At 64.0% G+C, this 57,498-nt stretch carries 51 protein-coding genes and 1 tRNA gene (2 of these 52 cut by a window edge); 21 read left to right on the forward strand and 31 right to left on the reverse strand.

The features are described from left to right. A protein-coding gene (gene cynS, locus PanNE5_RS22580) for a cyanase (RefSeq protein WP_017232443.1) crosses the window boundary here: on the forward strand, positions 1-320 show its 3' portion. 130 nt of this gene lie to the left of the window's left edge; only the last 320 of its 450 coding nucleotides appear in the window; its start codon lies beyond the left edge, outside the window; the stop codon is at positions 318-320. A gap of 204 nt (positions 321-524) precedes the next feature. Here cynS and PanNE5_RS22585 read toward each other — a convergent pair. The 7 genes from PanNE5_RS22585 to fdnG all read right to left on the reverse strand — a co-directional run bounded on the left by PanNE5_RS22585 (position 525) and on the right by fdnG (position 9,821). Beyond that, positions 525-620 (reverse strand) — tRNA-Sec (locus PanNE5_RS22585). 86 nt (positions 621-706) lie between these two features. After that, positions 707-2,617, reverse strand: a complete 1,911-nt coding sequence (selB, locus tag PanNE5_RS22590; RefSeq protein WP_261938856.1) for a selenocysteine-specific translation elongation factor — start codon at positions 2,615-2,617, stop codon at positions 707-709. Continuing rightward, positions 2,614-4,044 carry an L-seryl-tRNA(Sec) selenium transferase gene (gene selA, locus PanNE5_RS22595; protein WP_261938857.1) on the reverse strand — a complete coding sequence of 477 codons (1,431 nt, stop codon included), beginning with the start codon at positions 4,042-4,044 and terminating at the stop codon, positions 2,614-2,616. The genes selB and selA overlap by 4 nt, the downstream gene beginning before the upstream one ends. 18 nt (positions 4,045-4,062) lie before the next feature. Next, positions 4,063-5,034: a formate dehydrogenase accessory protein FdhE gene (gene fdhE, locus PanNE5_RS22600; RefSeq protein ID WP_261939894.1), complete on the reverse strand. Its 972-nt coding sequence runs from the start codon at positions 5,032-5,034 to the stop codon at positions 4,063-4,065. 108 nt (positions 5,035-5,142) lie between these two features. Continuing rightward, positions 5,143-5,790 (reverse strand): formate dehydrogenase subunit gamma, encoded by a 648-nt coding sequence (locus PanNE5_RS22605; RefSeq protein ID WP_261938858.1) that lies wholly within the window; start codon positions 5,788-5,790, stop codon positions 5,143-5,145. A 2-nt stretch (positions 5,791-5,792) separates the two neighbouring features. Beyond that, complete coding sequence (gene fdxH, locus PanNE5_RS22610) at positions 5,793-6,743, reverse strand: formate dehydrogenase subunit beta (protein ID WP_261938859.1); 951 nt, start codon at positions 6,741-6,743, stop codon at positions 5,793-5,795. Positions 6,744-6,752: 9 nt separating this feature from the next. Next, on the reverse strand, positions 6,753-9,821 hold the full coding sequence (gene fdnG, locus PanNE5_RS22615) for a formate dehydrogenase-N subunit alpha (protein WP_157211364.1): 3,069 nt from the start codon (positions 9,819-9,821) through the stop codon (positions 6,753-6,755). A 218-nt stretch (positions 9,822-10,039) separates the two neighbouring features. Between fdnG and PanNE5_RS22620 the strand changes: the two genes are divergently transcribed. The 5 genes from PanNE5_RS22620 (at position 10,040) to PanNE5_RS22640 (ending at position 15,081) form a co-directional block, all read left to right on the forward strand. Beyond that, positions 10,040-10,672: a paraquat-inducible protein A gene (locus PanNE5_RS22620; protein WP_150564157.1), complete on the forward strand. Its 633-nt coding sequence runs from the start codon at positions 10,040-10,042 to the stop codon at positions 10,670-10,672. Next, positions 10,669-11,313: a paraquat-inducible protein A gene (locus PanNE5_RS22625; protein WP_017232452.1), complete on the forward strand. Its 645-nt coding sequence runs from the start codon at positions 10,669-10,671 to the stop codon at positions 11,311-11,313. Before PanNE5_RS22620 ends, PanNE5_RS22625 begins: the two co-directional genes overlap by 4 nt. After that, a complete protein-coding gene (locus PanNE5_RS22630; RefSeq protein ID WP_017232453.1) occupies positions 11,306-12,970 on the forward strand; it encodes an intermembrane transport protein PqiB in 1,665 nt (554 codons plus the stop codon). Before PanNE5_RS22625 ends, PanNE5_RS22630 begins: the two co-directional genes overlap by 8 nt. Beyond that, the gene (locus PanNE5_RS22635) at positions 12,967-13,641 is read left to right on the forward strand and encodes a membrane integrity-associated transporter subunit PqiC (RefSeq protein ID WP_261938860.1); all 675 of its coding nucleotides are present in this window, start codon (positions 12,967-12,969) and stop codon (positions 13,639-13,641) included. Before PanNE5_RS22630 ends, PanNE5_RS22635 begins: the two co-directional genes overlap by 4 nt. Positions 13,642-13,821: 180 nt before the next feature. Then, positions 13,822-15,081, forward strand: coding sequence for an ABC transporter substrate-binding protein (locus PanNE5_RS22640; RefSeq protein ID WP_261938861.1), 1,260 nt, complete (start codon positions 13,822-13,824; stop codon positions 15,079-15,081). A 9-nt stretch (positions 15,082-15,090) separates the two neighbouring features. Here the strand turns inward: PanNE5_RS22640 and mdtD are convergent, their stop codons facing one another. From mdtD to PanNE5_RS22665, 5 genes are all read right to left on the reverse strand, one after another. Next, positions 15,091-16,536 (reverse strand): multidrug transporter subunit MdtD, encoded by a 1,446-nt coding sequence (mdtD, locus tag PanNE5_RS22645; protein ID WP_017232456.1) that lies wholly within the window; start codon positions 16,534-16,536, stop codon positions 15,091-15,093. 112 nt (positions 16,537-16,648) lie between these two features. Further along, positions 16,649-18,520, reverse strand: coding sequence for a glycoside hydrolase family 15 protein (locus tag PanNE5_RS22650; protein WP_017232457.1), 1,872 nt, complete (start codon positions 18,518-18,520; stop codon positions 16,649-16,651). Beyond that, on the reverse strand, positions 18,504-18,671 hold the full coding sequence (locus tag PanNE5_RS22655) for a hypothetical protein (protein ID WP_157211366.1): 168 nt from the start codon (positions 18,669-18,671) through the stop codon (positions 18,504-18,506). Before PanNE5_RS22655 ends, PanNE5_RS22650 begins: the two co-directional genes overlap by 17 nt. 155 nt (positions 18,672-18,826) lie before the next feature. Further along, positions 18,827-20,056 carry a CaiB/BaiF CoA transferase family protein gene (locus PanNE5_RS22660; RefSeq protein ID WP_261938862.1) on the reverse strand — a complete coding sequence of 410 codons (1,230 nt, stop codon included), beginning with the start codon at positions 20,054-20,056 and terminating at the stop codon, positions 18,827-18,829. Between the two features lies 1 nt (position 20,057). After that, positions 20,058-20,837 carry an enoyl-CoA hydratase-related protein gene (locus PanNE5_RS22665; RefSeq protein WP_026131685.1) on the reverse strand — a complete coding sequence of 260 codons (780 nt, stop codon included), beginning with the start codon at positions 20,835-20,837 and terminating at the stop codon, positions 20,058-20,060. 210 nt (positions 20,838-21,047) lie between these two features. Between PanNE5_RS22665 and PanNE5_RS22670 the strand changes: the two genes are divergently transcribed. Continuing rightward, positions 21,048-21,722: a GntR family transcriptional regulator gene (locus PanNE5_RS22670; RefSeq protein ID WP_039829942.1), complete on the forward strand. Its 675-nt coding sequence runs from the start codon at positions 21,048-21,050 to the stop codon at positions 21,720-21,722. A 72-nt stretch (positions 21,723-21,794) separates the two neighbouring features. Here the strand turns inward: PanNE5_RS22670 and PanNE5_RS22675 are convergent, their stop codons facing one another. Continuing rightward, positions 21,795-22,514: a GntR family transcriptional regulator gene (locus PanNE5_RS22675; RefSeq protein WP_017232461.1), complete on the reverse strand. Its 720-nt coding sequence runs from the start codon at positions 22,512-22,514 to the stop codon at positions 21,795-21,797. 291 nt (positions 22,515-22,805) lie between these two features. On the opposite strand from PanNE5_RS22675, the gene PanNE5_RS22680 reads away from it, so the two are divergent. Further along, complete coding sequence (locus PanNE5_RS22680) at positions 22,806-23,564, forward strand: 2-keto-4-pentenoate hydratase (RefSeq protein ID WP_017232462.1); 759 nt, start codon at positions 22,806-22,808, stop codon at positions 23,562-23,564. Positions 23,565-23,833: 269 nt separating this feature from the next. Here the strand turns inward: PanNE5_RS22680 and PanNE5_RS22685 are convergent, their stop codons facing one another. The 5 genes from PanNE5_RS22685 to PanNE5_RS22705 all read right to left on the reverse strand — a co-directional run bounded on the left by PanNE5_RS22685 (position 23,834) and on the right by PanNE5_RS22705 (position 28,242). Next, positions 23,834-24,784: a LysR family transcriptional regulator gene (locus tag PanNE5_RS22685; RefSeq protein WP_017232463.1), complete on the reverse strand. Its 951-nt coding sequence runs from the start codon at positions 24,782-24,784 to the stop codon at positions 23,834-23,836. Between the two features lie 106 nt (positions 24,785-24,890). Beyond that, entirely contained in the window at positions 24,891-26,333 is a 1,443-nt protein-coding gene (locus tag PanNE5_RS22690) for an NAD(P)(+) transhydrogenase (Re/Si-specific) subunit beta (protein ID WP_150564145.1), read from the reverse strand. A 1-nt stretch (position 26,334) separates the two neighbouring features. Continuing rightward, positions 26,335-26,679 carry an NAD(P) transhydrogenase subunit alpha gene (locus tag PanNE5_RS22695; protein WP_023596913.1) on the reverse strand — a complete coding sequence of 115 codons (345 nt, stop codon included), beginning with the start codon at positions 26,677-26,679 and terminating at the stop codon, positions 26,335-26,337. Positions 26,680-26,694: 15 nt separating this feature from the next. Beyond that, on the reverse strand, positions 26,695-27,825 hold the full coding sequence (locus PanNE5_RS22700; RefSeq protein WP_150564144.1) for a Re/Si-specific NAD(P)(+) transhydrogenase subunit alpha: 1,131 nt from the start codon (positions 27,823-27,825) through the stop codon (positions 26,695-26,697). Between the two features lie 42 nt (positions 27,826-27,867). Continuing rightward, a complete protein-coding gene (locus tag PanNE5_RS22705) occupies positions 27,868-28,242 on the reverse strand; it encodes a hypothetical protein (RefSeq protein ID WP_017231689.1) in 375 nt (124 codons plus the stop codon). Between the two features lie 250 nt (positions 28,243-28,492). On the opposite strand from PanNE5_RS22705, the gene PanNE5_RS22710 reads away from it, so the two are divergent. Next, a complete protein-coding gene (locus PanNE5_RS22710; protein ID WP_017231690.1) occupies positions 28,493-29,488 on the forward strand; it encodes a LysR family transcriptional regulator in 996 nt (331 codons plus the stop codon). A 62-nt stretch (positions 29,489-29,550) separates the two neighbouring features. On the opposite strand, the gene PanNE5_RS22715 is transcribed toward PanNE5_RS22710, so the two are convergent. The 6 genes from PanNE5_RS22715 to oxlT all read right to left on the reverse strand — a co-directional run bounded on the left by PanNE5_RS22715 (position 29,551) and on the right by oxlT (position 37,691). Then, positions 29,551-30,324: a fumarylacetoacetate hydrolase family protein gene (locus PanNE5_RS22715; RefSeq protein WP_017231691.1), complete on the reverse strand. Its 774-nt coding sequence runs from the start codon at positions 30,322-30,324 to the stop codon at positions 29,551-29,553. Between the two features lie 137 nt (positions 30,325-30,461). After that, positions 30,462-31,709, reverse strand: a complete 1,248-nt coding sequence (frc, locus tag PanNE5_RS22720) for a formyl-CoA transferase (RefSeq protein ID WP_017231692.1) — start codon at positions 31,707-31,709, stop codon at positions 30,462-30,464. Positions 31,710-32,409: 700 nt separating this feature from the next. Further along, positions 32,410-32,850: a PAS domain-containing protein gene (locus tag PanNE5_RS22725; RefSeq protein ID WP_017231694.1), complete on the reverse strand. Its 441-nt coding sequence runs from the start codon at positions 32,848-32,850 to the stop codon at positions 32,410-32,412. Positions 32,851-33,089: 239 nt separating this feature from the next. Beyond that, the gene (frc, locus tag PanNE5_RS22730) at positions 33,090-34,340 is read right to left on the reverse strand and encodes a formyl-CoA transferase (RefSeq protein ID WP_017231695.1); all 1,251 of its coding nucleotides are present in this window, start codon (positions 34,338-34,340) and stop codon (positions 33,090-33,092) included. Positions 34,341-34,365: 25 nt separating this feature from the next. Continuing rightward, positions 34,366-36,156 (reverse strand): oxalyl-CoA decarboxylase, encoded by a 1,791-nt coding sequence (gene oxc, locus PanNE5_RS22735; protein WP_017231696.1) that lies wholly within the window; start codon positions 36,154-36,156, stop codon positions 34,366-34,368. Positions 36,157-36,347: 191 nt separating this feature from the next. Further along, positions 36,348-37,691: an oxalate/formate MFS antiporter gene (gene oxlT, locus PanNE5_RS22740; RefSeq protein ID WP_017231697.1), complete on the reverse strand. Its 1,344-nt coding sequence runs from the start codon at positions 37,689-37,691 to the stop codon at positions 36,348-36,350. 741 nt (positions 37,692-38,432) lie between these two features. On the opposite strand from oxlT, the gene PanNE5_RS22745 reads away from it, so the two are divergent. From PanNE5_RS22745 to PanNE5_RS22775, 7 genes are all read left to right on the forward strand, one after another. Further along, positions 38,433-39,446 (forward strand): 2-dehydropantoate 2-reductase, encoded by a 1,014-nt coding sequence (locus tag PanNE5_RS22745; RefSeq protein WP_017231698.1) that lies wholly within the window; start codon positions 38,433-38,435, stop codon positions 39,444-39,446. A 566-nt stretch (positions 39,447-40,012) separates the two neighbouring features. Then, a complete protein-coding gene (locus PanNE5_RS22750; RefSeq protein WP_017231699.1) occupies positions 40,013-40,231 on the forward strand; it encodes a hypothetical protein in 219 nt (72 codons plus the stop codon). A 29-nt stretch (positions 40,232-40,260) separates the two neighbouring features. Beyond that, positions 40,261-40,974: a GntR family transcriptional regulator gene (locus tag PanNE5_RS22755; RefSeq protein WP_017231700.1), complete on the forward strand. Its 714-nt coding sequence runs from the start codon at positions 40,261-40,263 to the stop codon at positions 40,972-40,974. Between the two features lie 483 nt (positions 40,975-41,457). Beyond that, positions 41,458-41,925 carry a formate dehydrogenase subunit gamma gene (locus PanNE5_RS22760; RefSeq protein WP_261938863.1) on the forward strand — a complete coding sequence of 156 codons (468 nt, stop codon included), beginning with the start codon at positions 41,458-41,460 and terminating at the stop codon, positions 41,923-41,925. Then, complete coding sequence (locus PanNE5_RS22765; RefSeq protein WP_261938864.1) at positions 41,922-43,523, forward strand: formate dehydrogenase beta subunit; 1,602 nt, start codon at positions 41,922-41,924, stop codon at positions 43,521-43,523. The genes PanNE5_RS22760 and PanNE5_RS22765 overlap by 4 nt, the downstream gene beginning before the upstream one ends. Before the next feature lie 13 nt (positions 43,524-43,536). Further along, on the forward strand, positions 43,537-46,401 hold the full coding sequence (fdhF, locus tag PanNE5_RS22770; RefSeq protein WP_017231704.1) for a formate dehydrogenase subunit alpha: 2,865 nt from the start codon (positions 43,537-43,539) through the stop codon (positions 46,399-46,401). Between the two features lie 210 nt (positions 46,402-46,611). Continuing rightward, positions 46,612-46,845: a formate dehydrogenase subunit delta gene (locus PanNE5_RS22775; RefSeq protein ID WP_017231705.1), complete on the forward strand. Its 234-nt coding sequence runs from the start codon at positions 46,612-46,614 to the stop codon at positions 46,843-46,845. Between the two features lie 135 nt (positions 46,846-46,980). Here PanNE5_RS22775 and PanNE5_RS22780 read toward each other — a convergent pair whose 3' ends face one another. Then, positions 46,981-47,829 carry an EamA family transporter gene (locus PanNE5_RS22780; RefSeq protein WP_261938865.1) on the reverse strand — a complete coding sequence of 283 codons (849 nt, stop codon included), beginning with the start codon at positions 47,827-47,829 and terminating at the stop codon, positions 46,981-46,983. A 420-nt stretch (positions 47,830-48,249) separates the two neighbouring features. Continuing rightward, positions 48,250-48,744 carry a hypothetical protein gene (locus PanNE5_RS22785; RefSeq protein WP_017231707.1) on the reverse strand — a complete coding sequence of 165 codons (495 nt, stop codon included), beginning with the start codon at positions 48,742-48,744 and terminating at the stop codon, positions 48,250-48,252. Positions 48,745-49,134: 390 nt separating this feature from the next. Here PanNE5_RS22785 and PanNE5_RS22790 point away from each other — a divergent pair, with 390 nt between their 5' ends. Further along, positions 49,135-49,647 carry a hypothetical protein gene (locus PanNE5_RS22790; RefSeq protein WP_017231708.1) on the forward strand — a complete coding sequence of 171 codons (513 nt, stop codon included), beginning with the start codon at positions 49,135-49,137 and terminating at the stop codon, positions 49,645-49,647. Here PanNE5_RS22790 and PanNE5_RS22795 read toward each other — a convergent pair. Both PanNE5_RS22795 and PanNE5_RS22800 read right to left on the reverse strand, forming a co-directional pair. Further along, positions 49,631-50,821 carry a ShlB/FhaC/HecB family hemolysin secretion/activation protein gene (locus PanNE5_RS22795; RefSeq protein WP_261938866.1) on the reverse strand — a complete coding sequence of 397 codons (1,191 nt, stop codon included), beginning with the start codon at positions 50,819-50,821 and terminating at the stop codon, positions 49,631-49,633. The genes PanNE5_RS22790 and PanNE5_RS22795 overlap by 17 nt on opposite strands. A 501-nt stretch (positions 50,822-51,322) precedes the next feature. Continuing rightward, the gene (locus PanNE5_RS22800; protein ID WP_261938867.1) at positions 51,323-51,664 is read right to left on the reverse strand and encodes a hypothetical protein; all 342 of its coding nucleotides are present in this window, start codon (positions 51,662-51,664) and stop codon (positions 51,323-51,325) included. A 341-nt stretch (positions 51,665-52,005) separates the two neighbouring features. Here PanNE5_RS22800 and PanNE5_RS22805 point away from each other — a divergent pair, with 341 nt between their 5' ends. Next, complete coding sequence (locus tag PanNE5_RS22805; protein WP_261938868.1) at positions 52,006-53,337, forward strand: MATE family efflux transporter; 1,332 nt, start codon at positions 52,006-52,008, stop codon at positions 53,335-53,337. A gap of 58 nt (positions 53,338-53,395) precedes the next feature. Here the strand turns inward: PanNE5_RS22805 and hisN are convergent, their stop codons facing one another. Beyond that, on the reverse strand, positions 53,396-54,196 hold the full coding sequence (hisN, locus tag PanNE5_RS22810; RefSeq protein ID WP_026131901.1) for a histidinol-phosphatase: 801 nt from the start codon (positions 54,194-54,196) through the stop codon (positions 53,396-53,398). A 198-nt stretch (positions 54,197-54,394) separates the two neighbouring features. Between hisN and rarD the strand changes: the two genes are divergently transcribed. From rarD to PanNE5_RS22825, 3 genes are all read left to right on the forward strand, one after another. Further along, complete coding sequence (gene rarD, locus PanNE5_RS22815; protein WP_017233677.1) at positions 54,395-55,315, forward strand: EamA family transporter RarD; 921 nt, start codon at positions 54,395-54,397, stop codon at positions 55,313-55,315. A 93-nt stretch (positions 55,316-55,408) separates the two neighbouring features. Next, on the forward strand, positions 55,409-55,663 hold the full coding sequence (locus tag PanNE5_RS22820) for a hypothetical protein (RefSeq protein WP_017233676.1): 255 nt from the start codon (positions 55,409-55,411) through the stop codon (positions 55,661-55,663). A gap of 266 nt (positions 55,664-55,929) precedes the next feature. Then, a complete protein-coding gene (locus PanNE5_RS22825; protein ID WP_017233675.1) occupies positions 55,930-56,391 on the forward strand; it encodes a universal stress protein in 462 nt (153 codons plus the stop codon). 104 nt (positions 56,392-56,495) lie between these two features. On the opposite strand, the gene PanNE5_RS22830 is transcribed toward PanNE5_RS22825, so the two are convergent. Further along, entirely contained in the window at positions 56,496-57,314 is an 819-nt protein-coding gene (locus tag PanNE5_RS22830; protein ID WP_261939895.1) for a carbohydrate ABC transporter permease, read from the reverse strand. Positions 57,315-57,376: 62 nt separating this feature from the next. Beyond that, a protein-coding gene (locus tag PanNE5_RS22835) for a carbohydrate ABC transporter permease (protein WP_261938869.1) crosses the window boundary here: on the reverse strand, positions 57,377-57,498 show its final stretch. It continues 754 nt past the right edge of the window; only the last 122 of its 876 coding nucleotides appear in the window; the start codon falls outside the window, past its right edge; its stop codon occupies positions 57,377-57,379.

Here is a 57,498-nt window from a genome sequence, read left to right on the forward strand (position 1 = left end):
AAATGCAGTTGAGCAAGGAGCAAGCTGCCGTCGTCGGTGAGATCTTCGAGCTTTCCGACGAGGCCATCGCATGGCTGCAGATCGTTCCGTATAAGGGATCACTGCCGACGGCGGTTCCGACGGACCCGCTGATCTACCGCTGGTACGAGTTGGTGAACGTCTATGGCACGACCATCAAGGAACTGATCCACGAAGAATTCGGGGACGGCATCATGAGTGCCATCGACTTCTCGATGGACATCCAGCGTCAGGCGGACGCGAAGGGCGATCGCGTCAACGTGGTGCTTTCCGGCAAATTTCTGCCATACAAGGCCTACTGACCGGCTGGCGGAAATGCCTATGACGCTCACCGGGGCCATCTAAGGCCTGGCCATCGGCGCCGTGCCCGGCTTGACTGGAACTGGCGCGTGATGGCCGGGCACTAAGTGCGCAATCGACGCTGCGATAAAGCGAAGTCCACGAAGTGAATTTTGCGGAACAAGAATACGGCGGATTTCCGGAACGCAAAATCGCTGAAAGCCTTGTGGCGGAAAGCAGCCGGAGTCGAACCGACCTGGGAGCGGCTGACGCCCCCAACCGGGTTTGAAGCCCGGCCGCATCACCGGATACGGATGCCTTCCTTCGGACAACGCAATGTGACTGACTAAATCGTCGTGCACGCGCTCAGGCATCGCTTGAATCACCTGAGTTCGGCATCCCGACTACTTTACGCCGCGCCCCATTCCGCCCCGGGGCGGCGCACATGCCAATCGCCAACGCGGCGAGTATATCCCGCACGATCGAAGAACTCCAGAATCTGGATCGCACGCTTGCGCCCCAGGCCCGTCGTGTCGCGAAACGCAGCGGCTTCCACCTTGCCGCCGGCGTCGGCGATCATGCCGGCGAGTGTCTGGACACAAGCGTCGTCGTAGAACAGATCCTTCACGATCTGATGCACTCGTCCCTGTCTCGCAAGCTTGCGCAATACCGCACGCACCCGCTCTTCAGGCACGTTCAGCGAACGCCCCATGTCCCTCACCCACGGCGGATCGAAACGACCCTGCACCACCAGCGGCAGCAGCGCGTCAGCCAACGCCGTCTCGTCATCCGTCATTTCCACACGGTGCGCCGGCAGATGCCACCACGCCCCGGTACGGGCCAGCGCTCCGTCGCGCAACATGGCCTGCACGAAGGCGCGCCAACGCCACGCATCCATCGACGGCCACGTCATGCGGCCCAGCCGTGCAGCATCGAGTCCCGGCTCGTCCGGCTGGCGCGCGTGATAGTCGCGCAGCACATCGAGCACGCGTGTGCGCACGGTGTCCCACGCCTGAGGGGCAAACGCGAGCGATTCCCCCTCCCCTCCCGCCAGCACCACCGCATTCGCCGGCCACTGCCATTGCCCCGCCGGCAACCCGGTGAGCGCAATGACCTGCTCGCTCGTCAGTCCAAACGCGGCCTGCGCGAGTAGTGCATCCAATCCTTCGCCATCGAGCGCGCGCGCCACGGCGTCGAGCCACGCCAACCGCGCCGCCGACCGACGCCTGCGCTCCGGCGCCGCAGGGTCAAGCACCCGCCCGCCACCCACCGTTGCCGTCGCCTGCGGATTGCGCACGATGAAGCGGTCGCCCGGCATCGTGCACACCGGCGTATCGAAGACCAATTGCACGCGCATTGTGCCACCGGGGGCCAGCGTGTCCCCTTCCAGCAATACCGTGCGGGCCTGCCCATGCGTCGTGCCCACATGCACATGCAGCGGAAACCATTGCGTGAGTGGCGCACTGTCTTCAAGCCAGTGCAGTTCGACATCCACATGCGTCGACGGCCCCGGCAATCCCGCCGCCACGATCCAGTTGCCCCGCCGAAGCTGGTCGCGCTCCACCCCCGCCAGATTCAGCGCACAACGCTCCCCGGCGCGCCCCGCCTCCACCGGACGGTTCTGCGCATGCACGCTGCGCACCCGCACCGGCAATCCCTGCGGCATCACGGTGAGGTTGTCCCCCACGCGCACCGTGCCAGCGAACGCCGTGCCGGTCACGACCGTACCATGGCCTGCCAGCGTGAAGACACGATCGACGGCGAGACGAAACAATGCGTCCTCGCGACGCGCCGCATTGCCGGACGAGTGCAATGCCTGCGCCGCCTGCGTAAGCCGCTCGCGCAGCACCGCCACGCCCGTGTCGCCCGGCGTCGTCGCTGACACCGGCACCGTCTCGGCCTCGGCGAACGGCGTGTTCGCGAGCCATTGCGAAATCTCCTGGGTCACAGCGGCCAGCCGCGCCGCGTCGACGCGATCCGCTTTCGATAGCGCGACCACGCCACGCCTCACCCCCAGCATCGAAAGAATGGCGAGATGCTCGCGCGTCTGCGGCATGATGCCGTCGTCCGCCGCAATCACGAGCAGCGCGAAATCAATGCCGACGGCCCCCGCGGCCATCGTGTGAATCAGCTTTTCATGGCCGGGAACATCGATGAATCCCAACACCTCGCCATCCGGCAACGGGGTGTAGGCATACCCCAATTCGATGGAAATGCCGCGCGCCTTTTCTTCTTTCAGACGATCCGTGTCGACCCCGGTCAACGCGCGAACGAGACTCGTCTTGCCATGATCGATGTGACCGGCGGTGCCCACGATCATGCGCGAAGCTCCGAAAACTGCAACGCCAGACGCGCTTCGTCAGTCGCTTCGAGACATCGCAGATCGAGCCATAGCGTTTGATCGGCAATCCGGCCGATCACCGGATACGGCAGCGCGCGCAATGCCGCTTCAAGCGCCGCCAGCGCACGACCGCTGCCGCGCTTTGCGCCACCGGCCGGCACGATCGCCAGGCCATAACTCGGGAGCTGCTCGACCGGTAGCGCGCCGCTGCCGATCTGGCTCACCATCGGCGCGGCGCTCACGGTATAGGCATCGCCCAACGACTGCGCGAGCACCGGCGCCAGACGCTGCGCCTGCGCCATCATGTCGTCGCGCGTACGCGTGAGCAGCCGCAATGTGGTGAGCCGCTCGGCCAGATGATCGGGATCGCGATAGAGCCGCAGCACGGGTTCCAGCGCCGCAAGCGTGAGCTTGCCCACGCGCAGCGCGCGCTTGAGCGGATGCTTCTTGATCCGTGCGATGAGATCCTTGCGCCCGACGATCATGCCCGCTTGCGGACCGCCCAGCAGCTTGTCGCCGGAGAACGTCACGAGATCGGCGCCGGCGGCGATCGTCTCCTGCACCGTGGTCTCGTGCGGCAGCCCCCAGCGCTCCAGCGGCGTCAGGGTGCCGCTGCCGAGATCGACCGCCACCGGTACGCCATGCGGCTTCGCAATCTGCACGACCTCCGCGACGTCGACACTCTTGGTGAAGCCGGTGACCGCGTAATTGCTGCAATGGACCTTCATCAGCAAGGCCGTCTTCTCGCCGATGGCATTACGATAGTCGGCCGCATGCGTACGGTTGGTCGTGCCCACTTCGACAAGCTTCGCGCCCGCGTGCGTCATGATGTCGGGAATCCGAAACGCACCGCCGATTTCCACCAGCTCGCCGCGTGACACCACGACGTCGCGACGCTTGGCAAGCGTCGCCAGCATCAGCAGTACTGCCGCCGCGTTGTTGTTCACCACCGTCGCCGCCTCACCGCCCGTCAATTCGCACAGCACGGGCGCGACGAGATCGTCGCGGTCGCCGCGTCCGCCCGTTGCGAGATCGAATTCGAGGTTGGCCGGCGCCGTGAGCGCTTGCATGACCGCTTCCACGGCAACCTCGGGCAGCAACGCTCTCCCGAGGTTCGTATGCAGCACCGTGCCAGTGAGATTGAAGACGGGACGCAGCGTCGCCCGGTTGCGCTCGGTCAGCGCGCGGGTCACACGTGCCCCGAAACGAGCCGGGACCAGGGTGTCATGTGTCAGCGTGCCCGCAAGCGCCGCCGCGCGGCACGCGTCGAGATCGCGACGCAACGCGTCGGTCACCTGCGTGCGACCGAAGTCGGCCAACGCTGCCTGAAAGTCGGACATCCCCAGCAGCCGGTCTAGCGACGGGAGATCCGCCGCCCCTGCAAACTCAAGATCGTGCTCGGCCATCCGCACCCCCGCAATCCCTTAAGCCGTTTCGGTGTTCTGCCAGAGCAACGGATTGCCATTGGCGCGCGCGTACCCCGCTTCGCCCATCAGCACGTCGAGGGCCAGGCTCGCGAGATCGTCGGCAACCGGCTCCACGAACGGATCCTTGTCCTGGTAGAAGATCTTGCGATAGCTATGACAGTCGTCGCACGACTCTGCCCGGATCGGGGATGACGCCACGCGTTTGGCCGCGTCGTCGAACGCCGGACGACCATCGGCACCCCTGACAACGTCCCCTCCGACATGTGCCGCCTGCAGGTCCGCCCCCGATGCCGCCGCATCCCCTGTTTTGTCGAGCACGTGATAAGCGACATGCTGGCTCGCTTCGCAATGTGTGCATTTCACGCGAACCATATGCCACTCGGTCGAGCACAGCCCGCACGCGAGATAACGATAGCCCTCATGCGCTCCGCCAATGCGCACGACGCTCGCCACCGGCAGCGTGCCGCACATGGGACAGACGTTGGGGACGTCGAGCATCGGCACGTCGCCCGCGTCGAACGTGCTTGCCACGCCCGTCCAGAGCACTTGCAACGCCGCCGTCAGGAACGGCGCGCTGGCGGCATCGACGCCCTTGCCATGCCCGGCGAGCAACGATTGCGCGGCCGAGTCGAGCGCGGCCGGACTGGAGGCACGAACGCGTTCAAGCACAGCGCGTACCGGCGCGGGCAAGTCCGGCTGTGCCGACATGGCATCGAGCAACCGCGCGAGCAGCGGCTGCCATCGGCCCGCGTCGTATCCCCCGTTCGCGGGCACGAGCGGCATGCAGTGCAATTGCGCCTGCTCGATCGACTCGGCCGTCGGACGCTCCGCCTGAAAAGTGTCGAGCACGCGCTGCTGTGCGTCGACCAGCGACGCCATGAGGCGCAGGTAGTCGCCGAGTGGATGGCCGTCGGCCAGTTGACGCAGTCGTGCCGCGCGCGCCGAGAAAACTTCGGCGCGTTGCGGCATGCGTAGACGGGGGATGGCGGTCCGATCGAGCGACTCGATCTGTCCGGGTTCAAGGATACGTTGCAAGGTAGCCGGCCTCGTAAGAGCGCCCGGCCACCGGGGCCGGACTCATTTGTTGAGCTGCTTGTACCAGGCGCGATGGTGCTTCCACGCCCAGCCGCGGGTGACGGTGCCGCGCGTCATCGCGCGCACGGAACCCTTGATCCAGATCGCGGCATAGATATGCGTAATGATGCCGCAAATCAACACGAATGCACACACCGCATGCACGTCGGAAGCCAGACGAATCACCCCGATCGGGAAGTAGAACGCGAAGTAGGCGCGCCAGATCACGACGCCCGAGAGCAACAACCCGATCATGCACAACACCATCACGTAGAAAAGCAGCTTCTGGCCGGCGTTGTAGCGCCCGACTTCCGGCAGATTCTCTTCGCGATTGTTCAGCACGTCGCCGATTTTCTTCATCCACTCGGTGTCGCGCGATTCGAACCGGTTGTAGCGCGCGAGCCGCAAGGCGAGGCACACGAAGGTGACGAACATCACCAGCCCGACAAACGGATGCAGAATCCGCGTCCACGATCCACCACCGAACAGCGTGGCAAGCCAGAACATCGACGGATGGAACAGCGCGAGCCCCGAGAGCGCGAGCAGAATGAACGTGCCCGCGACAATCCAGTGGTTGATGCGCTGCCCGGCACTGTAGCGCTCGATCAGATCGTCCTTGTCCGCCTGACGATCACTGCGTTCGTTCGACATGGTCAGACCTCCTCGTGCGTGGCGACGCCCTTCTGGCCATCGGGACCGCTACCCTTGCGGGATGCGTCGTAGCGGCGGGCCGCCGCCTCATCGTCCTCGGTCGTCTCGTTCGGACCGGTCTTGATGTAGTGGAAGAACCCGGCGAGCGCCGTCAGCGCCATGGCGGCCACGCCCAACGGCTTGGCGATGCCCTTCCAGAGCGTCACCATCGGACTGATGCGCGGATTGTCCGGCAGACCGTGATACAGCGACGGCTTATCAGCGTGATGAAGCACATACATCACGTGCGTGCCGCCGACCCCCGCCGGATCGTAAAGCCCGGCGTTCTCGAACCCCCGCGACTTCAGGTCTTCGATGCGCTCGGCCGCCTGATCGTTCATGGCGTCCTTGGTGCCGAACAGGATCGCGCCGGTCGGGCACGTCTTCACGCACGCCGGCTCCAGCCCCACCGACACCCGGTCGGAACACAAGGTACATTTGTACGCCTTGTGATCCTTCTGCGAGATACGCGGGATGTTGAACGGACATCCGGTGATGCAGTACCCACAGCCGATGCACGCCTCTTCATGAAAGTCGACGATGCCGTTGGCGTATTGCACGATGGCCCCCGGCGACGGGCATGCCTTCAGGCAGCCCGGGTCCTCGCAATGCATGCAGCCGTCCTTGCGGATCAGCCACTCGAGGTCGCCCTTCGGGTTCTCGTACTCGGTGAAGCGCATGAGCGTCCAAGAATCGGCCGTCAGGTCCGCCGGGTTGTCGTACACGCCGACGTTCGTGCCGACCTCGTCGCGCAGGTCGTTCCACTCCATGCACGCCGTCTGGCAGGCCTTGCAGCCGATGCATTTCGACGTATCGATAAGCTTGGCAACGTCCCCCGTGTGCGACTCGCGCACGGAGGGCGAGGGCAGCGTGGTGGCCGAGCGCCGTTTGATATCCAGAGATTGCAATGCCATGGCGCCCCCTTATGCCTTCTCGACTTTCACCAGGAACGACTTGAACTCGGGTGTCTGCGAATTGGCGTCGCCCACGATGGGCGTCAGCGTATTCGCGAGGAACCCGGGCTTGGTCAATCCCTTGAAGCCCCAGTGAATCGGAATGCCCACATGGTGAATCGTCTTGCCGTCCACCTTGAGCGCGCGAATGCGCTTGGTCACAACCGCCCGGGCCTTGATGAAGCCGCGATTGGACGAGACCTTGACCGTATCGCCCGCCACCACACCGATCTCCTTCGCGAGCGCCTCGCCGATCTCGACGAATTGCTCGGGCTGGATGATCGAATTGAGCAGCGCGTGCTTGGTCCAGTAGTGGAAGTGCTCGGTCAGACGGTATGTCGTGGCCACATAGGGGAACTTGTCGGCGGTGCCCATCACGGCCAGATCGTCCGGGAACACGCGGGCGCCCGGATTGCTCGTGGCCTTCGGTTGCTTCGGATGCAGCGGGTTGTAGCCCAGCGGCGTCTCGAACGGCTCGTAATGTTCGGGGAACGGCCCTTCGGCCATGGCTCCCTTCGCGAAGAAGCGCGCCACGCCCTCGGGGTTCATGATGAACGGACTCATGCCAAGCGCCGGATCCTCGTCGACCTTGAAGTCCGGCACGTCCGCCCCGGTCCAGATCTTGCCGTTCCACCACACCAGCTTGTGCTTCGGATTGAACGGCTTGCCCGCAAGATCGGACGACGCGCGGTTGTACAGAATGCGACGGTTCGCCGGCCACGACCATGCCCAGTTCAGCGTCTGCCCGATGCCGGTCGGATCGCTGTTGTCGCGCCGCGCCATCTGATTGCCCGCCTGCGTCCACGCGCCGGCGAAGATCCAGCAGCCCGACGACGTACTGCCGTCGTCCTTCAGTTCGGCGAAACCCGCCAGTTGTTCGCCGGCCTTGCGGGTGACCTTGGTCGGATCCTTCGGATCGACGAGGTCCCTGAGCGCCCGACCGTTGTACTCCTTGGCAAGTTCTTCGGGCGACGGGCGCTCCGGCTGGGCGTACGGCCACGACAGGTTGACGATCGGATCGGGGAATTTACCCCCCTGCGTCTTGTACATCTCCCGCAGGCGCAGGAACAGTCCCGTCATGATCTCGATGTCTGTGCGCGCCTCGCCCGGCGGCTCGGCACCCTTCCAGTGCCACTGCAACCAGCGCCCCGAGTTGACCAGCGCACCGTCTTCCTCAGCGAAGCACGTGGTCGGCAAGCGGAACACTTCCGTCTGAATCTTGCTGGAGTCGACGTTGTTGTGCTCGCCGAAGTTCTTCCAGAACTCCGACGTTTCCGTCGCCAACGGATCCATGATGACGAGGAACTTGAGCTTGGCGAGTGCCTGATCCCACTTGAACTTGCCCGGCGCTGCCGCGAGCGGGTTGAACCCCTGTGCGAGGTAGCCCGTCATCTTGCCCTGGTTCATCAACTCGAGCACCTGCAGCAGGTCGTAGGGCTTGTCGAGCTTGGGCAGATAGTCGTAGCCCCAGTGGTTCTCGGCCGTGGCCGCGTCGCCCCACCACGACTTCATCAGGCTTACGTAGAACTTCGGATAGTTCTGCCAGTAGCTGAGCTGGTTCGGACGCAGCGGCTTTTGCGTGCGTGCCGTCAGGTATTGCTCCACGGTCTGCTCGGCCTGCTTGGGCAACGTCATGTAGCCCGGCAGCAAGTCGGTCATCAGCCCCAGGTCGGTCAGGCCCTGAATGTTCGAATGACCCCGCAGCGCATTCATGCCGCCGCCCGCCACCCCGATATTGCCCAGCAACAGTTGCACCATCGCGCCGGTACGAATCATCTGCGAGCCGATCGAGTGCTGCGTCCAGCCCAGCGCGTACATGATGGTCATCGTGCGCGTCGGAGTGGAACACTCGGCGATCTGCTTGTAGATCTGGTCGATCTTGTCGGCGGGCGTGCCGCACACGCGCTCGACCATCTCGAGGGTATAGCGCGAGTAGTGCTGCTTCATCAACTGAAACACCGTGCGCGGGTGTTGCAGCGTCGGGTCGGTGAGAACGTATCCGTCCGCGCCCTTCTGGTAGTCCCAGGTGCTGCGGTCGTACGTGCGCTTCTCGGCGTTGTAACCCGAGTAGATGCCGTCTTCGAACGCGAATTCGTCTTTCACGAGGAACGTGAAGTCGGTGTAGTTCTTGACGTATTCGTGCTGGATCTTGTCGTTCGTGAGCAGGTAATGGATCAACCCGCCGAGGAAGACGATATCCGTGCCGGAACGGATCGGGGCGTAGACATCCGCGACCGATGCCGAACGGTTGAAGCGCGGGTCGACCACGATCAGGCGCGCGTTGTTGTGCGCCTTGGCCTCGGTGACCCATTTGAAACCGCATGGGTGCGCCTCGGCCGCGTTGCCGCCCATGATGAGAACCAGATCCGCGTTCTTGATGTCGACCCAATGGTTCGTCATCGCACCGCGGCCAAACGTCGGGGCAAGACCTGCCACCGTCGGGCCGTGTCAGACACGTGCCTGGTTGTCGAATCCCAGCATCCCGGTACTGCGGATGACTTTGTGCGTGATATAGCCGACTTCGTTGCTCGACGCGGACGCCGCCAACATGCCCGTCGTGAGCCAGCGGTTGACGGTCAGGCCGTCATCCGTCTTCTCGACGAAATTGGCGTCGCGATCGTCCTTCATCAGCTTGGCGATGCGATCGAGCGCATCGTCCCAGGAAATCCGCTCCCACTTGTCGGAACCGGGCTTGCGGTACTCCGGGTGCGTGAGACGGTTCGGGCTGTGGATGAAGTCGATGAGGCTCGCCCCCTTCGGACACAAAGTGCCGCGATTGACCGGGTGGTCGGGGTCGCCTTCGATGTGGAAAATACTCTTCCGCGCATTCTTCGCCCCGTCGCCATAGCTGTACATCAGCAGGCCGCAGGCCACGGAACAGTAGGGACAGGTATTGCGGGTTTCCGTCGCTCGCGCCAGCTTGAACTGGCGGACTTCCGCCAGTGCCGCATCGGGCGCGAACCCGAGCATTGCCAGGCTGGACCCGGCCAATGTTGCGCCACTCACTTTCAGGAACTGGCGCCTCGACATATTCAGCATGGGGGAAATCTCCTCAAATATTCGAAAACTTTGCGGGAGTTCGTTGAGTATAGAGCAAACCATTGCGGTTTTCCGTGACTTAGCACAAACCATGCCGAATGTTGCGCCGCAGCGCACAATGCAGGAACTTCCTCAACAATTTGGTATTCTGAGCGTCACTTTGGTCACCGTCCCCGGGAATGAACCCCTTGCCCCCTGAAGATGACGTGACAAACCTGATGGCATGTCCCAACTGCGACACGCTGCACCGTCGCACGGACGTGCCCCCGCGAGAGGCGGCCCGCTGCGTGCGCTGTCACTCGGTGCTTTACCGCGCCCCCGATCTGCGCCTGTCGCGCGTGCTGGCGCTCACGCTGACTTGCCTGATCGTGTTCGCCATCGCGAACGCGTTTCCCATCGTCGAGATCGAGGTGCAGGGCATCTACACGCGCACCACGCTCATCGGCGCCGCCTGGGCGCTGTATCGTGAAGGCATGTGGCTCGTCGCCTTGCTGGTGTTTACCACCACCGTGCTCTCGCCGCTCTCGCAATTGCTCGCACTGGTCCATCTGATCGGCCCGCTTTCGGTCGGGCGGCGGCCGTACGCCGTCTTCCATGTGTTGCGCGCCATCGAGTTCTGCCGGCCCTGGGGCATGATCGAAGTGTTCATGCTGGGCGTGCTGGTCTCTGTGGTCAAACTCTCGTCCATGGCCAGCGTGTTGCCCGGCATCGCGTTATGGGCCTTCGGGGCGCTCACGGTGTTGCTGGCGATGGTGTTGTCTTACGACCTGCGCAATCTCTGGCTCGTGATCGACCACACACCGAATGCGGACGCGCCCGACGCCTCGCCATCGCGCACGGTGCCAAGATGAAATACCTCACCGCCAAAGACGCCGGACTGGTCGCGTGCACGGCGTGCGGACGGCTCTCGCGCTATGTCAAAACGCTCGAGACCGCGCACTGCCCGCGCTGCGGCGCGGCCCTGCATCAACGCAAGATCGACAGCCTCACGCGCACCTGGGCCTTGCTGATCGCCGCCGCGATCCTGTACATTCCCGCCAACGTCCTGCCCATGATGCAGACGCGCTCGCTGCTCGGGAATTCCAGCGACACGATCATGAGCGGGGTGATCTATTTCTGGGTCAGCGGCGAGTACGATCTGGCCATCGTCGTCTTTACGGCGAGCATTCTCGTGCCGATGCTCAAGCTCATTGCGCTGTCGCTGCTATGCCTCACCGCGCAGCGCGGCGCCCGTTGGAACCCGCATCAACGCACCAAGCTTTACCACATGATCGAGTTTATCGGCCGCTGGTCGATGCTCGATGTCTTCGTCGTCGCGCTGATGGTCGCGCTCGTGAACATTCAGTCGCTGGCCGTGATCCAGGCCGGTCCCGGCATCGTGGCGTTCGGCGCGGTGGTCGTGCTCACGATGCTCGCCTCGATGCAGTTCGACCCGCGGTTGATCTGGGATCAGATCCGCGACGACGATACCGAACAGGACGATCATGACTGACCCGAAAGATCCGCAAGCCCCCAACGCCGCGCCGCCGCCCGGCGCCGGCGAGCTGCCCACGCCGGTCATCGAGCCGCGCAAACGCTGGGCGCCGTCGCTCGTCTGGCTCATTCCGCTGGTGGCCGCCGTGATCGGCCTGTCGCTCGTCGCCAAGGCGATCATCGAGCGGGGCCCCAGCGTCGTCATCGACTTCAAGACGGCCGAAGGCCTCGAAGCCGGGAAGACGAAGGTCAAGTACAAGGAAGTCGATATCGGCACCGTCAAGAACATCGAGCTGTCCGACGACCTGTCGCACGTGCGCGTGACCGTCGACCTCACGCAGAACGCCAAGCGGTTCGCGGTCAAGGATTCGCGTTGGTGGGTGGTGCGACCGCGCGTGGCCGGCGGCAGCGTCTCGGGTCTGTCGACGCTGCTCTCGGGCGCCTATATCGGCGCCGACGCCGGCAAGTCGAAGGAATCGTCGGAGCATTTCGTGGGCCTCGAAGTGCCGCCGGTGGTCTCCAGCGGCCAACCGGGCAAGCCCTTCGTGCTGCATGCGGCCGACATCGGCTCGCTCGACATCGGCTCGCCGATCTATTACCGTCGCATTCAGGTCGGTCAGGTCGAAGCCTACTCGCTCGATCCGGATGGCAAGGGCGTCACGCTGCGCGTGTTCGTCCAGGCCCCCTATGACCAGTATGTCGGCTCCAACACGCGCTTCTGGCATGCGAGCGGCATCGATTTGCGGCTCGATTCGAGCGGCTTTCAGGTCAATACGCAATCGCTGGCGTCGGTGGTCATCGGCGGCATCGCCTTCCAGGCACCGAACGAGTCGGGCGCCGGCGTGATGGCCAAGGCTGGGCAGGAATTCCGCCTGGCCCCTGATGAAACCACCGCCATGAAGGCCCCCGACACACATCCGATGACGGTCGTGTTCCGCTTCCAGCAGTCGCTGCGCGGTCTGGCAGTGGGCGCACCGGTGGATTTCCGCGGCATCACGCTCGGTGAAGTCACGTCGATCGGCGTGGAATTCGACCAGGCGACCAAGCAGATCAACATGCCGGTGACGGTTGAGGTCTATCCGGACCGTCTGCGCCGCCGCGATCCGAAGAACAACCTGCCGCCGGACGAACTTGCCAGCCGCCAGATTCTGAATTCGCTAGTGGCGCGCGGTCTGCGCGGTCAGTTGCGCACCGGCAATCTGCTGACGGGCCAGTTGTACGTGGCACTCGACTTCTTCCCGAACGCCAAGCCCGCCCGTGCCGAGGAAGTCGACAACGTTGTCGTCATGCCGACGGTGCCCAACACGCTCGACCAGTTGCAGCTCCAGATTGCCGACATCGCGACCAAGCTCGACAAGATTCCGTTCGACAGCATTGGTCAGAATCTCGATTCGTCACTGCGCAAGCTCGACAAGACGCTCGACAGCGCGCAGGGCCTGTTCCGCCAGCTCGACGGCGAGATCGCGCCCGAGGCGAAGGCCACGCTCAGCGAGGCGAAGAAGAGCTTCGGCGCCGCCGAGCGCACCCTCTCCGAAGACGCCCCGGTACAGCAGGATGTTCGTCAGGCCATGCAGGAACTGACGAAGACCTTGCGCTCGCTGGGCACGCTGGCCGATTATCTGCAGCAGCATCCCGAGGCGCTGCTGCGCGGCAAACCCAAGGATCCGCAACCATGACGAGCCCGCCTGACATGACCCGTAGCCCGCGCCGCTGCGCGACGCCGATGGCCCGCGCCGTGCTCGCCGCGCTGACCCTGGTGCTCGCCGGCTGTGCATCGCCGCCGTCGCGCTTCTACACCCTGACCGACGACACGGGAACGCCCGCGGGCAGCGCCGCCACGAGTGGCGCCAACGTGCCGGCGGCGCGCTATGCGGTCGAAGTCTCGCCGGTCGCCGTGCCTGAGCAGGTCGACCGGCCGCAGATCGTCGTCACGCGCCGCGGCGGTCGCGTCGACATTCTGGAGGAATCGCGCTGGGCCGCGCCGCTCAAGACCGAACTGACGTCGACGATCTCGCGCAAGCTCACGCAACATCTCGGCGCGATGGACGTGTATGGCCTGCCCCGCGCCGACGGCCTGACCGTGTACCGCGTCTCGACGTCGGTACAGCGTTTCGAGTCGGTGCCAGGCGAGCAGGCCGCACTCGCCGCCGTGTGGAGCGTTCGCCGGGTACCGGGCGACGTCGTGCTCACTTGCCGCTTCGCCGGCACGGAGACGGCGTCGGGTAGCACGGGTGGCATCGATGACGTGGTCGCGGCGCAACGCCGGCTCGTCGACCGGCTGGCATTGGGCATCGGCAACGCCATTGCCACCAGCGCGCAGGGCGCCACGCCGCACTGCGAGCGCTGAAGGCCGTTGCCGCCTTGCATACGCCGTCTCCCGGGCAGGCGAAACCCCAGGGAAATCCCGATACGCGCCAACGCGATTACGGATTGCGCAAGCAATTACGGGATGTTTAATATGTTCGAGACCTAACGACCCCTGTCGTCCGACGGCGGGGCGTCATCACGCGAACATTGGAGACACCCCATGCCCAGCCTCACCGGCCACTTGCGCCGCGCGATTGCCGTTGCCGCTTCGTTCACCCTTACCGCGCTGGGCCCCGTTGTCTGCGCCGCCCAACCCGCGGCCGGCGGAGGCATTTCGGACGGCATCGTGAAGATCGGTGTGCTCACCGATCTGTCCGGTGTGTCGAGCGACAATGCTGGCAAAGGCAGCGTGGTCGCCGCCACCATGGCGATCGACGACTTCGCGCACGATCACAAGGTGCTCGGCGCGCCGATCGAATTGATCTCGGCCGACTCTCAGGGCAAGACCGACACCGGCGCCACGATCGCCCGCGAGTGGTACGACCGCGACAAAGTCGACATGATCACCGACCTGACATTCTCGAACGTCGCGCTCGCCGTCGATCGCATCGCCGAGGAAAAGAAGAAGATCGCGCTGGTGACCGGCGCGGGTTCGTCGGCCATCAGTAATGAACAATGCACAGCGCACAGCGTGCAATGGATGTACGACACGTACGCGCTCGCGAATTCCACGTCGCAGGCGTTGCTTCGCCGAGGCCTCAAGTCGTGGTACTTCATCACCGCCGACTACGCGTTCGGTCAGGCGCTGGAGAAGGACGCCAGCGAGATTCTCACGCGCCAGGGCGGCAAGGTCGTGGGTTCGGTGAAGCATCCGGTGAACTCGCCCGATATGTCGTCGTACCTGCTGCGCGCGCAGACGTCCGGAGCGCAGGTGATCGCGCTGGCGAATTCGGGCACGGACACGCTCAACACCGTCAAGCAGGCGTCGCAGTTCAACATGATCCAGGGCGGCAAGCAGGTCTTCACGCCACTGTTGTCGTTGATCACTGAAGTGCACGGCATGGGCCTGAAGAACGCGCAGGGCATGATCCTCACGAACGGCTTCTATTGGGACCAGGACGACCGCTCGCGCGCCTTCGCCCAGCGCTTCTTCGCGCAGCACAAGAAGATGCCGACCATGATGCAGGCCGCCGTCTATTCCGCCGTTTTCAATTACCTGAAGGCGATTCAGGCGGCGCGCACCGACGACGCCGACACCGTCATGGCCAAGCTCAAGTCGATGAAGATCGACGACCCGGTGATCCGCAACGGACACATTCGCGCCGATGGCAAGCTGGTGCACGACATGCTGCTGGTGCAGGTCAAGACGCCGGCCGAATCGAAGTCGGCGTGGGATCTGTACAAGATCCTGGAGACGATTCCGGCCGACAAGGCGTTCGCCCCGTTGGCCGATTCGAAGTGTGCGCTGGTAAAACGGTAACCCGCGCGCTCAGCGCCTGAGATCGGTGGCAGACGCGGGTCGCGTCTCGCTGCCGCCTTGGGCGCCCCCTGCCGCGGGATCCTCCACGCGGCGGAAAATGATCGCCGACGCGAGCGTAATCAGCCCGACACATACGAACGTCAGTCGAAACCCCGCCACCGTACCGCCCATTCCGCCCTCGCCTGCCTGCCCGGCCAATTGACCGAACAGTGCCAACAACTGGCCGCCGATGGTCACGCCCAGTCCCAACGCAAGCATCTGCGCCATCGAGAACAGGCCATTGCCCGCGCTCGCGCGGCGCGTGCCAAGATCCTTCAGGGTGACACTGTTCATCGCGGCGAACTGCATCGAGTTCGCGCCGCCGAAGATCGCCAGTTGCCCCAACCCTAGCCACATCGGCCACCCCGGCCCGAACAGCGCGAAGCTCGCGATCGCACCGCCGACCACCGCCGTGTTGACCATCAGAAAACGCGTGTAGCCGAAGCGCGCCACCAGCGGCGTCACCATCCGCTTGACCACCACGCCCGCCAGTGCAACCGGCAACATCATCAGTCCCGACGCAAGCGGGCTATACCCCATGGCCACCTGAAGCAGCAACGGCAACAGGAAAGGCACGGCGCTACTGCCAATCCGCGCGACGAGATTGCCCAGCAGCCCGAGGCGGAAACTCCGCGTCGCGAAGAGTTCGAGCGGGAACAACGGCGCGGCGCGACGCCGGGCATAAGGCCAATATCCCAGCGTCGTGACGACGCAAAGCAGCGCCAGCCCGGCGGACACCCCCCATCCCCGGTCGGAGAACGGATGATCCAGCGCCAGCGTAAACGACACCATCGCCATCGAGAGCAGCGCGAAGCCCGCCCAGTCAAAGTCGGCATCGATGACCTCGTCACGCGCCGGAGGCGGCAAGTAGCGCCGTACCGCCAAGCTGCCGGCGATGCCGATCGGCACATTGATCAGGAAAATCCAATGCCATGAGGCAACCTGAACCAGCCAGCCGCCCAGCACCGGGCCGATCATCGGCCCGACCTGCCCGGCAATCGACACGAACGCGAGCGCCGCCAGATATTGCCCCGCCGGGAAGGTGCGCAGCACCGCGAGACGCCCGATCGGCAAGAGCATCGAGCCCCCCGCCCCCTGCAACACGCGCGCGAGCACCAGTTGCGTCATCGTGTGCGCCATCGCACAGAAGATCGAACCGATCACGAACAGCAAAATCGCAACGAAGTAGACGCGGCGCGTGCCGAACCGGTCGGCCAGCCAACCCGACGCCGGGGTGAGCATGGCCATTGTCAGTGAGTAGGCGACCACCACGGGCTGCATGCGCAGCGGGTTCTCGCCAAGGCTCGCCGCCATCGCGGGCAGCGCCGTATTGACGATGGTCGTATCGAGCGCCTGCATGAAAAAGCCCGCCGCTACGATCCACAGCAGCGCGGTGAGTGTTTTGTCTTGCGTCATGCGGCGTGGTGACGAGACGCGGCGGCCAATCCCGTCCCTCAAAAGAATTAAGCGAAATCAGAATTCTAGCCCGCTTCAGGCGGGCCGACCCTGTTGCGCCGCGCGCTCCACCTCAAACCCCGATCGCGCGATACCCCACATGTTCGAACCGGTCCTCATCATCGGCATTTTGTTCGTCTGCCGAATTATCCGCGCGGTCGTCATCGGCAAGCGCTTCGAGTCGGATGGCCGCGTGCACGAGCGCGATGTGCGAAAACGCCTGCGGGAAGTTGCCGACCTGACGCGCATGATGCGTGTCGTACTCCTCGGCCAGCAGACCGACGTCGTTGCGCAACGACAGCAACCGCTCGAACAGGGCACGGGCGTCGCGCTGACGGCCGATCATCACCAGGCAATCGACCATCCAGAAGCTGCAGGCGAGAAACGCGCCCTCGCCCGCCGGCAGGCCGTCGTCGACCCGGCTCGTGCGATAGCGTTGCACCAGCCCGTCGTGCATGAGGTCTCGCTCGACCGCCTCGATGGTGCCTATGATGCGCGGATCGTTCGCCGGCAGGAAGCCCACGAGCGGAATCATCAGCACGCTCGCATCCATCTCCGCGGAACCATAGGCCTGCATGAACGCATTGCGCGTCGTGTCGAAGCCGTGCGCGCAGACGTCCGCATGAATCTCCTTGCACAAGTCGCGCCAGTGATCGATCGGCCCCGGCAAGCCGAAGCGCTCGGCCGACTTGATCGCCCGATCGAACGCGACCCAGGCCATGACCTTCGAGTAGGTGAAGTGCTGGCGTCCGCCGCGCACTTCCCAGATGCCCTCGTCCGGCTTGCGCCACACCGTCTCGAGATGCGCCACAAGCTTCGTCTGCACCTCCCACGTGGCCTCGTCCGGCGTCAATCCGCCCAGACGCGCCTGATGCAACGCGTCCATCACTTCGCCATACACGTCGAGCTGCAACTGCCCGACCGCGCCATTGCCCACGCGCACGGGCTTCGCCCCTTCATAGCCGGGCAGCCAATCGACCTCCCACTCGGGCAAACGCCGCTCGCCCGAGAGTCCGTACATGATCTGCACCTGCGACGGCGCACCGGCCACGGCGCGCACCAGCCAATCGCTCCAGTCGTTCGCTTCGGTGTAGTAGCCCCCGAGCATGAGCGCCTGCAAGGTGAGCGTGGCGTCGCGCAACCAGCAATAGCGATAGTCCCAGTTGCGCTCGCCGCCAAGCTGTTCGGGCAACGACGTCGTCGGCGCGGCCACCACGCCGCCCGTCGGCACGAACGTGAGCGCCTTGAGCACGATGAGCGAGCGGCGAATCGCATCGGCCCAGCGGCCGTCGAGCTGGCAGCGGTGAGCCCAGGTGCGCCAGTAGCGCTCGGTATCGGCGAGGGCGGCGAGCGGATCGATCTCGCGCGGATCGGCGTGATGCGACGGCACGCGCGAAAGCACGAACGGCACGGTGTCACCGGCCGTCACATCGAAGCGCGCGCGCAGACTGCCCGGCACATCCTGAATCTCGATGGGCGTGCGCACCACGACCTTGTCGGGTCCCGCGATGAGACGCATCCCCGGCCCGGTGGGATCGTCGCCGTCGAGCGGACGCGACCACGGCACCGACGCCCCATAGTCGAAGCGCAGGATCAACTCCATCGACATGGTCACCGTTCCGTGGATGCCCTTGACCAGCCGCACAAGGTCGGCCGCGCCGTCGCGCAACGGCATGAAGTCGATCACGGCGACGCAGCCCTCCACCGTCTCGAAGCGGGTCTCGAGAATCAGCGTGTCGTCGTGATAACGACGCGTACAGGTCACGCGAGGATCGTCGGGGGCGAGCTTCCATCGGCCATGCTCCGGGCCGCCAAGCAGCGCCGCGAAACACGCGGGCGAATCGAAATACGGCCAGCAGAGCCAGTCGATCGAGCCATCGCGCGCGACGAGCGCAGCGCTTCGGCAGTCGCCAATCATTGCGTAATCTTCAATACGTGCCGGCATGCTCACCTCGCGAAGGGAAGAGGAACAGCGCGCCCATCGGCAGACGATGGAGCGCAAGCGAGTGAAGCCCTATGTTACGCGCGTGGTCAAGACGCGACCATCGGGCCGGCGACGGGCCGAGACGATTGTCGGAGATACTGCCAGAAGTCATGCGCTCCCTCCTGTCGACGTTGGGCGTCGGGTCGGATTGATCGGTGGCCTGTCATGCGCCAGTCTAAAACCGACCGGCCACCGGGAGGGAAGTTCTGCGCTGCGCGTCAACACGCGGAGAATCCGCATCGCCGACGGTCGGCGTACGTCATGCACTCACGCGTGCCGGTCCTCCAGCGCATGCACCGCCCCCTGCGCGATCAAGTCGCGAATCCGCGTCGTGTCGAAGCCATACTCCATCAACACCTCGCACGTGTGTTCGCCAAGCCGCGGCGCGGGACCACCCGTGCGTTTCGGCGTCTCGGAAAAGCGGATCGGCAGACCGATGCTGCGTGTCGGGCCGTCCAGCGGGTGCACGGTTTCCACCACCATCTCGCGCGCTACGATCTGCGGGTGCGTCACCGCTTCGGAGATCGGCAACACCGGGCCGACCGGCAAGCCCACGGCGTCGAGCCGTTCGACCCAGCGCTCGGTGGTGTCGCGCATCAGGTACGCCGTGAGGCGCTCGACGAGTTCGGCACGGTGCGCCGTGCGCCCGGCGTTGGTGGCGAAACGCGGATCACCGGCGATCTCGGGGGCGTCGAGCACCTGCAGCAACCGTTCGTAGTTCGCCTGATTGGCCGCGCCGATATTGATCCACCCGTCTTGCGTTCGAAACGCCTGATAGGGGGTGCTCGTCGGATTCGCCGAGCCAAGCTTCGGCGGATTCTCGCCGCTCGCGAAGAAGTTGGCCGCCGCCCAGTACATCTGCTGGAATCCCGCTTCGAGCAGCGACGTGTCGACGATCTGTCCTTGCCCCGTGCGCAGTCGATGCGCGTACGCCGCCGAGATACCGAGCGCCGCCAGAATGCCCGCGTTGATATCCGCAATCGGCGAGCCCGCCTTGATGGGCGCCTGGCCCGGCTCGCCCGTCACGCTCATCAGGCCTGAGAGCCCTTGCGCAATCAGATCGAAGCCGCCTTTGTCGGCGTACGGGCCAGTGCGTCCATAGCCGGAAATCGAGCAATAGATGAGCGCCGGATTGGCTGCGCGCAGGGTCTCGTAACCCAGGCCGAGCTTCTCCATCGTCCCCTTGCGATAGTTTTCGGTGACGACGTCGGCGCTCGCCAGCATCTCGCGCAACACCGCGCAGCCGCCCTCGGTCTTGAGATTGAGCGCGATGCCACGCTTGTTGCGATTGAGCATCATGAACGACGCCGATTCGCCGTGCGGGAGGATCGGCGCAAAACGACGGGCGTCGTCGCCGTCCATCTTCTCGACCTTGATGACGTCGGCGCCCATGTCGGCCAGCATCATGCCGCACACCGGGCCGGACATGATGTGCGACAGCTCGATCACCTTGACACCCTGCAACGGCCCGCCGGCCGGTTTGACGGTATCGGTCATGTCACCGCCCCTCGAACACGGGCGGCGTCTTCGCGAGGAAGGCGCGATAGCCCGTCTGAAAATCGGCCGTGCCGAAGCACGCGAAACCTTCGTCGATCTGCGCGGCGCTGAGCGGCTGGCCGCTGGCCAGTTCGCGCACGAAGCGCTTGTGCCAGCGTGCCACCAGCGGCGCGCCGGCAGCGATGCGCGACGCGCTCTCCAAGGCCTCGCGCGTGACGTCGCCGTCGGCCACCACGCGGGTCACGAGCCCGATGCGCAACGCCTCCTGCGCATCGAAGATCCGGCCTTCGAGCAAGATCTCGAGCGCGCGCGAGGGACCGAGCAGACGGACCAGGCCCGATAGCTCCGCGTGCGCCATCACCAGGCCCAGCTTGTTGATCGGCGCCCCGAAACGGCTCGTTTCGCCGCAGATGCGCACGTCGCACGCCGCCGCGATCTCCATGCCGCCGCCGACGCAAATGCCGTGAATCATCGCGACGAGCGGCACAGGGCATCGGGACAAGGCGTCGAGCGTGCGGTGCATGAGCGCGCCATACGTTCTTGCCTGCTCGACGTTGGCGCGATCGGTCTCGAACTCCGCAATGTCGTTGCCCGGCGCGAAGGACTTCTCGCCCGCCCCTCGCAGCACGATACAGCGCACGTCGGGCGTTTCGGACAACGTGAGGATTGTGTCCCCCAGCGCCTGCCACATCGACTTGGTCAACGCGTTGAGCTTCTCAGGACGATTGAGCGTGACCCGCGCGATGGCGCCGTCTCGCTCGGTCAGAACGGTGGATGTCACATAGCCTCCTTCCAACGCCAGCACGCACCCGATGTCGGCCAGCCTTTCTTTTTGGTATACCAATTTTTTGTAAACGATAAGATCTTCGAGATGGGATTGGCAAGCGGCAATCGCAAAATTCAGGGTTAACGTGGAAAAAGCGCGCATTCTCGATTGACGACGGATGACATCCCCATCAAAATTGGCATTCCATTTTCCCGATCATTGCGCATGAGCACGTCCGCCTCGCTGAACGCCGCCGCTTACGAAGCCCTCAAGGCGCGCATCGTGCGCGGCGAGCTTCGTCCCGGCGCGCCCCTCTCGGAACGCGCGCTATGCGACGCGCTGGCTGTCTCGCGCACGCCGCTGCGTGAAGCGCTCAAGCGACTGGCGAACGAAGGGTTGGTGGAAATCTCGGAAACGCGCCGGGCACGCGTGGCGCGTGTGAGTGTCGACGAAGTCGTGAATCTGCTCGCCGTGATGGCAGTCCTCGAAGGACTCTCGGGCGAGCAGGCGTGCGAAAAAGCGTCGGAGGCCGATCTTGACGCCCTCACGCAACTGCAAGCCGACATGGAATCGGCTTACGCCCGCGCCGATCACGCCGCCTACTTCGCCCTGAATCAGCAGATTCACCTGAGCATTCTGCGCATGGCGGACAACGGGCCGCTAGCCGAGTATTTCCACAATCTCAACGCACGCCTGCGGTATGTACGCGAGCGATTGACGCCGACGCCCGAGCGCTGGCGTCAGGCCGTCGATGAACATGCGGAAATGCTCGCGCTGCTACGCCGACGCGATGGCAAGCGACTGCGCACGCTGATGGAAGCGCACCTGCGCAGCAAGACCGACGCCTATGTCGCCGCCATGCTCAACGAAGGATTGGTGAGTCTGGGGCGCGCGGCGTGAGCCTGTGAACGCATGAATGTGTGAGCGTGTGAACACGCCAGCGCATTCCGACGCCTGCGCCGCGCCGGCGTGTCACGCGGCGGCGAGTCGATGGGCGAGCACGGTGGCACACTTGGCCATCAGATGCCCACGCAATAGTCGGCCAAGCGCGGCACCGTCGCGCGCATGCAGGGCGCGCAGCATCGCAACATGCTCGTCGACGGCTTGCTCCCATTTGCCGGCATGCAGATTGGAGCGGAATCGCAGCGCCTGCAGCCGTTGATTGACCGATTGGTACATTTGCGTGAGGGCGGGATTACGCGCCGCCGCATTGATACGATCGTGAATCCGCTGATTGCAGTCGAAATAGCCGGGAAGGTCGCCGTTCGCGTGACACGTCATCATTTCGCTGTGCAACGCCTGGATATCGTCGATTTCCGCGGACGTGATGCGCTCGCAAGCCAATTCGCCAGCCAGCGCTTCGAGGCCGCTGAGCAGTTCGAAGGCATCGGCGATATCGCTGGCCGACAACGTCACGACACGCGCGCCGCGATTCGGCAGCAGTTCGATCAGCCGCTCGACGGCCAGCATCTTGAGCGCCTCGCGCAGCGGCGTGCGCGACACACCGAGTTGCTCGCACAGGGCGCGCTCGTTCAGATGCGCGCCCGGCGGCAGGGTGCCTTCGATCATCATCTTGCGCAGGCGGTCCATCACGGCAAGATGCAGCGCCTGCCGGCTGATGGGCGCCGCCGTCTCGCCGTCCGGCGGATGAATGACAGGGTCACGCAGGACGTTCAGGGTCACAGAGTGCATAGGCTTGGCCAGGTCGTTCGCTTGGAGAAGAAGGTCATCGACTGCACGCACTGCACTTTCGCAAGCCATGGCGAGCGTCCCCGCTGCCACATCGCGCGAAATATTACGAAATATTACGAAGTCCGATTCTCGCAGATCCCCAGGATTTTGACTACGTTAGGTGGTGTTTTCACCGAGTAGGCGTCATGTTCACCGCACTGCGCAACGACGACTGAATTTTGTATACGATGTGGAGCCACTTGCCTCCAGCGCATCGCTGGGGCATCGCTTTTTTCCCAGGAGACTTACAAGATGTTCGAGACCCCCGCCGTCGAATCGCTGGCCCAGTTGCTGGCCGACACCCGTCGCGGCGATACGCCGATCGCCTCCCCCGCCCCGGCGCTGCTGCCGGTGGACTTCGACGCCGCCTACGCCGTGCAATTGCGCACCCTCGATTTGCTCGGCGAGACGATCGCAGCGTGGAAAGTGGGGGCGAAAACGCCGATGGATCTGCCGAATTGCGCGCCGATTCCCGCCTCCGTCGTGAGCGACGCGTGCGGCACGCTGGCGTTGGGTGACTTCTTCCGGCCAGGACTGGAGTTGGAGATCGCGTTCCGACTGGCCCGCGATATCAAACCGGGGATTTACGACGAGCGTGAGGCGCTCATGTTTGTTGGCGAAACGCTCGTGACGATCGAGATCACCGACAGCCGTTTCGCGACGAGCGGTCTCGACAGTCGATTCACGTTGGCCGACTTGCAGAACAACGGTGCGCTCGTGATCGGGAGCGGGCGCGCCTACGATGCGTCGCTCGACTACCTGGCGCCGAAGCTTACGTTCTCGCTCGATGGGGTGAACATCGCGCCGGCGGACACGGGATTCAACACGGGGGGCGATCCGCGCACCTTGCTCACGTGGCTCGTGAATCACAACGGCAAGCGCGGCATCACGATGCACGCGGGCGCCGTGATCACCTGTGGCTCTTATGTGGGCATGCTTCCCGCGCGCGGTGCAGGCGTACTGCGCGGCACGATCGACGGGATCGGCGAGGCGTCCGTTACGCTGAAGTAAGGGTGGTCGATCGCCCGGGGTCGCCGTGAGTGTGCCCTTCGGTCAAGCCGCGACTTATCCACAGTTTTTGTTCACAACGTTGTGGACAACGAATGAGGCGCGGTTGCCAAGCGCTTGATCGGTATGGCGTTTTCGACCGAACGGATCAGGAGGCGCTCCCCGCAGGCAAACTGCCTGCGAGCGCCTACGATTTATCCACAGATTTTGTGTTCAAGTCTGTGGACAAGTCCTTGATGAGAGAACGCAAGCCGTTGATTCGACTCAGAGATTCAGTTGACAGCCGTCGTGGAAGCAGCGCTCTGGCGGTCCATCGCCAGCGCAAAGCTCTTGTTGCGCTCGCGAACGACACGGTGAATCAGGTCCCACACTGTATGCGCAACGGGCGAGAGCGAACGGTTCTTGCGCCGCACGAGCACGATGTTGCGCTCGAACGCGGGCAACAGCGGACGCACGGCCAACGTGGAGTTCTCCGGCAACGGCAACGCGAGCGGCGGCAGCACGCTCACTCCCAGCCCCTCCTGCACCATGCGGAAGATGGTGCTCACATGCCCCAGCTCCTGCGTGATCGTTCCCTGCACCTTTTGCGTGGTGAGCGCGCGATCGATGAGCGGACGACTGCCCGAACTCTGATTGAGCAGCACCAGATTTTCGCCTGAGAGCTCCGACCAGTGCACGGCCGCCTGCGTGGCCAGCGGATGATCGCTGCGGCACACCAGACAGAACGGCTCGCTCATCAGGTGCTCGGTCGTGAGGTCGTCCGCGCCCTGCGGCGCAACCACGATGCCGAAGTCCACATCGCCCGCGCGCACGCTGTCCAGAACGGCGCGCTGCATCTGGTCGACGAGGGCAAGCGCCACACCCGGATACGTTGCCTGCGACGCCAACAGCACACGCGGCATGAGCGTGGCCGAGATGGTCGGGGCGGCGCCGATGCGCACCCTTCCGGTCGTGCGGGCTTCCGCGCCATGCGTCTGCAGCAGGGCAATCTCGAGTTCGTCGAGCACACGGTCGAGACTGGCGGCGAGCGTCACACCGGCGTCGGTCAGGGCGACCTCGCGCGTGGTCCGGTCAACGAGACGCAGGCCAAGCTGTCCTTCCAGTTCATTGATGCACCGGCTGATGGCCGGTTGTGTCAGGCCGATCTCGGCCCCGGCGCGGCTGAAGTTCTTGCTGCGCGCCACGACCATGAAAACCTTCAGTTGTCTCAGCGATACGTTCATGTGCGATTGCCCTGCGGAAAATTAAGCGAACGAACCACCGCAGTGGCTCCGGCGCGCCGCGCTCGGCGGCGCGCCCCGTATTGCGCAAGTCAAACGGTCGCGGCGATCAGGCCGCTGCCTTGACCATCTCTTCGACCACTTTCTTCGCGTCGCCGAAGACCATCATGGTCTTGTCGAGGTAGAACAGGTCGTTGTCCAGCCCGGCATAACCCGCCGCCATCGAACGCTTGTTGACGATGATCGTCTTGGCCTTGTACGCCTCGAGAATCGGCATGCCGGCAATCGGCGACGTCGGATCGGTCTTCGCGGCCGGATTCACCACGTCGTTCGCGCCGAGCACCAGCACCACGTCCGTCTGACCGAATTCGCCGTTGATCTCGTCCATCTCCAGCACCTGGTCGTACGGCACTTCGGCTTCCGCGAGCAGCACGTTCATATGACCCGGCATGCGCCCTGCCACTGGGTGGATCGCGTAACGTACACTCACGCCCTTCTCGACGAGCTTGTCGGTCAACTCCTTCAGGGCGTGCTGCGCGCGGGCGACAGCCAGACCGTAACCCGGCACGATCACCAGCGATTCGGCGTTGCTCATCAGGAATGCGGCGTCGTCAGGCGAACCCGACTTCACCGGCCGCTGCGGTTGATCTCCCACTGCGCCCCCCGCCCCCGCCTGGGCACCAAAGCCGCCGAGAAGCACGTTGAAAAACGAGCGATTCATGGCTTTGCACATGATGTACGACAGGATCGCGCCTGACGAACCCACGAGCGAACCCGCGATGATGAGCATCGGGTTGTTCAGCGAGAAGCCGATACCGGCGGCCGCCCAGCCCGAGTACGAGTTCAGCATCGACACGACGACGGGCATGTCCGCGCCGCCAATCGGAATGATGATGAGCACACCGAGCACGAAGGCGATGGCCGTCATGATGGCGAACGGCGTCCAGCTCTGCGAGACGAAGAACGCGCCGCCAAAGCCGAGCATCGCAATCGCCAGCGCCAGATTCACCATGTGCTGACCCGTGAAGACCACCGGCGCGCCCTGGAACAAACGGAACTTGTACTTGCCCGAGAGTTTGCCGAAGGCGATGACCGACCCCGAGAACGTGATCGCGCCAACGAACGTGCCGATGAACAGCTCGATACGATTGCCTGCCGGCAACGACGTCTGCCCCGCCGGCACAATGCCGAACGCCGCCGGTTCCGCCACCGCCGCCACCGCGATGCACACGGCCGCCAGACCGATCAGCGAGTGCATGGCCGCGACCAGCTCCGGCATCTTGGTCATCTCGACCTTGCGCGCGACGAACGCACCGATGCCGCCGCCGACCACGAGCCCCGCGAGGATCAATCCGAGTCCGGAGAAGTTGCCGTTCGAGAGTTTGCGCAACTCGAAGATCAGCGCCACGGTCGTCAGCGCCGCAATCGTCATCCCGATCATGCCGAACGCATTGCCGCGTCGCGCCATCTTCGGGTTCGACAGGCCCTTGAGCGCCTGAATGAAACAGATCGACGCGACCAAATACAACAGCGTCACAAGATTCATGCTCATGTCAGTGCGCTCCCTTGGCTGCGGCTTCGTCATTGGCCGCGGTCTTTGCCGGGGCCTTGTCTTTCTTCTTGAACATCTCGAGCATGCGCTGCGTGACGAGGAAGCCCCCGAACACATTGACCGCCGCGAGCGCCACGGCCACGACACCCATCGTCTTGCCGAGCGCGCCTTCCGTGAGCCCGGCCGCGAGCATTGCGCCCACGATCACGATGGCCGAGATCGCGTTCGTGACCGCCATGAGCGGCGTGTGCAGCGCAGGCGTGACGTTCCACACCACGTGATAGCCGACGTACACCGCCAGCACGAAGATGATCAGATTGATCACCGTGTGATTGATCATTTCCATGGTCGTGTCTCCCCCTTATGCCGCACGCAGCACTTGACCGTCGCGGCACATCAGGCACGCACTGACGATGTCGTCGTTGGTATCGATGACGAGCTTGCCTTCCTTGTCGATCACCAGCTTCAGGAAGTCGAGCACGTTACGGGCATACAGCGCCGAGGCGTCGGCCGCCACCATGCCCGCGAGGTTGGTGTAGCCCGCAATCGTTACGCCATGCACCTTGACGACCTCGTCGGCCACCGACAAGGGGCAATTGCCGCCGCCATTCGCGCCGCGTCCCGCAGCGAGGTCGATGATCACCGAGCCGGGCTTCATGGCCTTGACGGTGTCTTCGGCGATGAGCGTCGGTGCGGCGCGTCCCGGAATCAACGCGGTGGAGATGACGATGTCCGCCTGCGTCAAACGTGTGTGCACGAGTTGCGACTGACGCGCGAGCCATGCCGCCGGCATCGGGCGCGCATAGCCGCCCACGCCCTTGGCGATCTCGCGTTCCTCGTCGGTCTCGAACGGCACGTCGATGAACTTGGCGCCGAGCGATTCGATCTGCTCGCGCACGGCCGGACGCACATCCGAGGCTTCGATGACCGCGCCGAGACGCTTGGCCGTGGCGATGGCCTGCAACCCGGCGACGCCGGCGCCCAGCACGACCAGACGCGCGGCCTTGACCGTGCCGGCGGCCGTCATGAGCATCGGCATGAAGCGCTGATACAGATTGGCGGCAAGCATCACGGCCTTGTAGCCGGCGATGTTGGCCTGCGAAGACAACACGTCCATGCTTTGCGCACGCGTGGTCCGCGGCGCGGCTTCCAGGGCGAAGCCAATGACACCCGCCGCCGCCATGCGCGCATTGTTCTCGGCATCGAACGGGTTGAGCATGCCGACCACCGCACTGCCACGTGGAATCAACGCGATTTCCGCGATCGACGGCGCGCGTACCTTGAGCACCAACTCGGCGCCAAGGGCTTCGGCCGCGCTACCGCTTGACGCGCCCGCTGCGACATACGCCGCATCAGGCACGCTGGCCGCCTCGCCCGCACCACGCTCCACGGTGACGCGATGCCCTGCGCCCACCAGCTTCTTCACCGTTTCCGGTGTGGCCGCGACGCGGGATTCGCCGGCGGCCGTCTCCTTTGGAATGCCAATATGCATAGTTATTGTCTCGGGGTCTGAGCCCCTGTCGTGTTGTGAAACTCAGGCCGCAACGGCTCTCGGCGACTGCATCGAACGCCCTTCATTGGCCGCTTCGAAGCAGCGCACCTTGGTGCAGTGAATCAGGTCGCACAGGAATTCCGGCTCGTAGGCGCGCAGCAGATGCGGCTGATGTCCGTCGAGGTAAGCCCCGATCAGCAACAGCTCGGCCATGCGCAACGCCTGCGCCGAAGCGCCTTCGAGATACGCCAGCGGTAAATCTTGGTTCCCGGTCGCGTGCAGCAGCCGGGCATAGGTGGGGTGGTCCCAATACCAGTCCAGCCCCAATTCGACGAATGCGTTGTTGAACGCATGCAGATGGGCGTTGGCAACCGGTGCCAGGGCGGCGGGTTTGATATGCGATTCGATGACAGACATGATGGCGCTCTCCCAAAACAGTGATCGTCTCCAGAACACGCAGACCCGCGCTCGCCTGACATGACAGGTCACCGACGCTTTGCTGTCACACCACTTTCATGCGGGCTGCCATTGCAGATTACGCAGCCCAATCCATAAAAGACAGTTAAAGTTAATTATGCAAACCATCTACGATTACTTATACTTCTTTGGCAACGCTTAGCGTGCGGAAATCGTTCCGCCGCCCCGCCGATGTCAGGATGACCGCCGCATGAAACACGCCACGCTCCGTCAACTCAAGGTCTTCGAAGCCGTGGCGCGCCATTTGAGCTTTTCGCGCGCCGCCGAAGAACTTCACCTCACGCAACCGGCCGTCTCGACACAGGTCAAGCAGCTCGAGAGTCACGTCGGCCTGCCGCTGTTCGAGCAGTTGGGCAAGAAGGTCTTCCTTACGCCGGCGGGTACCGAAATGCTCCACTACAGCCGCGCGATCATTGCGCTCTTTCGCGAAACCGAGGAGGCAATGGATCACCTCAAGGGCATCACGGGCGGCAAGCTCAACGTGGCCGTGATCAGCGCGGGAGACTATTTCTTTCCCCGGTTGCTCGCGGCCTTTACCGCACGCCATCCCGGCGTGACGCTCAATCTCACGGTTCATAACCGCGAGGAACTTCTGCATCAGCTCACCGAAAACCTCACCGATCTAGCGGTGATGGTGCGTCCGCCACCGGAGATCGACACGATCAACGAAGCCTTCGCGCCCCATCCCTATGTCATCGTGGCACCGCCGGATCATCCGCTGGCCAGCCAGCGTCAGATTCCCTTCTCGCGTTTGACGGAAGAACCGTTCATCAGCCGCGAGCGCGGATCCGACACGTGGAATTCCCTGCAGGATGCCTTCGGTCAGCGCACCCAGCGACTCAAGATCACGATGGAGATCGCCAGCACGGAAACCATCAAGCAAGCGGTCGTGGCGGGCATGGGCATCAGCTTCCTGTCGGCCCATACCGTTGGCATGGAGCTTCAGACCGGTCAGTTGACGGTGCTCGACGTCCAGGGCTTTCCGGCCTGGCAAAGCTGGTACGTCGTGCATCGTCGCAGCAAGCGGCTGCCGCCGGTCGCGCTCGCCTTCCGGGAATTCCTGCTGGCCGAAGGCGCTGCGCTCATCGACGGCATGATGGCCTACAAGAGTCCCGTGCCGCCTCCCGCTGCGCGCGGCGGCGATCACGCCGCCTCGCGCCGGACAGATCCCGGATCCGCCGAATGAAAAAGGGCGATCGACTCAGGCCTTTGCCACCCCGGCCGACCACCGTGAAATCGATTGTTCTCTCAGCCGCCCATGCGGTTGGCCAACGTCCCCAGTCCGTCAATGCTCACCTCGACCAGCGCGCCCTCTTTCATCGAGCCCACGCCAATCGAGGTGCCCACGGCGATCACATCCCCCGGCATCAGGGTCATGTCCTGTGAGATACGCGCGACGAGTTGCCACGGGTTGAAGATCATGTCGGCGAGCGGATAGCGCTGACGCTCCGTGCCGTCGAGCCGCGTGACGACCTCCGCCTCGCGCCAGTCGAAATCCTGGGCAATGACGGGGCCGAGACAGCCGAACGTGTCGAAGCCCTTGGCCCGCGTCCACTGTGCGAAGTTGCCGTCCTGCTCGATGATTTCAGCGGCGGTCACGTCGTTGACCAACGTGTAGCCGAGGATGTAATCGCGCGCGGCTTCCTCGCTCACTTGGCTTGCGCGCTTGCCGATCACAACGCCCAGCTCGCCCTCGAACACGATCTTGCCCGCATACGACGGGGGACGCTGAATCACTGCGCCGGGCCCGTTCAGCGACGTGGCCGGCTTGATGAGGAAGAGCGGATGCGACGGCGCGGCCTTGCCGAGCTTCGCGCCGAGCGCGTGAAAGTTGTTCCACAGCGCCACGATTTTCGAGGGCTCGCACGGGCACAGCAGATCGACCGTATCGCGCGCGATCGTCGCGCCCGTGGCGATCGGCTGATCGTAGAGATCGCCGCGATGTTCGAGAATATGGTCGTCCTGCAGCAGGCCAAAGCCGATGCGACCATGCGCGGTCTTGAAACGGGTCCAGAGCTTCATGCGTATGCCTTATCTGTAACCGCCCGGCGCTACGGCAGGGTTCGCCGTTCGCGCGCCGGACGCGATGTCGTGACGTCATTCCCATCTGCCTCGTGCAGACGACTTGCGTTCGTGCGAGGACGCTTGCACGGCGCCGCTTATACCGCGCCGATTTCGCGCAGTGCCGCGATCTGCTGTGCGCTGTAGCCGAATTCCGAGAGCACGTCGTCGGTGTGTTCGCCAAGCAGCGGCGAGCGCTCCACATGCGTGGGGCTGGCCGAGAGCTTGATCGGGTTGCCGACGGTGAGGTACTTGCCGCGCTTCGGGTGATCGACTTCGACGATGGTCCCGGTCTCGCGCAGCGACATATCCTCGGCAATCTCTTTCATCGACAGAATCGGACCGCACGGGATGTCGTACTCGTTGAGGATCGCCATGACCTCGAACTTCGTCTTGGTCATGGTCCAATGCTCAACCGTGTCGAAGATCTCGCGCAGACGCGGCAGACGGGCACGCGGCGTGGCGTAGTCGGGATGCTCGACCCACTCGGGCTTGCCGATCACCTTGCAGATCGAGCCCCACACGGGCGCCTGGGCGATGAAGTAGATGTACGCGTTCGGGTCGGTCTCCCAGCCCTGACACTTGAGAATCCAGCCCGGCTGACCGCCGCCCGACGCATTGCCGGCACGCGGCACGGCATCGCCGAACTCACCGTTCGGGAACTGCGGATACTCTTCCATCACGCGCGCGCGCTCCAGGCGCTGCTGATCGCGCAGCTTCACGCGGCACAGGTTCAACACCCCGTCCTGCATGGCGGCGAGCACGCGCTGGCCCTGTCCGGTCATGGTGCGCTGATAGAGCGCCGTAACGATGCCCAGCGCCAGATGCAGCCCCGTGCCCGAGTCGCCGATCTGCGCCCCCGTGACCATCGGCGGACCGTCGTCGAAACCGGTCGTCGATGCCGCACCGCCCACGCACTGCGCCACGTTCTCGTAGACCTTGCAGTCCTGGTACGGACCGGGTCCGAAGCCCTTGACCGAGGCCACGATCATGCGCGGGTTCAACGCGTGGATATGCTCCCACGTGAAGCCCATGCGATCGAGCGCGCCGGGGGCGAAGTTCTCAACCAGCACGTCGCAGTCGCGGATCATGCGCTCGAGCACCGCCTTGCCTTCCGGGTGCTTCGTGTCGAGCGTGATCGAACGCTTGTTGCTGTTGAGCATCGTGAAGTAGAGACTGTCCGCGTCGGGAATGTCGCGCAGTTGATCGCGCGTCACGTCGCCATGTCCCGCGCGTTCGATCTTGATCACGTCCGCGCCGAACCACGCGAGCAACTGTGTGCACGTCGGCCCCGACTGCACGTGCGTGAAGTCGAGAATGCGCACACCTTCAAGTGCCTTACCCATGATCGGCTCCGCTCAGCACGTGGTCCGGGCAACTGCGCCCGAAGCCGACAGTTGAACTCGCGCATGGCGCACGGCACATGCCGCGACCTGCTCAATGTGCGTGCCACGCGCTGGGCGGGCTTCGCGCCGGATACTGGCGACGATGATCATGGTTTGTCTCCTCCTGATGCGACGGCGTTTATGTAATCGGTGCGCGAGACGCGACGACACGCGAGGCTCGCCTGATCGCTCGATGGTTGTCGCCTCTGTGGGCGCCATCCCCATCGTGGATCGATTGCTGTGATATACAGTATTTCATACACGATATTTTATCAACGGCTTTTTGTTGCCGATGAGATTTGCTGTCTCGCCGCATCGATCGGTAAAAAATCGCTGGAATCCCTATGTATCAAAGGAGTCCGCACCGCAACATGGTCCATGCGATCCGACCGGGCTACGGGTTTACAGGCATGTGTCACCGCGATGAAATTCGGTCGCCTGCGGTGCGGATTCCTGGCAAGTCCAGTGAATATATTGAATACAAAATATTCATACCCCACCGTATCGTCTTTGCCTGGCGGCCGAAATGCAAAAAAGCACCGATTCGCGACGCCGCCCTTTCGGGCGCGTTGCGAATCGGTGCTTCCTGTCTCTTGCGGTGACGGCTGGGCGTTAGCGGCGACCCCAGGCGCACCGCGCTATGTCGACCGGCATCGAGCGATCAGCCGGCGGTGGCGGCCACCTTCGCCTCGAGTTCCGCCACGCGCTTGCGCAACTGACGATCCTCCTGGAAGCGCGCCGTCTCGTCGCGAATCACGGCCACGATGCCGGTGACTTCGCCGCCCTCGCCATGCAACAACGCCACGGTGAACGCAATCGACATGGCGCGGCCGTCCTTGTGCGCGGCGGGCACCTTGAGCAGATCGCTGCCGTACTTCGTCTGCCCGGTCTCCATCGTCTTCACATAGCCTTCATTGTGGCGCGCGCGCAGCCGCTCGGGAATGATGATGTCCAGCGGCTGCCCGAGCGCCTCGGCCTCGGAGAAGCCGAACATCTTCTGCGCGCCGCTGTTCCACAGCGTGATGATGTTGTTCGGATCGGCCACGACGATGGCGTCGCCCACTACCTGGACCAACTGACTGACGTCGACGGATGCGCTCATGATGTCTCCAATAATCTTGTGGGGAATGCGATTGGCAGGGATACCAAACATGCCAATAAAGTACATCAATTAGAGGACAACACGGTCCCGAAAATAAAAATGGGTGCTGGCTCCGCTCGGCGCCGCACCCATGAATCCCTGCCTTGCGCCCCGCGCGCCGTCACCGCCCAAAGGCGGCGTCGGCACAGGCGGCGCATTGGCGGCGAGCCAGGCTTGGCCTGACTCGCCGCCTCGCGGACTTAAACCGACCGCGACGAATGCAGGTTCGCGATCTGGTCCTTGCTGTAGCCCAGCTCGGCCAGGATCTCGTCGGTGTGCTCACCCAGCAGCGGCGAACCGGTGATTTCCGGCTTCAGGCCCGAGAACTTGATCGGGCTGCCGACGGTCAGGTACGTACCACGCTCCTTGTGCGGCACTTCCACGATCGTGCCCGACGCGCGCAGCGACGGGTCGTTCGCGATTTCCTTCATCGACAGAACCGGTGCGCACGGGATATCGAACTTGCGCAGGATGTCCACCGCTTCGTACTTCGTCTTGTCGGCCAGCCAAGCTTCGATGGTCGCGAAGATCTCGAAGATGTGCGGTTGACGCGCTTGCGGCGTGGCGTAGTTCGGATCTTCGATCCACTCCGGCTTGCCCAGCGCGCGGCAGATCGGCTCCCAGGCGTGACCCTGAATCGTGAAGTAGATGTACGCGTTCGGATCCGTCTCCCAGCCCTTGCACTTGAGCACCCAGCCCGGCTGACCGCCACCGCCGGCGTTGCCGCCGCGCGGCACCACGTCGCTGAACTCGCCATGCGGGTACTGCGGATACTCTTCGAGGTAGCCGATACGGTCCAGGCGTTGCTGGTCGCGCAGCTTCACGCGGCACAGGTTGATGACCGAATCCTGCATCGAGACGGCGACCTTCTGACCACGGCCCGTCTGGCCACGGCCGATGATGGCCGTCAGAATGCCGATCGCGAGGTGCATCCCGGTGTTGCTGTCGCCCAGCGCCGCGGCCGACACCGTCGGAGGGCCGTCCCAGAAGCCCGTCGTCGACGCCGCGCCACCTGCGCACTGTGCCACGTTCTCGTACACCTTCAGGTCATCGTAGTGGTGACCGTCCGAGAAGCCCTTCACCGAGGCCATGATCAGCTTCGGGTTGAGTTCGTTCAATCGCTCCCACGAGAAGCCCATGCGATCCAGCGCGCCCGGGCCGAAGTTTTCCACCAGCACGTCGGATTCACGCACCAGCTTTTCGAGAACTTCCTTGCCTTCCTGCGTCTTCGTGTCCAGCGTCAGCGAGCGCTTGTTGCTGTTGAGCATCGTGAAGTACAAGGCGTCGGCGTCGGGGATGTCGCGCAGTTGGTTACGCGTGACGTCGCCCGAACCCGGGCGTTCCACCTTGATGACGTCCGCACCGAACCAGGCCAGCAACTGCGTGCAGGCGGGGCCGGCTTGAACGTGCGTGAAGTCGATGATCTTGATACCTTCGAGGGGTTTGCTCATGTCATGTCTCCTTAATTGACTCGAGTTACTTTTTCATCGCCGCGCTTTGCGGATTCAGGTTCGTCAGACGGCCGCTTTCGGTGCCCGCCGCTTCGTCGATGACGGCGTTAATCAGCGCCGGTTTGCCTGCTGCGATGGACGCCTGCAGCGCCTTCGTCAGTTCTTCCGGCGTGGTGACGTGGTAGCCGATGCCACCGAACGCTTCGATCATCTTGTCGTAGCGCGCGCCCTTGACGAACACCGTCGGTGCCACGTCCTTGCCGCCCGTCGGATTGACGTCGGTGCCGCGATACACACCGTTGTTGTTGAAGATGATGGTGGTGACCGGCAGCTCGTAACGGCAGATGGTTTCGAGTTCCATGCCGCTGAAGCCGAATGCGCTGTCGCCTTCGATGGCCACGACCGGCTGACCGCTGGTGACGGCCGCGCCGATGGCGAAGCCCATGCCGATGCCCATCACGCCCCACGTACCCGAGTCGAAGCGCTTGCGCGGCTGGTACTGGTCGATGATGGCGCGCGCGTAGTCGAGCGTGTTCGCACCTTCGTTGACGAGGTTGATGTCCGGATGCTGCTTGAGCACATCGCGAATCGCGCCCAGCGCGCTGTGGAAGTTCATCGGCGACGGATTCTGCGCCAGCGTTGCCGCCATCTTCGCCAGGTTCTTGCTCCTGCGCTCGGCGATGGCGCCGGTCCATTCGGTCGACGGCTTGCCGAAGTTGGCATCCACACCGGCGAGCAGTGCCGACACGCACGAGCCGATGTCACCGATCACCGGGGCCGCGATGGCCACATTGCTGTCGATTTCCGTCGGCGAGATGTCGATCTGCACGAACTTCTTCGGGGCGGCGCCCCACGTCTTGCCCTTGCCGTGCGCGAGCAGCCAGTTCAGGCGAGCGCCGATCAGCACGACAACGTCGGCCTCCTGCAGCACGAACGAACGTGCGGCCGCGGCCGATTGCTCATGCGTGTCGGGCAGCAGCCCCTTGGCCATCGACATCGGCAGGTAGGGAATGCCGGTCTTCTCGATGAGGGCGCGAATGTCGGCGTCGGCTTGTGCGTACGAAGCGCCCTTGCCGAGCAAGATCAGCGGACGCTTGGCGCCCTTGATGACGTCGAGCGCGCGCTGGACGGCATCCGGTGCCGGGATCTGACGCGGTGCGGCGTCGATCACGCGAATCAGGGAGTCTTTCGCCTTCTGTGCGTCGATGGTCTGGGCCAGCAGCTTGGCCGGCAAATCCAGGTAGACGCCGCCCGGGCGGCCCGACACGGCGGCGCGAATGGCGCGGGCCAGGCCGACGCCGATGTCTTCGGCGTGCAGCACGCGGTAGGCCGCCTTGCAATACGGCTTGGCCGCATTGAGCTGGTCCATCTCTTCGTAATCGCCCTGCTGCAGGTCGACGATCTCACGCTCGCTCGAACCGCTGATCAGGATCATCGGGAAGCAGTTGGTGGTCGCGTTGGCGAGGGCGGTCAGGCCATTCAGGAAGCCGGGGGCCGACACGGTCAGGCAGATGCCCGGCTTTTGCGTCATGTAGCCGGCGATGGCTGCGGCATGCCCGGCATGCTGTTCGTGGCGGAAGCCGATGAAACGCATGCCTTCGGCTTGCGCGAGTCGAGCCAGATCGGTGATGGGAATCCCCACCAGACCGAAGATGGTGTCGATGTCGTTCGCTTTCAGGGCGTCAATGATCAGATGGAAGCCATCAGTCGTTGCTGCCTCGGACACGATGTTCGCGTGTCGGCTGGTGTCATTGAGCGTGTTGCCCGCGGTGTCGTTTTCCGCTTTGCCGACTGGCACGGTCATCGCAATGGACATAATTCTCTCCTCCAATTTTTCCGGTTTCAGTGTTGCGTCGTCTTGTCTGACGATTAATGGGTATTCCCAAACTGCTGCGCTACTTGCTCACCCGGCCGTGCAACCGGCCCCACAAGGGCACGGATTGCACGCCGGTCAAACATCTCTTCAATCCAGCCGCTCTGGCGGCGTCTTCATATCGTCAGTTCACGTTACGTGGTACTGCGCGATAGATCCGCCTGCACGACCGGCTCGCTGGCTTGCGCCTTGTAGTCACTGGCGTAACGCTGTGCCAGACGGGCACGCATCGGCTTGAGGACGAACAAGGCGAGGAAGGCAGCGAAGGCGTTCATGGCGCAAGCGATCATGAACACGGCCTGCCAACTGCCGGTCGACGTGGTGATGATGCTCGAGAAGGGCACCAGCAACGCGGCGGTCCCCTTCGCGGTGTAGAGCATCCCCGCGTTGGTGGCGGCGTACTTCGAGCCATACGTGTCGGCACAGGTCGCCGGGAACAGGCTGTAGATCTCCCCCCAAGCGAAGAACACCAGCCCCGTCAGAATCACGAAGGCCACCGGATGCTGGCCGAACTTGGCCAAGGCATAAATTCCGACGGCTTCCATCGCGAAGGCGATGAACATCGTGTTTTCGCGACCGATCTTGTCGGATATCCAGCCGAACACCGGACGCGTCACCCCATTGAGCACACGGTCGATAGCCAGTGCGAAGGTGAGTGCGGGCAGCGTCAGACCGAGGATCGACACCGGCGCCTGATCGAGACCGTAGTCCTTGGCGATCGGACCGAGCTGTGCCGTCGCCATCAAACCGCCGGCGGCCATCAGCACGAACATCAGATACATCATCCAGAACACCGGCGAGCGCATCACTTCCGTCGGCTTGGCGTTGTAGCGCATGGCACCCGGGGCCAACTTCTTGAGTGCCTCGATCGATGCCGGCGGGTTGCAGAGCGCCAGACCCAGCAGCAGCACGATGATCCCCTGGCCCAGACCGAAGGTCAGGAAGGTGTTTTCGTAGCCGCTCGACTTGATCATGTTGGCAATCGGCACCACCGTCAGTGCAGAACCCGCGCCGAAACCCGCGGCGGTCAAGCCCGCAGCCAAGCCGCGGCGATCCGGGAACCACTTCAACGCATTACCCACGCAGGTGCCATATACCGCACCGGCGCCCACCCCGCCCACAGCCGCCGCGAAATACAGCATCGGCAGCGAAGAGGCATGGGCATTCAACACCCAGGCGACACCGCACAACAGTCCGCCCCCGACCACCACCGGGCGCGGGCCGAACTTGTCGACCAGATACCCTTCGATCGGCACCAACCAGGTTTCGGTCACAACAAAAATCGTGAACGCCACCTGAATGGCCGTACGGCCCCAGTGATACTTCTCATCGATCGGGTTGACGAACAGCGTCCACCCGTACTGCAAGTTGGCGATCATCGCCATGCAAATCACGCCGAACACGAGCTGAACCCAAGGGCTCGCGAACACGGATTGCTTACCGTGTTGATTAGTCGTCTCCACTTGTACCTCCTCCATCGGTTTCCAGTTGTTTGGCAGCTTCACAACAACAACACCTTCCGGATGGGGTCTGTGCCCCCTGGGTATGCTTTACGAGGTCTTCGCCTCGTCGACTTGTCTCTGATGCTTACGGGGTCCATTGCATTTCCCGTAAATATACCGAACGAAATATACGATATATCAGATATAAGTCAACACTAATTTATTGCGATCCTCGTCGTCCGCTTCGTGTACCGCAGTCGTTTTCGTCCATTGCAGCGAAAACCATTCCGGCGCACGAGGCACTGTTCTAAGTGGCGGCTAGATACAGTAACGCCACTGTAGGCCCGAGCGACGCAACAACGCAATGCGAAAATACTAAGGAGTTAACCTGATCAGAGAGGCTTGCCCAATAAGGCACTCCGCCTTTTTATATCGGCCTCCTTGGCAATTTTTAAAACCAGCACAAGACGATATTTTCGATAGTTTTTCTCACAAGAAGCCCTCTTTCGGCATTCTCGCGAATCTCTTGTAATACACCGTAATAATTCACCTAAGGAATGCACAACGCGTTTTCCAGGCCCGCTTCTCATGCCGGATGCGCTCACACATCCGGACGCCGGTTTTGGGTGCGTCTGCGGGGAAACCATGACGGGAATTGCCCCCAGAAGGCTTGGCGCCCCGGATCTTGTGATATACGATATACAACATTTGGTATTAGAAGAATAAATGGCCAGTACCAGGCCCAGATTTCGATTCACCTTTGGAGGGAGAGACTTCATGAAGATTTGCATCTATGGCGCCGGTGCCATCGGTGGCTATCTCGGCGTGCAACTCGCACACGCCGGAGCCGATGTCAGTCTAGTGGCCCGTGGCCCGCATCTGGCCGCCATGCGCGAGCACGGACTCAAGCTGCTGATCGATGGCGAGGAACGCGTCGCCCAGCTGCGTTGCACGGACGATCCGCGTGAACTCGGTCCGCAGGATTACGTGATCATCGCGCTGAAGGCGCATTCGGTCCCCGCGGTACTGGACGCGATGCAGCCCCTGATCGGTCCGAATACGGCGGTCGTCACGGCCGTGAACGGCATCCCCTACTGGTACTTCTATAAGCACGGCGGCGCGCTTGAAGGCACGACGCTCGAGAGCATCGACCCGGGCGGCCGTCAGTGGCGTCAGCTCGGCCCCGAGCGCGCCATCGGCTGCGTGGTCTATCCGGCTACTGAAGTGGTGGCCCCCGGCGTGATCCAGCACGTCTACGGGAACAAGTTCCCGTTGGGCGAAGCCAGCGGCGAGCGTACCGAGCGTGTGGAGAAGCTCTCGCAGTTGATGACCGCCGGTGGACTCGACGCGCCGATTCGCGAGAATATCCGCGACGAAATCTGGCTCAAGCTCTGGGGCAACCTCTGCTTCAACCCGATTTCGGCACTCACGCACGGCACGCTCGATATCATCGCGAGCGATCCGGGCACGCGCGCCATTGCGCGCGCCATGATGCTCGAGGCCAAGGCGATCGGCGACAAGTTCGGCGTGCATTTCCGCGTCGACGTGGAGCGTCGCATCAACGGTGCGGGTGCCGTTGGCGCCCACAAGACGTCGATGCTCCAGGATCTGGAGCGTGGCCGCGCGATGGAAATCGATCCGCTCGTCTCGGTGGTGCAAGAGATGGGACGCCTCGCCAACGTGCCGACACCGACGCTCGACGTGGTGTTGGCGCTGATCAAACAGCGTGAGTTCATGACGCAGCCCGATGCCGTCGAAGCCGCACAAGCGCGTCTGGCCAAAGCGGCCTGAGCCGAACGTTGTTTTCATGAAACACCCCTCGCGGGACTGACAGGACTGTCCCGCGAGAATGAGCCCCTCTATATATAGAAAGGCGGCGTACGCAAGCGAGGGCAGGAATGGGTTCATCACCCCGCCCTGCCGTCGTTCGAGTGGGCCGCCACCGAATCGCCGGCCGCGGACGATTTTTCACCGACAACCCGCGACCCGCCGCGCCGAACCACGCCATTGCCGATGTGGTTTCGCGGCAACGCAATAATTCGCCTTTGCACCACGTTCAGAGCACTTCGGGTTCTCCCTGAAACCACGCGCGCCAGGGGCGTCCCGAAATCCGCACCAATGCAAGCCTGACGGACCACCCAGGAGGTTCACCGCCACCCTCGACCCACAGAACAAAATCGGAAAAAAAGACAAATCCGGGCAGTCAAGCATCGCAACGACACAGGCAACGTCCCGAAAAACGATAAATATTGGTATTTGGTATGTGGTATATCTTGAGACTTGTTGCAGCGCGACATACAATGCAAAGCAAGTTCTCCCCCACATTTCATTCGTCAACTTTTATCAGGAGTATCACCATGTTCGTCGCTGCGCTGACTTTGCTTGCCCTTGCTTCCGCCCTTGCCACCGGTGTTGCGATGGTTCACCTCTTCGTCGCCCTGCCGGCCTCGATGCTCGAAAAGGCCGAAAAGAACGGCCGCTTCGCCTACCTGGCGGAAACCACGCAGGCAAATGAATCGGGTAAACTCGTCACAAAGCCGGCAACCATCGTGGGGCAGCAAGCATTGCGCCTCTGAAGGGGCCGTAATACCTAGGAGACTATTGCATGTCCCTGATCACCCCAACTCCGGCGCGCGTGACTCCGCTCGCGCTGGAGCCGATCGACACCACCACGAGTTTTCGCAATCAGGCGTATGCGCTGCTGAAAAAAGCCATCGCCGATGCCGACATTTATAACCAGAAGGAAGAAATTCGCCTGGACGAGCGTCAGCTCATCCAGGTGCTTGGCGTTTCGCGCACACCGATTCGCGAAGCCATGACCTTGCTGGAACAGGAAGGTTTTCTGCGGACGGTGCCGCGCCGGGGCATCTTCATCATCCGCAAGACCAAGCGCGAAATCGTCGAGATGATTCAGATGTGGGCAGCGCTCGAAGGGATGTCCGCGCGTCTGGCGACATTGCACGCAACCGACGAGGACATCGTCAGGCTCCGTCATCTGTTCGACGAGTTCGTCAACGCGCCGCCGACGGATCATATCGAAGAGTATTCAGACGCGAACATCGACTTCCATCAGGCGCTGATCAATCTTGGCGGCTCGCAAGCCATCGCCAATACGATCAAGAACCTGTTCATCCACGTGCGCGCCATCCGTAAGGTGACGATCGCTCAGAACGACCGAGCCGCCCGCTCGATTGTCGATCACCTGAAGATCATTACCGCCCTCGAGAAGCGCGACACGGAACTCGCCGAGAAGCTCGCGCGCGACCATACCCTGGGTCTGGCCGCCTTCGTCGAAGAGCATTGCGACTTCCTCGAATAACGCGCTACTACCGCTGCATCGCGCCCGGCAACGGACGCAAGCCGAACAAAAGCCAGTGACATCGGTATGTCGCTGGCTTTTTTCTTTTGCCCCCGCCCTTTCGCGTTCCCGCCCACGTCCCGCGTCACGCTGTCATCCCTTCTGCCGCCCCCCCAGTTCGGGTAAACGAGCCTGTCAAACCCGCGCCGAATCTATTGCACGTATACCATATATCATATATCGTGTTTCACATACGGATGTACCGCAGCACCGATTTGTTGATGCAGGTTGACGAAGTAAGCCACGGGCGAGAGGCCGAGCTCGTGCGGCATATGGTGGGGGCTATGTGCCGCACGCTCGTCCGGCGCCGCGCTGATCGCTAGACCCGAGCAGCGTCGCCGGATGTGACCATTGGGCCTCTCGCCCCAGGGCAAGACAAGAACAGATAACTCACACCCTCAGGCGCCCCGTTCCCCGCAGGGTGCCAAACAGGAGACAACAGCCATGCGCGAGGCTTTTTCCATCGCCACGGTGCACGCGATTCTGGACGCTCATTCGGCTCAGGAAGGTCCGCTTCTGCCGATCCTTCATGACGTTCAGGACGCTTTCGGCTACGTCCCCCCGGACGCCGTGCCCGTCATCGCCAACGCCCTCAACCTGTCTCGCGCCGAAGTCCATGGCGTGATCACGTTCTACCATCACTTCCGCACCAGCCCGCCGCCGCGCCACATCGTGCAGATCTGTCGCGCCGAGGCGTGTCAGAGCATGGGCGCCGACGCGCTTGTCGCGCATGCCGAACGCGTGCTGGGCTGCACGATGCACAGCCATCACGGCGACGTTGCGCTCGAACCGGTGTATTGCCTGGGCCAATGCGCGACGTCGCCCGCGATCACGATCGACGACAAGCTTCACGCGCGCGTCACCCCCGAGAAATTCGACCGTCTGGTCGCCCGCGCCAAGGATGCCGCATGAGCCAATCCTCCACTTCCGCCCAGTCGTCCTCCGGCAAGGTACGGCTTTATCTGCCGCGTGACTCCGCCGCGCTCGCGCTCGGTGCCGACGACGTCGCCGACGCCATCATGGCGCAGGCCGCCCAGCGCGGTCTCGACATCGAATTGGTACGCAACGGTACGCGCGGCATGCTGTGGCTTGAACCGTTGCTCGAAGTCGTGACCCCGGCGGGGCGCGTCGCCTATGGTCCGGTCGACGTCGACGACGTCCCGGGTCTGTTCGATGCCAACGTCACGGCCGGCGGCGATCATCCGCTCGCCCTCGGACTGACCGAAGAGATTCCGTATTTCAAGAAGCAGGAACGGTTGACGTTTGCGCGCGTGGGCATCACCGATCCCGTATCGGTCGACGACTACGTTGCACATGACGGCTATCGCGGTCTGCGCAATGCGCTCGCGTTGGACGGCGCGGCCATCGTCGCGCAAGTCACCGAATCGGGCCTGCGCGGTCGCGGCGGTGCGGCGTTCCCGACCGGCATCAAGTGGAAGACGGTACTCAACACGCCCGCCGCCCAGAAATACATCGTCTGCAATGCGGACGAAGGCGATTCGGGCACGTTCGCCGACCGCATGCTGATGGAAGGCGATCCGCTCGTGCTCGTCGAGGGCATGACGATTGCCGGCATCGCCGTGGGTGCCACGCGTGGCTATATCTACGTACGCAGCGAGTACCCGCATTCCATCGATGTGCTCAACGAAGCCATCGTCAACGCCGGCAAGGCGGGCTACCTGGGCGATGACATCCTGGGCTCGGGCAAGACCTTCCATCTCGAGGTGCGCAAGGCGGCCGGGGCTTACGTGTGCGGCGAAGAAACCGCATTGCTGGAAAGTCTCGAAGGCAAGCGCGGCGTGGTGCGTGCCAAGCCGCCGCTGCCGGCCATCGAAGGGCTCTTCGGCTTGCCGACAGTCATCAACAACGTGATTTCGCTGGCGTCGGTGCCGATCATCATGGATCGCGGCGCGGCGTTCTACAAGGACTTCGGCATGGGTCGCTCGCGCGGCACGCTGCCCATCCAGCTCGCGGGCAACATCAAGTACGGCGGCCTGATCGAGAAGGCCTTCGGGGTGACGCTGCGCGACATCCTGTACGAGTTCGGCGGTGGCGCCATCACCGGCCGCCCGCTGCGCGCGGTACAGGTCGGCGGCCCGCTCGGCTCCTATCTGCCCGAATCGCAATGGGACACCCCACTCGACTACGAAGCGTTCGCCGCACTCTGGGCGGTGCTCGGCCACGGCGGCATCGTGGCGCATGACGACACCGTCGACCTGGCCAAGCTCGCGCGCTATGCGATGGAGTTCTGCACCATCGAGTCGTGCGGCAAGTGCACGCCGTGCCGCATCGGTTCGACGCGCGGCGTCGAAGTGATGGACAAGATCATCGACGGACGCGACCGTCCCAAGCAGATCAAACTGCTGCGCGACCTGTGCGACACCATGCTCTCCGGCTCGCTGTGCGCGATGGGCGGCATGACGCCCTACCCCGTGCTGTCTGCACTGAACCATTTCCCCGAAGACTTCGGCGCGGCCGAACCGTCGAATCTGCCGACCCAGGCCGCCTAGGAGATCGCCCACCATGATGGACCCGATGTTTGAGAAGGATTACGGCACCCCGCGCCGCGAATCGACGCAGGAAGTCACGCTGGAGATCGACGGCGAACAGGTCACCGTGCCCGCGGGCACGTCGATCATGCGCGCCGCCTCCGAAGGCGGCGTGAACGTGCCCAAGTTGTGCGCCACCGACTCGCTCGAGCCGTTCGGCTCGTGCCGCCTTTGCCTCGTCGAGATCGAAGGCCGACGCGGCTACCCCGCGTCGTGCACCACGCCCGTCGAACCGGGCATGAAGGTGCGCACGCAATCACCGAAGCTCCAGGAACTGCGCAAGGGCGTGATGGAGTTGTACATCTCCGATCACCCGCTCGACTGCCTGACCTGCGCCGCCAACGGCGACTGCGAACTGCAGGACATGGCCGGCGTGACGGGCCTGCGCGAAGTGCGTTACGGCTTCGACGGCGACAATCACTTCGACAGCCAGAAAGACGAGTCGAACCCCTACTTCACCTACGACGCCTCGAAGTGCATCGTCTGCAACCGCTGCGTGCGCGCCTGCGAGGAAACGCAGGGCACATTCGCGCTGACGATCTCGGGGCGCGGCTTCGAAGCGCGTGTCTCGGCCGGACAGGACCAGTCGTTCATGGACTCCGAGTGCGTGTCGTGCGGCGCCTGTGTGGCCGCTTGCCCGACCGCGACGCTGCAGGAAAAGTCGGTCATCCATCTCGGCCAGGCCGAGCACGCCAAGATCACCACCTGTGCCTATTGCGGCGTGGGTTGCTCGTTCAAGGCGGAGATGAAGGGTAACGAAGTCGTGCGCATGGTGCCGCACAAGGACGGTCAAGCCAACGAAGGCCACGCCTGCGTGAAGGGCCGCTTTGCCTGGGGTTACGCCACGCACAAGGACCGTATCCTTACGCCCAAGATTCGCAAGAAGATCACCGATCCGTGGCAGGACGTGTCGTGGGACGAGGCGCTTGACTATGCGGCGTCGGAGTTCAAGCGCATTCAGGCCAAGTACGGGCGCGATTCGATCGGCGGGCTGGTGTCGTCACGCTGCACGAACGAAGAAGACTACCTGGTGCAAAAGCTCGTGCGCGCCGCGTTCGGCAACAACAACGTCGACACCTGCGCACGCGTGTGCCACTCGCCGACCGGCTACGGCCTGAAGGCAACCCTCGGCGAGTCGGCCGGCACGCAGACGTTCAAGTCGGTCGAACACTCGGACGTGATTCTCGTGATGGGCGCGAACCCGACCGACGGTCACCCGGTGTTCGGCTCGCGCATGAAGAAGCGCTTGCGCGCAGGCGCCAAGCTGATCGTGATCGATCCGCGCCGCATCGACCTGGTCAACAGCCCGCACATCAAGGCCGACTACCACCTGCAACTGCGTCCCGGCACGAACGTGGCGATGATCAACGCGCTTGCGCACGTCATCGTGACCGAAGGCCTGATGGCCGACGCGTTCATTGCCGAGCGCTGCGAGGACCGCGCGTTCCAGCAGTGGCGCGAGTTCACCGCCCGTGCCGAAAACTCGCCCGAAGCGACCGAAGTGCACACCGGCGTGCCGGCGCACCTCGTGCGCGGTGCCGCGCGTCTGTATGCCAAGGGCGGCAACGCGGCGATCTATTACGGCCTGGGTGTGACCGAGCATGCGCAAGGTTCCACGACGGTGATCGGTATCGCCAACCTCGCCATGGCCACCGGCAACATCGGCCGTGAAGGCGTGGGCGTGAACCCGCTGCGCGGCCAGAACAACGTGCAGGGCTCGTGCGACATGGGTGCGTTCCCGCACGAACTGCCGGGCTACCGTCACGTGTCGGATTCGACCGCCCGCGCGCTGTTCGAAGCGGAATGGGGCGTCGAGATCCAGTCCGAGCCGGGCCTGCGTATTCCGAACATGTTCGACGCGGCGATTGCGGGCACCTTCATGGGCCTGTACTGCCAGGGCGAGGACATCGTGCAATCCGACCCGAACACGCAACACGTGACCCATGCGCTCGAACAGATGGAGTGCATCGTCGTGCAGGACATCTTCCTGAACGAAACGGCGAAGTATGCGCACGTGCTGCTGCCGGGCTCGTCGTTCCTGGAGAAGGACGGCACGTTCACCAACGCCGAGCGTCGTATCTCGCGCGTGCGTCAAGTGATGCCGCCGCGCGCCGGTTACGCCGATTGGGAGGTCACGATCGAACTGGCCAAGCGACTGGGCTACGAGATGCACTACGCGCACCCGTCGGAAATCATGGACGAGATCGCCCGCCTCACACCGACCTTCACCGGCGTGAGCTACGAGAAGCTCGACCAGATGGGCAGCGTGCAGTGGCCGTGCAACGAAGCTGCACCGGACGGCACGCCCGTCATGCACATCGACGAATTCGTGCGCGGCAAAGGCAAGTTCCTCATCACGCAGTACGTGCCGACGGATGAAAAGGTCACGCGCCGTTTCCCGCTCATCCTGACCACCGGGCGGATTCTGTCGCAGTACAACGTCGGTGCGCAAACGCGCCGTACGGACAACGTTCACTGGCATGACGAGGACCGGCTCGAAATCCATCCGCACGATGCAGAAGAACGCGGCGTGAAGGACGGCGATTGGGTCGGCATTCAGAGCCGCGCGGGCGAGACCGTGCTGCGTGCCGTCGTGAGCGACCGCATGCAGCCCGGCGTGGTGTACACAACGTTCCACTTCCCGGAGTCGGGCGCGAACGTGATCACCACCGACAACTCGGACTGGGCGACAAATTGCCCCGAGTACAAGGTGACAGCGGTGCAGGTCACACCGGTGGCGCAGCCGTCGGAATGGCAGCGTCAGTACTCTGACTTCAATCGTCAGCAAGAGGCCTTCCTCGAACACGCGCGTGGTGCGACCGAGGCCAACGCGAACTAAGTCGGGGCAGGAAAAGGGGAAGCAACGCGCGCCGCTTCATCGGGGAGACCTTCGAGGCGGCGCGCTGCGACGGACAATCCGCGTCCACCGCCGGCGGCTGCGGCGAGCCTCACCGTCGATTGCCATCAGACGGTGCGGCGGACGCGCGGTTGGCCACGTGAATGACGGCGGCCAACGCACAGAGAACGAATTCAGGGGACACAACAGATCATGGACACCGACAATCTGGTCAAGATGGCCAATCAGATCGGGGATTTCTTCGAGACGATGCCCGACCGCAGTGAGGCGCTCGACAACATTGCAGGCCACCTGCGACGCTTCTGGGCGCCGCGCATGCGCATGACGATTCTCGAACACCTCGAATCCACCGACGGACATGGGATGCGCGAGATCGTCGTGGCGGCGATCACGGCGCATCGCGCCGAACTCTGGCCGCGCAGCTGAGCACAACCCACGCAGGTACGACGTGTGGCCGCTGGGGACGCTGATGGGGTGACGGATGCGACGACGGGTACCCTCGCTGATGTCGCCACGTAGTTGCTGCGCAGGTGCCGCTCAGGTCAGCGCTCGGGTGCGCACTTAAGCGCTCAGTTTGATGAGTACCGCCCCGCCGACCACGAGGCCGCACGCCACGAGACGGCGGGCATTGAGCTTTTCGCGCAGGAACAACCAGCCCAGCAGCACCGCGATGATGGCGCTGGACTCGCGCAGCGCCGACACGACACCCATCGGCAGGTATTGCAGCGCGAAGACCACCATGGCATAGGCGCATTGCGCGACGATGCCCGCCCCCAGCGCTTCGGCCACGCGGCGGCGCGGTGCAAGGAACATGCCGCGCCACCCGCCCCGCCACTTCGCCACGGCACCGATCACCGGCACGCTCGCGAAAAGGTAGGCCCATGCGAGGTACCCGAAGCCGTTGCCGTTCGACAATCGCACGCCGAAGCCGTCGACAATCGTGTACGCCGCAATGAACACCCCCGTGAGCAACGCCGCAGGCACGCTGTCGCCCGAGAAGCGGCGCCCACGCAACGCCAGCGTCAGAATGCCGGCGCAGATACCCACGATCCCCCACGCCGCCATCGCCGTCGGCCACTCGCCCGCCAGCAGCAACGCCGCCCCCGAAATCAGCAACGGAGAAATACCGCGTGCGATGGGATAGATCTGCCCGAACTCACCGACGCGATAGGCCCGGATGAGCGCCGCCGTGTACGCGACCTGCGCGCCGGCGGAGAGCAGAATAAGCGGCCAGACCTGTACTGGCGGCAGCGGCAACCACACGATGCCGGCCACGGCGGCGAGTCCTTGCGGCACCGCCATCATGCCGACTTGCCAGACGCGATCGGGACTCGCGTGGAGAAAGGCGTTCCAGGTGGCGTGCATCAGTGCCGAGAGCAGCACCAGCAGCACAATGGGCGTGGTTGTCATGGGAATGAATCGCAGCGGGCGGATGCCCGGGGACGACTCACGCCGCCCGCGTCGGACAGCACGCAAAGCGCCATTGTCGCAGCGGCGATCCCATCGAGATAGGGCCAACGTGAAGGATTCCTACGGGGCCAGGCCGCTTCGCGATCGCTGCTCCCCACGTCATCGATTCACGTCGCCCGCACCTCGTCGCTCGGTTGCCATGGCGTAACCGGTGCGCGCGGGTCTCGGTCGGCGGCGCGCAAGCTACCCGTCGCCGGCGCCGCGCCGGCAAAAGTTGTCCACACCCTGTGTGGATAACCCACTGGATAACCTGCCCTGACCTTCTCGAACGCCTCACGAACAAAGGCTGTCAAGAGCCATGCTCAAAAAACGATCAGCCGCGGAACAAATTTTCGGCTTGACGGTCTTCCCCCTCCCTGCTCAGGCGCCGTCGCCTTCGTTTGCCGACGCATCGGGCTCCTTCGCAACCGGCGCATCGGATTTCCCGGATGCGTCGGCCGGCGACTGCGGCGCGCCGCGCAGCGCCGCCACCACCTGACTCTGCCCGAGCACCGCGTCCGGCGCCTGCTGCAAGGCCAGGCGATAGCGCTCGCCGAACTCGACGTCGGTGTGACGGAAAAGCTTGGCGGCTTCGTCGGCCAGGGCAATGCCGGCGTCTGCCTGCGGCGGCGTCTGCTCCAGCCATTCGTCGAGGGCGACGATCAGACGCGAGAGCGGGTCGAGCCAGCGAAACCAGGCGTCTTCGGTAAGCAACTGCACGAAGCGTCCGGTGGGCACCGGTCCGAAGACTGCTTCGTATTGCAGACGATCGTTGGCGATCAGCACCTTGTGCTGGGCGAGCAGCGCGGCGCGCAACGCCTGCATGGCAGCGATGTGGGCGGCACTGGCCGGCGTATTGTCAGTCGGTTCGGTCATCTATCGCCCCGTGTACGTCAGAAAGGTTGGGAAACGGAAATGGAAAGCGTCTTACATGCACTTTAGGACTTGGCCCATAGCCAGCAGACGTTTGGGTCACGATACTACACGGGTCTCGCAAACACCTCGCGAGATCGGGCTTTCACTTCCCCGTGGAAGGCCTGCTTCCTCACCCGCCAAACCGGCGGGTTTTTTTTGCCCGTGTGCCCCCCGCTGCGCGGTCATCCCGACAATCTGCCAACGCCTTCTGGCGGGCGCGACACGTCTTCGACGTTGCCTGCCGTCGATCTCGCTGGGCAAAGTCGTTTATCATCGGCACCGCTGCTTCCCCTCCTCCCGACCCCGTCATCCGATATGAGCCAATCCGTGCGTCCCCAAACCATTGGTGTCATGGGTTCCGGCAAACAGCCGTGGACCGAACTTGCCGCGCCGCTCGGCCGGGCGATCGCCATGGCCGGGTTCCACCTGCTCACCGGCGGGGGACAGGGCGTGATGGCGAGCGTGAGCGAAGCGTTCTGTGCCGTACCGCAGCGCTTGGGCCGCTGCATCGGCATCGTGCCGACCGAGGCCGTCGGCAACGATGACGAGCCGGTCAGGTTCCGCCCCGCGCCCGGCTATCCGAATCCGTTCGTGGAAGTGCCCATCGTGAGCCCGTTGCCGCGCCATCTGCCCGATGCGCCGCCAGGCACGCTATCGCGCAATCACATCAACGTGCTTTCTAGCGATGTCATCGTCGCCCTGCCCGGCCAGCACGGTACACGCGACGAAGTCGGGCTCGCCGTGCGTTACGGCAAGCCCGTCATTCTGTTCGGGGACGTTGAGCATTTCGCGGAGATGCCTGCGACGCTCGTGCGAACGGTATCGCTCGATACCGTCATGGATTTCGTCAGAAAGGTACGGTGAGCTTCGCGTCGACCGACTGGAAGCGATACGACCAGCCCGGCAGGCCGCTCGACGATGGCATCCACGGCGCGTTCAGACGCTGCATTACCGACAGATCGAGCCTCGACGCCCCGAAATTGTGCGTGTGGCTCAGCCCCACCTCGGCATAGCTGTCGTAGGTGTGAAGCGCGTTCGGGTCTTCCGTGCGACTCCTGTTGTAGCGCAATTCCAGACCCGTCGAGCCATTCGCCGTGAAGTCGAACGCGCGGCGCACGCGCCATTGCAATGTCTGTGTCTGCGTAATGCCGGCGTCAATCTGGTCCTTCGCCGCGTTGGCCTTGCCGGTGATCCCGACCGTCCAGTCGGCATCGATCGGCACCGAGTAATTGGCCGACAGATCGCGGGTCGTCGCATCGCGACGCGCATTCTGCAAATCCTGACTGAGCGTCGTATTGAACTTCCCGTACATGCCCAGCGGATTGTTCATCAACAGATTCGCAGTGCCCTGCATCTTGCCCGAGGAGGTCATGCCGCTGTTGTTCATGCCGACGTTGAACTGGTAGGGCCGCTCGTTGATCACCTGGAGGCCCACGGCCCCCTCGCCGGGCGTGCGGCTGAGTGTCGCGACGAACGGCAACTGCGCGTCGCGCACCACGAGCCCTCCACGCATCAACATGCGAATGTTGCGATCCGCTCGACTCTCGTGTCGCGGCAGTCCGCGCAGACACGAGGCGCGCGCAAGGAACGCATTGGGCGGCGCGATGTCCGGGGCCGGCGGCGGCTCGCCGCGCTCGGCCGATGCCGCCGATGCCGCCGCATCCAGGTCGACGGCGGAAATGGCCGTACCGTCAGCGCTAAGCTCAGGCGCCACGGCAAAATCGGCGGCCGGTAGTGGCGGCGATGGCGCCGGCGCTTGTGCCGACGGCGCGCTTGCCGTGCTGTCCGCCCCCGGCGCCTCTTGCGACGGATCGACGCGCGACGCTTGCGCGTCCGATGCCGGCTGCGGGGCCTCGGCCACCGCGTCCTCGGCAGCGACCACGTCGCTCGCCACCGATGGCGCAGCGCGCTTGGCGGCGTCGCGCTCGACGGCGGCGGCGACCGCGTTCGGATCGTCCCCCGCGAACAAGGCAATGGGGTCGGAGGCGGCATCAGGATCCGTGGCCACCGGCGGCGCAGGCGCCGGGGGTGGCGGCACGAAATACTGAGGTGCAAGACCGCGATCCCACAACCCGTAGGACACCGCGTTCCGCTCAGTAAAACAGGGTGGATTGATATCCGAGAACAAGGATTGTGCGTACGCGCCCACCGGCATCCCGGCATTCAGGCACGCGGCCAACAGGAGGCAACTCCGCACGACCGGCTTTACCGACATTCGACACCTGAAAATCTCACCCCGCGCTGATGTCGTCCACCGGCGTCGTGCGCCGCGTCCGACATGAGGGGGATGTAGCGACAAAGCGCCATTTTACGTCGATCGAGTGTCCCCCTGCCAGTCGCAAAACGCGGGGAACTCTTTCGCCCGATCGCCACTCATATCGCGTGACTTCCCCTGTAGTGATTTTTGCCCGCCTCGCGCGGGCATTTTTATTGGCGAGCGCCGATGACGTCCGCCGCACCGCCTTCGAGGCATGTCCGGCGGACACCTACCTCGGATGGCCGATGCATCAGCCGGGCTCCGAAACGCTTCGCCGCCGTGTCATTGGGGCGCACGAATCTCGTGAATCGTGCCCGGCCCCCAGCCGGTGGACGCCCAGGCGCCGTCGCGCAACGTCCATTCGTCACGGCCTGTCTGCTCCCAGTGCGGCGGCGTGTAGCGCATGCCCGGGCGCTTGGGTTCCATGTGCCCGTCGACCCAGTCGTAGCGGCCGTCTTTCCACTGCCAGTAGCCTGGCACCCAGAATTGTCCCGTAGGCGCCGCGTGGGGATCCTCGAAGCGCGGCGGTGGCGGGCCGCGTTGGAGGGTCACGTCGGCGAGCACCGGCAGGCTCAGCAGACACAAGGCGGCAGCCAGTGCATGACGATGGCGGGCAACCCGCAAGGCCGACAGTCGGACGAACGACGCGAGCCTCGAAACAGAAGCGCGAGCCGAGGGTATCCGGGACGAGGGCGAGGACGGCGAAGACGGCATATGCGGCCTTTCAAGACGAACGGAGACGTCGGGCATTGTACCGTTCGGGGATGGCACACCCCCGATCGCCGCAGCGGACGCCCATCGCCCGGACGGCTGCCAAACCTTATAATCGGCGCACTCGCAACCTGCCGCCGCTTGCGGCTTCCCGAATACCGGGTTTCGCGCCTTTCCGCTTTCCCGGATTGGCGGATTACCCGATTCCCCAATTCGATGGCGGCCGCCCTGACCGGCCTCCGCCCAGCTCACTCATGAACCCTGCCCCTGCGGCCGTCGGCCACCGGCAACTGCTTCGTCTGGCGGTGCCTATCGTGCTCGCCAATCTCACTCAGCCCCTGCTCTCGGCCGTCGACACAGCCGTGGCCGGTCATCTGCCGGGCGCCGCTTATCTGGGCGGCGTCGCCCTCGGTGCGCTGCTGTTGAACCTGCTCTTCTGGGGCTTCTCGTTCCTGCGCATGGGCACCACGGGCCTCGCGGCACAGGCGTTCGGTGCCGGCGACGCCGAGCGTCTGCGCGACACGCTCGCACGCGCGCTGACGCTGGCGTTCGCGATTGGCGCCGTGTTGCTTGTCTTTCGCGAACCGCTGGTTTCGCTGGGCGTGTCGTGGCTGGGAGGAAGCGCCCAAGTCCAATCCTTAGGACGACAATATGCAAGCATCCGCGTGCTCGCCGCGCCGCTGGCGCTCGGCAACTACGTGGTGCTCGGCTACCTGCTGGCGTGTCAACGCGTGCGGCAAGGGCTTGCCGTGCAGGTGTTCATCAATCTTGTGAACATCGTGGCGGTGTTGATCTTCGTGCGCGGCTTCGACTGGGGGGTGGCAGGTATTGCAGGGGCAACCGCGCTGGCCGATGTGCTCGGCTTTGCGCTGGGCGCCTGGCTGCTCTGGCTCGCACGTACGCCCGGCTTGCCGCCGCTGCGACTGGTCATGCTGGTTGAGCGCGGCGCCCTGTGGCGCTTGCTGCGGCTCAATCTCGATATCTTCCTGCGCACGCTGTTTCTGCAACTCGCCTTTGCCTGGTTCGCTCGCGTGGGGGCGAGACTTGGCGACGTCACGCTCGCCGCCAACGCGCTCCTGCTGAACTTCCAGACGTTCATGGCGTTCGGCCTCGACGGCTTCGCCCACGCGGCCGAAGCCCTTGTGGGCGCCTATGTCGGTGCGCGTCAGCGAGCCGCGCTGCTGCATGCCATCCGGTTGTCGCTGGGCTGGGCGCTGGGCTGCGCCGTCGCGTTTGCCCTCGTCTACGCCGTGGCGGGTGGCGCGATCATCGATGCCCTGACCGATCAGCCGGCATTGCGCACGACGGCGCGCGAATTCTTGCCCTGGGCCGTGCTCTCGCCGCTCGTGGCGGTGTGGTGTTTCCACCTCGACGGCGTCTTCATCGGCGCGACGCGTACGAGGGAACTGCTGACGTCCTCGTTGATCGGCCTGCTGGTCTTTGGCGCGGTCATGCCGTTCACGCTCGATGCCTGGGGCAATCACGGCTTGTGGGTCGCCCTCATGGCATTTCTCGCGACGCGCGGCATCGTGCTGGGGGTGTTGCTGCCGCGCATCTGGCAGAGGCTTGCGCGCCCGATCACGTAACCCACCAGCGAGGATGGCCGGCACAACGACGACCGGGCGATGACTACCGTCGACGGCCTCAGTCCGCGCGAATACACGCCAGCGCGGCGGCGTGCAGCTCGGCATTCGCGGCGGCCAGCACGCGCCCCTGCGAGGTAAGCGTAAGCGGCCGGCCCTCCCAATCGGTGATGACGCCGCCCGCCGCCTCGACCACCGGCGCCACGGCCAGATAGTCGTAGGTTTGCAATCCCGCTTCCATGACCAGCTCGATGTGTCCGCTCGCCAGCAGCCCGTAGGCGTAGCAATCTCCGCCGAAGCGGCGACGGCTGACCGCCTTCGTCAGCTGCTCGAATTGCGCATACTCCGCCGCGTCGAAGATGTCGGGTGACGTCGCATAGACGGTCGCGTCGGCCAGCGTCGTCACCGGGCTGGTGGCGCACACCGCACCGCCGAAGCGGGCCTCGCGCACGCCGCTGGCGGCGTCGTTCACGCCGATCCAGCGCTCGCCGGTCGCCGGAATGTCGATCAGGCCCACGACTGGCTGGCCGTGGTGCAGCAGGGCAAGCAGCGTGCCCCACAGCGGGTGTCCCGTGATGAAGCTGCGCGTGCCGTCGATGGGATCGACCGACCAGACGAATTCCGCGTCCACGCCCTGCTTGCCGAACTCTTCGCCCCAGATGCCGTGCGACGGATAGCGCGCTGCAATCTGCGCGCGCAGCGCCGTCTCGACCTCGCGGTCCGCGATCGTGACCGGGCTCTCATCGGCCTTGTCGTCAACCGCCAGGCGCCGGCGGAACCACCCCAACGACAGCGGTCTCACAGCATCGGCCATCGAAGCGGCGAAAGCCGCATACTCGGCAACAGCGGGTACGCACGACATGCACGAATCTCCTGCAAAGATGCCGCACGCGGCGGCAATAATGGAAAACGCTCGACGAATCGCGATCATACGCGTTCGCGGGCATCGCGGACGGTTCCGCTGCCCTACGGCGGGCACGCCCCGATCTGGTGCGAATTTGCTATGCTCGCGGTCTGACCCGGGCCTCGCCCTTTCCTTGCCCCCGCTCACAGGACCCCCATGCTTTCCGGTCGCGGCGTGATGCTCTCTGTCTCGGCATCCGTCATGTTTTCCGTTATGCCGGCGCTCGTCGCGCAACTGGCGCCCCTGTCCGGGCTGGACGTCTTCGCCTGGCGCATGCTGCTCACGCTGCCCGGCACGCTCGTCATCGTGACGGCATTGCGCCGGTGGCATGTACTGCGCAGCACGCTCTCGCATGTGTTGCATCGCCCTGCGCTGCTCGGCGCCGTGCTGCTGTGCTCAGCGCTGCTGGGCGTTCAGCTCTGGCTGTTCGTCTGGGCACCGCTGCAACAGCGATTGCTCGACGTCTCGCTCGGTTACTTTCTCTTGCCGCTCACGATGGTGCTCGCTGGCCGCACGTTTTATCACGAGCGTCTGAGCCGGCTGCAGACGGCGGCCGTCATCGTCGCCGCGCTGGGCGTCGCACATGAACTCTGGGTAACGCACGCCTTGTCCTGGGTCACGGCGCTCATTGTGTTCGGCTATCCGCCCTACTTCTTGCTGCGCCGCCGGCTGAGGCTCGACGCGCTCAGCGGCTTCATCATGGAAGTGCTCGCGATGACGCCGGTGGCCGTCGTCGTGCTCTGGCAGGCGTGGCCGCAAAACGTCACAGTGCTCGGCGAGCCGCGCTACTGGTTCTGGCTGCCCGCGCTCGGCCTGCTCAGCGCCAGCGCACTGGCGAGCACACTGGGTGCCGCGCGCTTGCTGCCCATCGGCCTGTATGGCATTTTCGGGTACGTGGAGCCGGTGCTGCTGTTCGCCGTGTCGATCTTCGTGCTCGGCGAGCCTTTCACGGCGCGCGGACTGTGGACGTACGTGCCCATCTGGTTCGGCGTTGCGCTCATCGTGTTCGACAGTCTGCGCACGCTGCGCCGCCAGCGACGGGTCAGTGTTGCCACGCGTGCCGACACGCCCCGTTGAGCCCGCTCGAGGCGTCGCCCCAAAGGCGGGCGGCCTTGCGCAGCAACGTCGCGGCGCCGCGCTATACTCCCGAGAGCTTATAAGACGACCTCTATGACAAATCTCGCCAAGATCGCCACGCTGCTCGCCTCGGGGCTTATGACGGTTGCGCTGTCGGCTTGCAGCTCGTCGGCCCCGCTGTTCACCTCGGACGGCCGCCCCACCCAGCAAATTCGGTGCTCGGCCAGCACTGCCGGCGACTGCGACCAGCGCGCCCGCACGCAATGCGTACAAAAGGACTACGACGTCCTCACGCGCGACGTGACGGACGGTGTCGCCCATCTCGTGATCGCCTGCCGGCCGAACTAAGTCACGCGGTCCCCAAGGCCGACCGGCGTTCCGGACGTTGAAACTCCCTTCCCCGCTCGACGCGAGTCGCCCCCGGCGGATACGCGCCGACCCGTGACATTCCGATGGATGCTTGCGTGCGGTCAATACCGCGTCATGTCGCGGGATGACTTTCGATGCCCGCGATGCGAGAATGAAAATATTCCAACGAATTGTCGTGCATCGCGGTCGCGATGCCGCCCAGGCGTCAAGCCTTCACGCACTTCCCGCACATAGAGGACACCATCATGTACGAACGCATTCTGGTCTCGATCGACGGCAGCACGCCGTCGAACCGCGCCATCGATGAAGCCGTCAAGCTCGTGGCGCTCAGCCAGGGCAAGATTCGCCTGGTGTCGGTCGTTCCCTCGCTCGCCAACGCCTACGCCGCCGGCGCCTACAGCGGCTTCGTGCCGTTGGAGAGCCAGGAGTCGTTCGAGAAGGAAACCGCGGAAATTCTGGCCAAGGCACAAACCGACTTGAAGCAGCGCGGGGTCGATGCCGAGACGAACATGATTACGCTCGAAGCCGGTACCGACGAAATTGCCGACGCAGTGCTGCGCGAAGCGCAAGCGTGGAATGCCGACGTGATCGTGCTCGGCACGCACGGCCGCCGCGGCATCAACCGACTGCTGCTGGGGAGCGTTGCCGAAACGCTGCTGCGTATCACCACGCTGCCGATCCTGCTGGTCAAGGCCACCGACAAGTAAGCCCGCAAGCGCCCGGCTTCGCCAGCGCAAGCGACACGACGGCACGCTCCCCAGCGTGCCGTTTTGCTATTGCGGTCGTGCGACGCCGCGCGTCGCCATGCCTTTCATCGAATGCCCGCACGCATGAACGACTGCACGAACTGGCGCTGAAAGAGCAGAAAGGCGATGAACAGCGGCGCGGCGGTCATCAGCGTCGCGGCCGTGATCATCGTCCAATCGATGCCCTGATCGGTCGACGCAAACACCTGCAGGCCGACCGTGAGCGGACGTGTCTCGACGGAGTTCGTGACGATGAGCGGCCACAGGAAGTTGTTCCAGTGGTGACTGATCGACACCAGCGCGTAGGCGACATACACCGGGCGGGCGAGCGGCACATACACGCGCCAGAGCACCTGCCACGCGTTGGCGCCTTCCACGCGCGCCGCGTCGTCCAGTTCGCGCGGCACGGTCTTGAACGCCTGACGCAACAGAAAAATGCCGAACGCCGACGCGAAGTACGGCAACGCAATGCCGAAGATCGTATCGCGCAGTCCCATCCAGGCGATCGTGCGATAGTTCTCGACGATCAGCACGTCGGGCATGACCATCAGTTGGAGCAGCACGACCATGAACGCCACCTCGCTGCCGCGAAACGTGAAGCGGGCAAACGCATAGGCGGCCAGCGTGCCCAGCACGAGTTGCGCCGCCAGGATCACCGTCACCAGAACGAAGGTATTGACGAGATAGCGCCCAAACGGGGCAGCCTGCCATGCTTGCACGAAATTCGCGAGCGTGAGCGGCGCACTCATGGAGAAGTGCGTGGCGTAGGCCGACGGATGGAACGCGCTCCACAGCGCATAGAGCAACGGCAGCAGCCACAGCAGGCCGAGCAGCCATGCACCGATGACGTCGAGCGGCGTCGTGTGACCGGTTGCGGAAAACACCGCAAGCGCGGCGCCTGGCTTTGTGGGCCGGCGGGGGCGCGTGTTCGGGCGGGCAGAGGTCGTCATTGATAATGCGTGCGTGAGTCGAGCAGACGGAATTTCACGAAGGCGACGACGGCGAGCAGCGTGAGCAGGACCACGGTGAGCGCTGCCGCGTATGAGGTATCCCAGAAACTGAAGGCCA

The organism is Pandoraea sp. NE5, assembly GCF_024363545.1.
In the GTDB taxonomy this organism is placed as follows: Bacteria; Pseudomonadota; Gammaproteobacteria; order Burkholderiales; family Burkholderiaceae; genus Pandoraea; species Pandoraea cepalis.

Bases quoted from the DNA above. Each gene is read 5' to 3' on its own strand.
- PanNE5_RS22690 (WP_150564145.1), bottom strand. From the start codon at position 26,333: ATGAGCATGAATCTTGTGACGCTGTTGTATTTGGTCGCGTCGATCTGT.
- PanNE5_RS22630 (WP_017232453.1), top strand. From the start codon at position 11,306: ATGACTGACCCGAAAGATCCGCAAGCCCCCAACGCCGCGCCGCCGCCC.
- frc (WP_017231692.1), bottom strand. From the start codon at position 31,709: ATGGGTAAGGCACTTGAAGGTGTGCGCATTCTCGACTTCACGCACGTG.
- fdxH (WP_261938859.1), bottom strand. From the start codon at position 6,743: ATGGCATTGCAATCTCTGGATATCAAACGGCGCTCGGCCACCACGCTG.
- PanNE5_RS22675 (WP_017232461.1), bottom strand. From the start codon at position 22,514: ATGCACTCTGTGACCCTGAACGTCCTGCGTGACCCTGTCATTCATCCG.
- PanNE5_RS22750 (WP_017231699.1), top strand. From the start codon at position 40,013: ATGTTCGTCGCTGCGCTGACTTTGCTTGCCCTTGCTTCCGCCCTTGCC.
- fdhE (WP_261939894.1), bottom strand. From the start codon at position 5,034: ATGCCGCAACGCGCCGAAGTTTTCTCGGCGCGCGCGGCACGACTGCGT.
- PanNE5_RS22725 (WP_017231694.1), bottom strand. From the start codon at position 32,850: ATGAGCGCATCCGTCGACGTCAGTCAGTTGGTCCAGGTAGTGGGCGAC.
- PanNE5_RS22700 (WP_150564144.1), bottom strand. From the start codon at position 27,825: ATGCATATTGGCATTCCAAAGGAGACGGCCGCCGGCGAATCCCGCGTC.
- PanNE5_RS22680 (WP_017232462.1), top strand. From the start codon at position 22,806: ATGTTCGAGACCCCCGCCGTCGAATCGCTGGCCCAGTTGCTGGCCGAC.
- PanNE5_RS22605 (WP_261938858.1), bottom strand. From the start codon at position 5,790: ATGTCGAACGAACGCAGTGATCGTCAGGCGGACAAGGACGATCTGATC.
- PanNE5_RS22625 (WP_017232452.1), top strand. From the start codon at position 10,669: ATGAAATACCTCACCGCCAAAGACGCCGGACTGGTCGCGTGCACGGCG.
- PanNE5_RS22685 (WP_017232463.1), bottom strand. From the start codon at position 24,784: ATGAACGTATCGCTGAGACAACTGAAGGTTTTCATGGTCGTGGCGCGC.
- PanNE5_RS22655 (WP_157211366.1), bottom strand. From the start codon at position 18,671: ATGACTTCTGGCAGTATCTCCGACAATCGTCTCGGCCCGTCGCCGGCC.
- mdtD (WP_017232456.1), bottom strand. From the start codon at position 16,536: ATGACGCAAGACAAAACACTCACCGCGCTGCTGTGGATCGTAGCGGCG.
- PanNE5_RS22790 (WP_017231708.1), top strand. From the start codon at position 49,135: ATGGGTTCCGGCAAACAGCCGTGGACCGAACTTGCCGCGCCGCTCGGC.
- PanNE5_RS22775 (WP_017231705.1), top strand. From the start codon at position 46,612: ATGGACACCGACAATCTGGTCAAGATGGCCAATCAGATCGGGGATTTC.
- PanNE5_RS22640 (WP_261938861.1), top strand. From the start codon at position 13,822: ATGCCCAGCCTCACCGGCCACTTGCGCCGCGCGATTGCCGTTGCCGCT.
- PanNE5_RS22650 (WP_017232457.1), bottom strand. From the start codon at position 18,520: ATGCCGGCACGTATTGAAGATTACGCAATGATTGGCGACTGCCGAAGC.
- PanNE5_RS22805 (WP_261938868.1), top strand. From the start codon at position 52,006: ATGAACCCTGCCCCTGCGGCCGTCGGCCACCGGCAACTGCTTCGTCTG.
- PanNE5_RS22780 (WP_261938865.1), bottom strand. From the start codon at position 47,829: ATGACAACCACGCCCATTGTGCTGCTGGTGCTGCTCTCGGCACTGATG.
- PanNE5_RS22825 (WP_017233675.1), top strand. From the start codon at position 55,930: ATGTACGAACGCATTCTGGTCTCGATCGACGGCAGCACGCCGTCGAAC.
- fdhF (WP_017231704.1), top strand. From the start codon at position 43,537: ATGATGGACCCGATGTTTGAGAAGGATTACGGCACCCCGCGCCGCGAA.
- frc (WP_017231695.1), bottom strand. From the start codon at position 34,340: ATGAGCAAACCCCTCGAAGGTATCAAGATCATCGACTTCACGCACGTT.
- rarD (WP_017233677.1), top strand. From the start codon at position 54,395: ATGCTTTCCGGTCGCGGCGTGATGCTCTCTGTCTCGGCATCCGTCATG.
- PanNE5_RS22765 (WP_261938864.1), top strand. From the start codon at position 41,922: ATGAGCCAATCCTCCACTTCCGCCCAGTCGTCCTCCGGCAAGGTACGG.
- PanNE5_RS22820 (WP_017233676.1), top strand. From the start codon at position 55,409: ATGACAAATCTCGCCAAGATCGCCACGCTGCTCGCCTCGGGGCTTATG.
- PanNE5_RS22670 (WP_039829942.1), top strand. From the start codon at position 21,048: ATGAGCACGTCCGCCTCGCTGAACGCCGCCGCTTACGAAGCCCTCAAG.
- selB (WP_261938856.1), bottom strand. From the start codon at position 2,617: ATGATCGTGGGCACCGCCGGTCACATCGATCATGGCAAGACGAGTCTC.
- PanNE5_RS22755 (WP_017231700.1), top strand. From the start codon at position 40,261: ATGTCCCTGATCACCCCAACTCCGGCGCGCGTGACTCCGCTCGCGCTG.
- PanNE5_RS22620 (WP_150564157.1), top strand. From the start codon at position 10,040: ATGGCATGTCCCAACTGCGACACGCTGCACCGTCGCACGGACGTGCCC.
- PanNE5_RS22785 (WP_017231707.1), bottom strand. From the start codon at position 48,744: ATGACCGAACCGACTGACAATACGCCGGCCAGTGCCGCCCACATCGCT.
- selA (WP_261938857.1), bottom strand. From the start codon at position 4,044: ATGGCCGAGCACGATCTTGAGTTTGCAGGGGCGGCGGATCTCCCGTCG.
- oxc (WP_017231696.1), bottom strand. From the start codon at position 36,156: ATGTCCATTGCGATGACCGTGCCAGTCGGCAAAGCGGAAAACGACACC.
- PanNE5_RS22760 (WP_261938863.1), top strand. From the start codon at position 41,458: ATGCGCGAGGCTTTTTCCATCGCCACGGTGCACGCGATTCTGGACGCT.
- PanNE5_RS22705 (WP_017231689.1), bottom strand. From the start codon at position 28,242: ATGTCTGTCATCGAATCGCATATCAAACCCGCCGCCCTGGCACCGGTT.
- oxlT (WP_017231697.1), bottom strand. From the start codon at position 37,691: ATGGAGGAGGTACAAGTGGAGACGACTAATCAACACGGTAAGCAATCC.
- hisN (WP_026131901.1), bottom strand. From the start codon at position 54,196: ATGTCGTGCGTACCCGCTGTTGCCGAGTATGCGGCTTTCGCCGCTTCG.
- PanNE5_RS22635 (WP_261938860.1), top strand. From the start codon at position 12,967: ATGACGAGCCCGCCTGACATGACCCGTAGCCCGCGCCGCTGCGCGACG.
- PanNE5_RS22715 (WP_017231691.1), bottom strand. From the start codon at position 30,324: ATGAAGCTCTGGACCCGTTTCAAGACCGCGCATGGTCGCATCGGCTTT.
- PanNE5_RS22660 (WP_261938862.1), bottom strand. From the start codon at position 20,056: ATGACCGATACCGTCAAACCGGCCGGCGGGCCGTTGCAGGGTGTCAAG.
- PanNE5_RS22745 (WP_017231698.1), top strand. From the start codon at position 38,433: ATGAAGATTTGCATCTATGGCGCCGGTGCCATCGGTGGCTATCTCGGC.
- PanNE5_RS22695 (WP_023596913.1), bottom strand. From the start codon at position 26,679: ATGGAAATGATCAATCACACGGTGATCAATCTGATCATCTTCGTGCTG.
- PanNE5_RS22710 (WP_017231690.1), top strand. From the start codon at position 28,493: ATGAAACACGCCACGCTCCGTCAACTCAAGGTCTTCGAAGCCGTGGCG.